The following is a 57,671-nucleotide window of genomic DNA, read 5'->3' on the forward strand; positions in this document are numbered from 1 at the left end:
CCTGCTTCTATTAAGCATCCTCATTTCATCCAGCATCGGGCAGCGAGATCCGTTTATTTCCAATCGACGCTTTATCCTGGAAATGTTTCCGGCCTTTATCACCCTGGCCATGATCAGCATAACGCGCCCACGCCTCCATAAGGCTTTGCTCTGGATCTTTCCAGCACTGCTAGCAACCTTCAGCCTGCTCTTCGTAATGGGCAAATGGATGGTTTAATCACCGGAATAAGCAAAGAAAAAGTGGATGGTCCACAATACAACAAAGAGGGAGAAGCAGTCGGCAAAAACCGCTTCTCCCTCTTTGTGCTATAGCTAATTATGATCTCTGCGTAGTAGCAACCGGCGGGGTTGCATCAAGGACCGGCGCCGGCTGCTCATCCACAAAAACGGGCGTCTGTGAACGATTATAGGTCGCGATATGCAGGACAGCCAGCACAAAAGCTGCAAGCAAGAAATTGCGCGCCGTGGTCGCGGGAAAGAACGGCAGCAAGTAGGGGACCTTTTCGATGTTACGCGTCATGATATAGATATAGGGGTAAATCCAGGTCGTTAACAGTCCAATCAACCCCCAACAAATCACCCACCAGCGTCTATCTTCACCAACGTAGGCCACCAGAGGAACCACCCAGATCAGGTACTGTGGGCTGAAGACCTTACCTGTCACCATCACCACCAGCAACGTTAACAGGCTTGCTGTGGCCAGGTCGATCTTGCCACGCCATTGCAGCCAGAAAACATAGAGAATGCCTACCAGTTCTGCCAGCGTTGCCAGCAACGACATCACTCTGGCACCAGAGGCCAAAATATTCAGAGAACCAAACGTATAGACGTACTGAGCTGGCTTCGAAAGGATCAGATTGATAATCCACAGCAGCGAAGCGGGCAGCGACTCCACCTGAATCGGGCGCGTTGAAAAATAGCTGAATGGAGAGAGCGTACCCTCAACACTTAACATCAATGAGATACCCATCACAACCACGCAGGCAACCACAAATATACCCAGCGGAATCAGGCGTCGCCACGATTTCCAGGGGAGAGTTGAATCCTTCTGCTGGGCAATCAGGAACGGCACCAATAAGACGACAGGGTAAAACTTATAGAGCACTGCCAGTGCCAGAAGGACAAACGCCCAGTTCCAATGCTTCTTCATGCCGCAAATAACAGCAAAGAGGGTTAAAGCGGATGGGATGATGTCAAAGCGACCAGCCATGGTTCCCCAACCACCCACAACCAGCAGGAAAGCATACACCAGCGCCGCGCGACGAGAACGCCATTTGAGCAAGACAAGATAGACCAGGGCAGCCACCACCAGCATCCAAAACGCAAAGGCAATCTGGAAAAAATGCATTGGTACCAGCAACGAAAGGGTAAATGGTATCAATGTCAACATTGGATACTCATAGGGAAGAGCATGAAATGGCTGGCTAGAAGATTGGGCATCAACAAACTGAACCAGGCCAGCAGGCAGTCCCAGATCCGTCATCTTTTTCACCAATTCGTTATGCGGAAGCGGAATAAGTTGCTTGCTCGGTTTGGTCAGAAATTTGCACTGGCCTGGAGGCAAATCTTTCAAAGCGGACGTGCCATGCCAGAAAGCCCGCGTATAACATTGATATTTTGCTGCATCCGTATTGGTTGCAAAGATTTGCCAGGAAGCGCCATAATACAACAATCCTGCCATGACAAAGATCACAACAATATCTAAGATCGAAATACGTTTTTTATTTATGTTGGATGCGATCATCATTCGGACCTACTCTATAATTTTACGCTCATTGCCAGAAATAAAAATAGGACATGCTTTTAAAAAGCATACGCCTGGATCAGTACAACCTGATCATGCACCAGGACGCTTATTTTTTCAGTTGCGAGCATATCAGTCACCAGTATAAAGATAGAAGTGTTGCCATGTCAATTAAACCTGACTGTTGTCGTTGATAACCTGATAAAGCGTAAACATGGTCAAACGTATACGTTTTCGTATGGGGCACAGTACTAGTAACAGGAGGAAAATAACATGCGAAAACTTCTATTTTTAATCAGCACTTATCTATTTAGTAAATCAACAATAACACTTGCCAGTTTCGATATTCTACAGCTCCTGCAAAATTTCTTACACACCCTTGGCTACCCAGCAGTGGTATTATTTGTGATGATTGAGAGCTCAGGTATTCCACTTCCAGGCGAAACGATGCTGCTGCTCGCCTCATTCTATGCGGCCGTCTACCATGATCTGTCGCTACCCATCGTGATTGCCTGCGCCGCTACAGGAGCCATCCTCGGCGATAACATTGGCTATGGAGTTGGACGCACTGGAGGAAAAGCTTTTGTGGAACGCTATGGGCACTACCTTTTTCTCAGGCCAGAAAAACTCCGGCGGGCAGAACAGTTCTTTAGCAAACATGGCGACAAAACTGTCTTCTTCGGCCGCTTTGTCGCCATCTTGCGCGCCTTCGCGGCCTTTCTGGCTGGAGTCAACAAAATGCGCTGGCCAACATTTCTCGTCTATAATGCTGCTGGTGGCATCATCTGGGCCATTACTTACGGGCTGATTGGCTATTATGCGGGCCGCATCTTCCACGATAACTTTGGGCAGGTCGAGCGCCTAGCAGGCAGGATCAGTTGGATTCTAGCTGCAGTTATTATTATTGGCGCAATTATCGCGTTTATAATCTACAAAAAGCGGAAAAATAATGAGCAGCAATCCAACAGCCAGTAGATATAAAACTAAATTATTCAATACTGCAATAAAAAAGCACAACTATTCCTCTGTGCAGCTACACTGAAACAGGTCGATATGGTACAATAACACGCATATGTAACATATTTTTGAGTCACATGAGGGTGGAGCATGCACACACTGGAAGAAGGTCAAAAGTTTGAACGCTATCGCATTGTACGCCCCTCAGGTAGCGGGGCAACTGGTAGCAGTTACGAAGCCGAGGATACCCGCCATCAGCGCACGGTGTTCCTCAAAATTATTCATCCCTGGACGCTGCTTCCAGATGCGGCCCGACGCCAATTCTTTCGCGAGATGCAAACCATTGGCAGCCTATCCCACCCACCACTGGCCCCGATTCTCAATTATGGAGAATGGCATGGACAGCTCTTTGTTGCTCGCATCTACACCAGATACGGATCACTGATCAACGAACAGGGCCGCACCTGGTTCCGTCCCCCAATGGACATTCAAAATGTGGTCACCTATACGACCCAGATCGCCAATGCACTGACAAATATACACAATATTGGTTACGCACATGGGTCTCTCACCCTTTCAAATATACTTATCAATCAGGAGCCCACTATTTCCAGGGACAGCCCCTTTTTGATTGCCGATGCCGCCCTGGGCACTTTTGTACGTAAAATGGGACAACCACCAGTGACCTTCTTCCCGATGACAGTGGCGCCTGAACAATTTGCAGGACAGACAACGCCGGCCAGCGATCAATATGCCCTGGCTGTGCTACTCTATTTATGGCTAGCCGGGCGACCCCCATTTCTAGGTACACCAGAGGAGATTCGTACTCAGAAAAGCCAGGGTATAATTCCATCCCTGCTACCGTTCAACGCCAACATCACCTATGAATTAGAAAACATCATACGGCGCGCCCTCAGTGCCAGTCCTGGCCATCGCTTCGCCAGTATCAATACATTCGTCCAAGCGCTGCAAAAGGTCCTGTACGTCGGTAGCGCACAAGCGCGCTCATTCAAACACAAGAGCGACGCACTGGTCAGAGCCAAGCAAAAGCCAGTTCAGCCCAACACCGAACCAATACCGCGCATTGAGCCAGACACTCCTCAGCCCATTCATGATCCAGCGCCACCGACGCCAGCGCCGGTACGCGAACCCAACCCTGAGGAGCCACTACGCAAAGATCCAGGCAAAACCACGCCTGATCCATTGCCATCGGAACCCTTACCGGCCGAACCAGATATCGCCCAGCCAGTTCCAGATGCTACACCATTTACACCTCCCGAGATAGAGCCTGGCAAGCCAGCTCAGCCTAAGCCCAAACCTGCACCAGATCCCCGAAAAGAAGATCTGATCAATACAGAGCCGCTACAAGCTGTGATCAAGCCAGCAGCAACAACTACTGATACCTATCTGGTGATCACGCCTCCACTTACCCACGAACATGTCATCTATCCCCTTATCCAGCCAGAAACTACCCTCGGCCATGCAGGTTCCAGTGATGTACTGCTAGACCATGATGAGAGTACGTCGAGACACCACGCCATAATCCGCGCAGAAAATAGGCAATACTGGATACATGATTGCAGCAGCGCCAGCGGAGTATTTGTCAACGGACAAAAGTTAATCCCTGAACAGGGGCAGCTCCTGGATAACGGCGACGAAATTGCGATTGGCAAATATGCACTTATTTTTTATAGTAACCAGCCGGCATCTCACCTCATCCAACAAAAAGAACAGGTCCTCTCCTAAGAGATGCAGAACTTAAAATACGCGAAAAGGTGTATGTAACTATACGCCTTTTCGCGTATTTTTGTACGAAACGGTATATAACATCTTGACACATATAAAATATTCAATTAAACTGCTTTTTGATGAAACACCCGACACAAATTATATGATAAGCAGTTGATCTTCTATAGCAGCATAAGGTGGGTTGAGGAAAGGTGGGACAGGTGAATATGCTTATTAGTGGTGGATTTTTCGGCATAGCAATTATTGCTCTGGTGGGTCTGATTTTCCTGGTACGTCATGAGATGGCCAGCACTAAAGCTCGTAACACTGCTAACCCGGACAACATAGACATCCAACATATACGTAGCGCAGTAGCCCCGCAGGTAGTTGAACCCAAAGAGCAGGAAAAGAGACGCACTTCAATCAACACAATACCACTCCCGACAGTTGACGTCCCCAACGAAACGGCACATACGAACACAAGCGGCCAGATTCCCATAGTGCAGGCACCTATGTCCAATCAGCGGATAAACACAGGTGGTCAGGTCGCTGTGGAACAATTGGTTCGTGAAAATGAGCCTGCATGGCTTTATGAACAGATCAGAGCGATGGAAATCGACGTTGAAATTCTCACTCGACAAACCAGGGATTTTGTGAGGCACATTGATGCTTTGAAGCTTATCCTGATCCAACTCGAACAGAAACAGGCAGAGGCCAGTGTCAGCATCGATCGAGGGAAAGAAGAAGATATAAGCTAAGTAGTCTGGCAGGCATTGGCTACAGAAAAGTATGGTCCAAAGAACGCTGTTGGCTTAGGCGCTGATTGGCAGAGAAGGGGCCAGTGTCACCTGATTGTGCAAGCGGACACCAGCAAATCCCTTCTGTTGTGCTGTCATTCAAGACCTTGATTAGTTCATGACAACGTGGCCCGGGCCTGCGGCCGCACGACAGATGTCAATGCTGGCCTGGCGGCCTGTGCGTTCAGGATACTGTTGCTCAACAGCCTGGCGTAAGCTATCAACCGCATCGCCACGCACCAGATTGATCGTGCAGCCGCCGAAGCCTCCACCCATCATGCGAGCACCAAGCACGCCAGGAACTTCACGGGCAATATCTACCAGAGCATCTAATTCGGCACAGCTCACCTCGTACTCGTCGCGCAGACCTGCGTGACCGATCCAAAGGATCTGTCCCGCCTCTTCAATCCGACCCGCCTCCAGCAACGTCACCACCTGCAACACACGCTCATTCTCAGCAATCACATAGCCAGCACGCTTCTGCAGCAGCGCGGGCAACTGGTTTTTATAGCGATCAAACTGCTCTGGCGAGATATCGCGCAATTCTTTAATCGAGCGAGTCTGAGCATTCTCGGGCTCATCGCGCAAGATCAAATCACGCAGGCGCCGGGTAGCCTCCTCACACTGCTGGCGACGCTCGTTATAAGCGGAAGAAGCCAGTTCGCGACGCACACTCGTATCAATGACCACCACCGACACATTGGAGTCTTCAAATGGTAGATAGCGATAGTCCAGCGAACGGCAGTCCAGCAGCACCGCCTTACGCGGCTGTCCCAGACATGACGCAGCCTGGTCGAGGATACCACACATCACTCCCGAAGCGATCTGCTCCGCGCGCTGACACAGGCCAGCGGTCTCGATAGGAGTCAGAGTGGCATCTTTTTCACCGATCGAGAAAGCGTGATCAGAGAAGAGAGCATAGGCTTCAGCCGAGGCGATCTCCAGCGCCGCCGAAGAGCTCATACCGCCGCCCAGGGGCACATCACCACTGACCACCGCATCAAAGCCTTTCAATACGACATCAACACGTACTAATTCAGCGGCCACCCCCAGTACATAGCGGGCCCAGCCAGGCAAATCTGCCCGTTGCTCCTCAAAGGTCTCAGGTAAACCAGCCAGCGAAAACTGAGCATACTCCTTAAAATGGGTCGACCAGAGACGCACCGTTTGGTCCTGGCGCGTACGACCGGCAAACGCCGACACCCGATCAACCGCCAGCGGCAAGACAAAGCCGCCATTATAGTCCGTATGTTCACCAATCAGGTTCACACGGCCAGGCGCCCAGGCCGCACCCAGAGGGCCAGCATAGGCGATTTCATCATGAAAAACCTGAGGGAATTGCTCAAGAGCCTCTTTCACCGGAGGCAACAACTTCGTTGAATCCATGGCCTGCTACTTTCCTTTTACTTGTTCAATGGCCGCACGCAACTCCTGAGCCTTTTGCGCAGGAGCCGAGTCATTGGCCCACAGGCCCCACACAGATTCAGAAGAGGCGGCATATTTGAGCTTACCCGGGGCGCGTCCAATCGCGAGAATCTCAACATGGAAATGGAAACGCTCATCGGCCAGCTGATGCAGGCCTAACAGGTAAGGCATAGGAGCCATTTTACCATCATCAAGAGCATTATAGCCACGAATAACCTGTAACATCAACTCGGCCAGATCGCGCAACTCATCGTCTTCCATCAGGCCAATATTTGCCACATGGCGGCGCGGATAGAGATGGGTCTCATAAGGATAGCGTACATAGGGAGGCAAGAAAGCCTGCCAGGTTGTGTTAGCGGTAACTTGCTGCTCTCCATCGCTCAATTCCTCACGCACACGACAGAAAGGGCACCCACTACCGGATTCATAATCCAGAACGACCGTCTCTAGCTCGCGCTCAAGGATGGAAGGAATCACCGAAACACCATAGGCCTGACCATGAGGATGGTTCTGAGTCTGGCCAATTGAGGCACCGCTATTCTCAAAAATCATAACGGTCGGGTAGCGTGAAGACATATCACGGTACAACTCGCGCCACAGTTTGGTGACCTCAAATACCTCATCAACCGTCAACTGGGTAAAAGTACGATTATGGTCACGGTTATAAATAACTACCTGCGCCTCACCAACAGGTGGCTTCAACGGTGGAAAATCATTGGGATGCAGCCAGACCTGCGTATCCGGGCCAACGCGGCCGCTGGTAATATCTGCGCAAAAAGGGCACTCATTGGTCCCTTCACGGCGATTCATACGATGGGCAGCATTCACAAGATATTGTCTCAGAATAGGATTCCAGATAAGTGGAGTAGTATATTCCTGCATAAAGCAATCCCTACCTATTAATGATGATGATGAGGATGATGACTAACCTGGCTACCCAACAGCACACAACGTCCCTGCCGAGCCAACGCAGCGAGCAATTCCCCTTTATCAATGGGCTGCTCATCGGCGTTTACGGTCAAAAGCCATTCATCCCAGGTGGCTTTATCCGTAAAGAGGGCCCAGGCCACCGGAGCAACCTGCCCTTTTGTAACGCGTATTAAGTCCTGAGCATGGGAAAAACCAGGCTCCAGTTCTACGAGAGCTGGCAAAGCAGGATCTTCTAACGCTGCAAACGTTCGAACCGAGCATATGGCACCGTTAAGCACTTCACAAATACATCCCAACCAGAGCGTTTCTTGCTCTTGAGCAGCGTCAACCTGCCAGACTCCCAGCATCAAAGAGCAGTGAGACGGCAACTTCTGTAGAAAGGCGTTAATGGATGCTTTATTCCAGCCATGCCATGAGTAAGAGTCGTCCTGTTGTTCTATTCGCAGTGCAATATCCAGGAATGGACGCATAGCATTCCATAAAGGGGATGTAGCATCGACAACAACAAATTCTTCAGCAAACACGCTTTATGCTCCTCTATAAAAAACGCAAATTGCATGCAAAAGAGGGCTGATATTCTATCAATAAGGAATACATGACACCTGACCGAGCTCCTCTATAAAAAAACATATCGATTTTCAATAAACAAGGAGCCACATTGTGAAGGCCTCTTTTTCGCTTGCAATCTAAAGTATACAATACCTGGCAGTCTCATGCATATACGTGACGGGTCAGGGAAATATCAGGTTGCCTGACTCTGCCTCCAATCTTCCTTCACCAATAAACCGAAATGGAAATCTGAGACGTTTACTTAAAGTAAAGGATAGATAATTTAGAGGAGGAGCGGTATGGGGGAAAGGCCGTGGTACGAAACGTTCTTCAATGAGGATTATGTTCGTCTCTACACACCATTTCTGTCACCAGCAAGGACCAGACAGGATGTGACAAACATCATCAAGCTGCTCAATCTCCAACCTGGCAATAGTGTTCTGGATCTTTGCTGCGGCTATGGTCGACACACGCTGGAGTTAGCACGCTATGGTTGCCAGGTAATCGGACAGGATTTAAGCCCGCGTCTGCTAGAGCAGGCTCGCACCACTGCTGAAGAACAAAAGCTACAGGTTCGCTGGCTGCAAAGCGACATGCGCACAATCCCGTTTGAAAATGAATTTGATGGCATCATCAATATGTTTACCTCCTTTGGGTACTTTGACAACGACGACGAAGACCTGAAAGTCCTACAGCAGATCGCCAGAGCCCTGAAACCGGGGGGATTGTTCCTGCTCGAAACTATCCAGCAGGCCCGCGTAATACGCACCAGCGCCCCCCACAGCATCATTCGCTACCCAGATGGCCTGATCGTACTTGAAGAGCGCCATGTAGACCTCCTTACCAGTCATAACAACGTTCGCATCAGCCTGCTCCATCCCGATGGTAGACGCACCGAACACCACCAATCTATTCGCGTCTACACACTCACCGAGCTAGTCAAAATGCTACGCGCGGCAGGCCTTGAGTTGACAACGTATTATGGCGGACTCGATGGCAGCGCACTAACTATTGAAAGCAGATTGGTACTGATCAGCCAGAAACCATAACAGGCTCTACATTGGTAGAAAGCCAGTAGAGACCTCATCTGCTGGCTTCGCAGGCCGCATAGCCTGAAGTCACAAAGTTTAAGCCTTCAATGGAAAAGCTCTAATTCTATAGACTCAAGGTCTCAAAATGCGCTATAATGAGCAAAGCTACCAGAAATTTTTTAGATACTCCGTCAAATTATGCGGAGGGCATAATGGGTCAAATCTGAGCCTACACGTGCCGCGAGCACCGTTCATAATGGTACATATATGGGACAGTCTCTATGATGCATAAACGGTAGAACTTACCATACGTGGGATTAGCCTTGCTCGACAATTGAGGTAGTAGTATTTATCATACCAAACTTATTTTATCATTATAAATGCATAAGGAAGGTACATAACCGTGCCCTGGTGTAGATTTTTTATTCCGAAGATTGCTGCGCCTGGAGTGAAGCCAGGCGATCCTGACTTAAATGAACATATCTCGTATGCAAAATGCGTCAAAGGCCATGTGTTGCGCGACGCCAGCGAGTGGGTTCAATGTGAAAACTTACCAGCAGCCGATGCAAAATGCTGGCAAGAGGGCGGCGATACACTCTTTACCTTGACTGTTCGCAAGCGAAAAGAGGATAGGGAAGTATCCTCAAACGTTCAGAGCCAGGAAGAGCCTAAGACGCACGCGAGCAAGTCCTGAGGTTTCATGGGTAAACACATATCGTCCTCGATAGCTCCTTCCCAACTGGCACCAGATCATATCGCACAGGTGCAAAGCACGTTACTCTCATGGTATGACCAGGAGCAGCGCGATTTGCCCTGGCGCGTAACCAATGATCCGTACGCGATACTGGTTTCTGAAGTCATGCTCCAGCAAACACAGGTTGATCGCGTTTTGCCGAAATACCAGCAGTTCCTGACGGCGTTTCCTACACTGTCCGACCTGGCAGCAGCATCCACTGCTGATGTCATTGCAGTCTGGGTGCCGCTAGGATACAACCGGCGTGCTGTGAGTTTACAGTCAATTGCACGGCAAGTGCTAGCTGAATACGATGGGCGCATCCCTGATACCATTGATGAGCTGCTTAAGCTTAAAGGAGTTGGCCGCTATACAGCCGGGGCCATTGCCTGTTTTGCCTACCATAAGCAGGTAGCCACCGTTGACACCAATATTCGCCGTGTATTGCACCGCGTGTTTCTTGGTCTGGAGCATCCAGATCCTAAGGCCAACAATGCTCAGATGCTCGCGCTCGCCGAACAGGTACTCCCAGCGGGACATGCCTACAACTGGAACCAGGCACTGATGGATATGGGAGCCACCATATGTACCAGCGGCAATCCTTTGTGTGGGGACTGCCCCCTGCAGCAACAGTGCGCAGCCTATGCCGAAATGAGCCAGTACAGCCTCTTCCCTTCAGGGACGGTGCTACGTCAACTACGCAAAGTGGCAGAGAAAAAAACAGGGTATCAGGCCCAACCTTTTACCAGTACCAACCGCTATTTTCGAGGGCGCATCGTCGACTTACTCCGCTCGGCACCGGCTCGTCAACGTATTTCTCTAGCAACCCTGGGGCCACAAATCAAGCCAGAGTTCTGCGAACAGGATCATGCCTGGTTACAGAAAATCATTGAAGGGCTGGTCAGGGATGGCTTATTAGATGCTAATGAGGAAGGTGTGCGTTTACCTTAAGGGGCTTAACTTGTCCAAATCGTGTATACTTAGGCTGTATTTTTCTTGTCTGCCTAAAAAACCATTTTTATGGAGGAGATAAAGCGTTGCGACTCACAAGCACAAACGATATAACCAGACACTATCGACATATTTTCCTGGCTCCACATCTGGATGATGTCGTCTACTCATGTGGTGGTACCCTGGGAGTCCAGGTCAGTTCCGGCCTGCGCCCATTGATCATTACAGCCTTTGCGGGTGGACCTAAGCCCGACCAGCAACTTAGCTCTCTGGCACTGCAGGTTATTCGCGATTGGGGAGCCAGCGATGCCCAGGGCGCGATTCGCGTCATGGAGGAGCGTCGCAAAGAAGATAGCACGGCCCTCGACTACTTACAGGCCGACTACCTGTGGCTGGACAATCCAGAGGCCATCTATCGCGGCAACCCGGGCTACTACACCAGCAAAGAGCAGTTGATGGGCGGCGAAGTGCATCCTTCAGACCGGGTGCTGGATAACGAACTGGGCAAAATGCTGGTCGAGCTGCATGACCGCTTGCCTGATACGATCTGGTATGCCCCACTGGGCGTCGGTCACCATATTGACCATCAGATCGTTTGTTCAGCGGCCGACCGCCTGGTCCAGCGCGGAGCCAAAGTTTATTTCTATGAAGACTTCCCCTATGTGCAGCGTGAGCCCGGCGCACTGGAGAAACGGCTGCAGGAACTCAGCGGAGAATTCGGGTATGCGCTGGTCGAGGTCTCAGAAATGATGCCTTTGAAATTAGAGGCGGCCGATATGTATCGCTCGCAGATCGACTCAAACTTTGGCAATCGGGAAGCCATGCATAAGCTAATTGATAGCTATGCCAAAAATATCCGACCGGTCGAGACCATCCGGCTGGAGCGCTATTGGATTACCCGCTAACAATTGATCGAGAGAGGTAGAGAGCAACGGAAGTTTTTTTCTAGCTTGCCACACAGGGAAGCTATGCTCTCTCCGCTTTTCGATTATAATAATACTAACTGCCAACAGGGCACACACGCACTCAACACCGATCGAGCTAGCCGATCAGAATACACAACCAAACGATAAGCTAGTGCCCCGTCACACAGACGGACCACAACAACACTAACCTGGGCGGATGAGGTAAAAGTAGGAGTGAGGATCAATGAAGGGGTTAGAAGGCTCAAAATTAGGGCGATATGAACTACGGTTCCGAGTGGCCCAGGGTGGAATGTCCGAAGTCTATCTCGGCTATGATCGCCGCGTCAAACGCTATGTAGCCGTCAAAGTATTATATGGCAGCGATGAACCATTTGTACGCCGCTTTGAACGCGAGGCGCGAGCAGTGGGAGCCCTCTCACACGACCATATCTTGCCTCTCTACGACTTTGGAGAACAACGACCCTGGTATTATTTAGTGATGCCTTTCGTAGAAGGTGGAACGCTACGCGACTATTTGCATAAACGTGAGCGCTTAACGCTAGAAGAGGCAGGCAGTTTTCTGGAGCAGATCGCCTCAGCGCTCCAACACGCCCATGAACACGGCGTAGTTCATCGCGACGTCAAGCCATCAAATATTTTACTCAGGCTGGATGGACATGCATACCTGGTGGATTTCGGCCTGGCGAAAGCCAAGATCGAAGCAGAATTCCAGACCCATTCAGGAGCCATGGTTGGCACACCTGAATATATGGCCCCCGAACAATCCGATGGGCACAACGATTTCCGCAGCGACATTTACTCCCTCGGCATCATTCTCTATCAGATGCTAACCGGCCGTGTCCCCTTCATGGCCGACTCTCCCGTCGGCGTGACGCTCAAGCATATTCAGACCCCGCCCTTGCCACCCAGCCAGCTGAACAGCGAGATCCCGGAAGCCATTGAGGAGGTTATGCTCAAAGCGCTCGCCAAGGCGCCCGAAGATCGTTTCCAGGAGGCTCAGGCCTTTGCCCTGGCCTATAAGATGGCGCTCATCCAGAAACGTACGCGCGACCTGGGAGAAGAGGCGCTGGCCTGCGTTTTCAGCGGGGAATATGAGGTCGCGTACGAGCAGGGCACGCAGCAGCACACGGACAATACCATGGCTGCCATAGAGCAGATCACAACCCAGCTCAGCATTCCATCAACCAAGCCACAGCTTTTCCCCCTGGAAAGGGACAAATCTTCATTTATTCCCTATACATCAGAGATGTTCAAGAAAAAAAAGCGCATCAGCCCGGTGCATACCGTCGTGCTGGCTCTGATCCTGGTCTTATGTATTACCCTGCCATTGTTGCTTATGTGGGAAACGCGGCCAGCGCCTAAACCCGTGCTGCGTCCCACTCCACGACCAACCATCCAGTTCAAGGCAACGGAGACGGAACGCGCCCATCTAAACATACAAGCAACCCTGGCCGCCCAGGCGCGCATTCAGGCCAGTACTGGCATTACCGGTGCCATCGGAGCAGGCAGAATTCTCTACTACAATGATATGAACCAGAAGAGTAGTGGCTGGATCAACGATGGCAGCCAATGTTATTTCACAGCGCAAGGCTATCACGTTCATACCGGCCTGGCCCACGCCGTCGCCTGGTGCTATTCTAATCAACAAAGTTTTGCCAACGCCGTCATGTCCGTACAGGTCAAAATGCTCTACGGAGACTTTTGTGGACTGGTCTTCCGCTTGAATCCGTATAGCAAGACCTTTTATGTGCTGGAAATCAATAGCTACGGCAGCTATCGCCTTCAACGAGCGATGGGCAATGATCCCGCCCACTGGCTAACCCTGATCGATTGGACCTATACCGGCACCATCCAGGCGGCCTATGGATCGTTCAATACGATCATGGTCGTAGCATCTAAAGCACGCTTCCAGATTTACATGAATCGGCAATTGATCGTTTCAACTTTTACGGATACTACTTACAGTACCGGTCTGCTGGGTTTCCTGGTAGGTGGAGATAGTCGCTATGGCACAGAGGCAGTTTTCAGGCACCTGGCCGTCTTCCAGAAATAGGTGCCTGGTCAGTGGAGAGCCCCAACGAGCTTGCAATGTAGGATATCCCTCCTAAAACCGCAACGAACAGGGGAAGATATTCGTCTCAACTACATAAGGAAAAAACAAGCTTTAAAGAGAGGTCATTGGCAAGCATGGGTTCTGAGAGCAACGTCCCAAAGGCAGCTGGAGATGCGTCTACCCACCCGAAGCATAGTGTCTACCTGGCGCTAGGTTCCAATCTAGGTGATAGGCAGGCGCAGCTTAAAGAGGCCCTCCAGAAATTACGCCAGGTGGTGGATATCCAACTGGTGTCCTCCGTCTACGAAACGGAGCCGGTGGGATATCTGGATCAGCCGCGCTTCTTCAATATTGTTTGCCAGGGGTATACCAATCTGGCAGCACAGGAACTGTTGCAATGGGCCAAAGATATTGAACGCCAGCTCGGTCGACAGACCGTGATACGCAATGGTCCACGACCGGTAGACATTGACATTCTCTTATATGACACACTGGTATACACAGGAGATAACCTGATTATTCCCCACCCGCGCATGCATGAACGCGCATTTGTGCTTGTGCCGCTGGTTGAAATTGCTCCCGAAGTGCGAGATCCGCTCAGTGGCAAAACCGCGCAAGAGCTTTTACAGGGAATTACTCAGGATGGAGTCATTGGGACGTCTGTCCTATTGTAAATGTTGCCCGACACCTGGGCAGAGGGGAGGAGCCGGCAGCAATAGATCACAGATGGGCAATCTGGCTGGGTCATTTGCCTCTTAACAAGAGGTGGTCGATCATGCTATAATGCGGATACGACAATTGATACAATTTCTTACGGATAATTTACAGCACATCGTCTGAGATGTGTACTACATAGGAAGCACTCGTGGAGGAAGTTCTGTTAGATATCGACCAGCAAGCAAAGGCAGCCGCGGATATCGCATCTGATAAAAAAGCATCTGACGTTCTCTTACTTGATATTAGAGACGTGAGCGTCATTGCTGACTACTTCGTTATCTGTAGCGCTCATAACACTCGTCAGATCCAGGCCATCGCCGATACCATTGATGAAGATTTAGGAAAACAGGGAGCTGTGCTCCTTCATCGCGAAGGAGACCCAGAATCCGGCTGGGTGCTTCTCGACTTTGGTGGCATTATCGTACATATCTTCGGGCCAAAGGAGCGCGAATATTATCGACTTGAACGCCTTTGGAGTGAAGCAAAAACAGTTGTGTACCTACAATAATAGTTATATTTAGAAAAGGTGGCGACGATGACATTTTTTCGTAATCGTTTGTTTCTCGAAGGGATTGCGCTAGGTGGCATTTGTGGCATTATCATTGGTTCCGTAATCGCTTTCACCATCGGTGAGAGCAGCGTTGAAGCCGTGCGCCGCGCCATGGAGGATAAATTCCCGAGCAAACGTGAAGTGCCTTTCAAATATCTCTCGCAATAATACGCTATTGCTTCGGGTATACTTACAAAGAGCGCTTCTAAAAATTTAAATACATACAAATTGGTCACGTTCTCAATAGTTCATAAAACAATCTGGCATGATGCGATAAAGCTCATTCTGGTTGAATGACGTGGTATAAATGCAATGGTTATGATGGGGGGTGGAGTTGTGCGGCTGTTAATCATTACTTGTTTTACCTGTCTGCTTTTGGGCGTGGCCTCTTTTGTTGCCATTTTGTTGCCGTGCCAGCAGGCGGTGCGCGCCCAGGATTGCGAGCCAGGCGCTCTGGCGACAACGCCTCAGGCCACACCATCTGCGTTGCCGACACAAGGATCTATCGTCATAAATGAAGTCCTGCTCGTACCACTGACGGCACCACTATACTGTACCCCGACGGCAGGCATCTCTGATACAACAAATGCCCCACGCATTGAACTCTATAATACATCAGCGCAGTCAATACAATTACCTCATGGCGGCATCGATAGCGGCCCGAATACAACCGTTTATAATTTTATGCTGGATACCATTCCAGCCCACAGCTTCATCGTTATATTCCTACCCACCAATCAGGCTACAGAAATCAGCCAGCATGCGATGATTCGCCTGACAGGCAGTGGTATCGTGCTAGACCAGGTCGCGCTTCCCGTGCTGCCTGCAGGCAATTCTTACGCTCGCACCACTGATGGTGGCTCGCTCTGGCATGTCACCCAGAATCCCACACCTGGTATCAGCAATGTGCCACCGCCACAGGCAACGGCGACGGCCGCCAACAAGAAACCGACGGCCACACCAAAGGTGCGCCATACCACACCAACCGCCAGAGCAAAATCATCCGGCCGCACCCGAGGGCATACGACTGATCCAGCCACTGGCCAGACAACTGATCCAGCGCAAGATACAGCAAAAGCACAAGTCCCCAACAAATATATACAGGCTAACTGGAAAGATGTGCACGTCCCCACGCCAGCAAGCCATACTGGTATAATAGATATATCGCCTGCTTCCGCGCCAACCGGTACGCAACAATCGGATAGTGGAAATGTACTACAAAAGATTATTCTTTCCGTCTTACTTCTCGCTCTCGCTTTAGTATTATGGCAGTGTCGCCGTCTCTTCCGCAGACCGTAATACGTAACTGTATATAGGTAAGTAGATAGTAGCTATCAGCGTTGCTATCACAAATAGAGAAAAACTCATATAGTGTCGCCATTGTCTGGCACAAATACATCGGGTGAGACAAATTGATGATGTCACAAAATTACCTGGAGAACAATTTAACTCCTCCTGGCCATCATGCAAAGATCGCCATTATTGGGGGTGGGAGCTTGCATTGTGCTGGCTTCATACAAAACTTAATTCAACATCCCAACACGTTGCGTGGCTGCCAGATTACGTTGATGGATATTGATGAGGAGCGACTTAACCTGGCATACACGCTCGCCAAGAAGTTGCTTCAGCAGGCGAGCATCGACATACAGATCGAGAAAACTACCAGCCAGGAAGAGGCCATTGAGGATGCCAGTTTTGTACTGATCACTTTCCGCACAGGAGGGCTTCGGGCTCGTGTGATTGATGAAAAGTTACCCCTGCGCCATAATTTAATTGGACAGGATACCGTTGGGGCTGGCGGCTTCTTCTATGCCTTACGAACAGCGCCCGTTATCGCCGGGATCGCAGCCGAAATCGAAAAACTGGCGCCCAAAGCCTTCCTGCTAAACTATACCAGCCCTAGCAATATTGTAACCGAGGCCATCTCACACTCCAGCGGTATCCGCGTCATCGGCATGGAGGATCATCCTTATCCAGAAACGGAGCGCATCCTGAGATGTGCGGACCTCAACGCAGGAAGCAAAAAACACATTCACCCGCGTAAAATCGGACTCAGCCATGGCAATTGGACCACGGCGATATGGTGCGACGGGGAAGATATCTTACCCGAAGCAATTCAGTGGTATGAAGACTTCTCACAGAATAATCCTGAAATGACCGCGGAGAATTATCCATCTATACTCCTGGCCAGACTGGCAACGCATTATAGAGCCATCCCATCCTACTACATGCACTATTACTATTATCCCGAAATCGTCCTTGAGTATCAGCACCAACGGACGCACACACCAACAGAAGAATTGATTGCTCGGCTACCTCAATTGATTGAGGCCTACAAAAGCGAAGCATTCAAGAGCTATCCCGATGTCTCACAAATCTCCAATTTCCCTGGTGATCTAGGACTGAGCAGCCGAGCGCTCTCTGTCATGCGCTCAATCCTGGATGATACTGGAGAGGAGTGGGTGCTGAACGTGCCCAATAATGGGTCGATCAACTTTCTGGCTGATGACCGGGTTGTCGAGCTACCCTGCCGCGTCGATGCTCGTGGCGCGACGCCTCTCACGCAGAAAGATGGTGGATTGAGCATCGATCAACGCGGGCTGATCGCTGCCCTGGCCGAGTATGAAGGCGCTACCGCGCGTGTAGCCCTCTGGGGCAACCGCAAGGAGGCCATCAAAGCACTGGCCGCCAATCCCCTTGTGTGGTCTTATAGCAAGGCGGAAAAAGTCTATGACGACCTGGCGGCGGCCCACAAACAATATCTGCCGCAACGCTTGCTGAAGTAAGTATTTTTGTAAAGCTGCGAACGCTATAATAATTGACAGGATGAATGGAATAGAGCAGGCAATCTTGTCCATCGTAATAGCGATGGGCCAGCCTGAAGAGTGATCAAAAGGAACGCAACAACACACAAACATAGCTGCTACGCTAATATCTCGGCTGTTCATAAAGAAACGCCTGATCCTTCACTTTTCTAGATGTGCATGGTATCATCTGCATATTAGAAATGTTGTTCATCATTGTTGAATACGTTTGCAATAAACACAATCGTGATAGCCATCGATGGCTACAGATGTGCCGCCACAATGTTCCTTTTATGCCAGACATCGTGCTGTCTGGCAGTGGCGGTATATAGACGAGGATGATAGGCCAAAGGAAGGTAGAGACGATGAGCATTGTAGAACAACCATCCATAATAAGCGTCGAACCGCTCTATGCAAGGATGTCCGATACAACGAAAGCCGCAATAGTACAGGAACTCCAGAAGATATTGGGTAAGGCATATGTGCTCCATACGCCTTATGATGTGGCCTTATATGAGTATGATGCTTCAATCGAGCGCGCGCGACCGGATATCGTCGTTTTGCCCTCTAATAATCAAGAAGTCGCAGCGATTGTCAAAATAGCCAGCCGTTATCATGTACCCGTTGTGCCACGAGGCGCTGGAACAGGACTCAGCGGAGGCGCGATTCCAGTCTATGGCGGTATCGTGATTGTCTTTGCGCGCATGAGCCATATCCTGTCAGTAGACTATGAAAACCTGCGCGCCGTCGTCGAGCCGGGCGTAGTCAATATCCACCTCAGCCAGGCGCTCAATCCCTATGGTTACGCCTATGTTCCCGATCCCAGCAGTCAGCGATCCTGCACCATCGGAGGAAACGTCGGCGAAAATGCTGGCGGTCCTCATACCTTGATATATGGCGTCACAACCAATCATGTCGTAGGATTGGAGATTGTCACGCCCGAAGGAGAAATCGTCGAGATTGGCGGCGAGACCAGTGATCTACCAGGCTATGACCTCACCGGGCTGCTGATCGGCTCCGAGGGAACTCTTTGTATCGTCACGAAGATCATTGTGCGCATTGTGCCAGTGGCGGAAGCGGTCAAGACGATGGTTGCCGTCTTCGATGTGATGGAAGATGCTTCCAATACTGTTTCTGAGATTATTGCCTCAGGGGTCATTCCAGCGGCCATCGAGATGATGGACCAGATGATCCTGCAAGCCGTCGAAGCAGACACGCATGCAGGCTATCCGATGGATGCGGCAGCGGTCCTCTTGATGGAAACAGAGGGGCTGCGCGAGAGCGTTGAGGATCAGTTAGCGCAGATCGTAGCCATCTGCGAAAAGAATCACGCACGCGTGATACGCATCGCAGCCGACGAAGCGGAACGCCAGCTCCTCTGGGCGGGGCGCAAGAATGCCTTTGGCGCCGTTGGACGCATCAGCCCCGAATTTTATGTGCAAGATGGAGTGGTGCCACGCACCCAGCTCCCGTATGTATTGAGCTGTATCAGCGATATTTGCCAGCGCTATAACCTGAAAGTGGGTAATGTATTTCATGCTGGAGATGGGAACCTGCACCCGCTTATCCTCTTCGATAGCCAGATTCCTGGCGAGGTTGAACGGGTCCGGATGGCGGGCCACGAAATTCTCGCCATCTGCGCGGCGGTTGGCGGCTCGATCACCGGTGAGCACGGGGTCGGCATCGAAAAACAAGCTGAAATGGCCTTAATCTTCAGCGAAACAGATCTGCGCATCATGCAGCAGGTACGGGCCGCATGGAATCCCCAGCAACTCTTTAATCCAGGCAAACTCTTCCCATTACCAGGACGGTGCGCGGAGCTGCAACAGCTATAACAAACAGCGTAACTGGAAGAAGCGCCTTGAAACTTATGGGGGAGGATATATCATGGTAGAAATAGCGCCATTTGTGCCACTAATTCAGCAGCAATTTCCGTATACGCCGATGATATTTGATCCAGCGCAATTGCTTGACTATGCGGTTGATGATCGTTTACCCGGACTCCTCGTTCAGCCACAGAGTGTTGAGGAAGCAGCGCAGGTCATTCGCTTTCTCAACGAACAGCATCTACACGTGCTCCCACGCGGGAATGGTACGCATATGAATACTGGCGATCGGCCCGATCATATCGATGTACTACTTGAAACGACGGCACTCAACCAGCTACTGGAACATGAGGTTCCCGATTTGACCTGCCAGGTTGAAGCTGGCATTACATTGGGGGAGCTACAGGCCGCGCTCAAAGCAAAGGGGCAGCGATTGGCTATGGATCCACCCGATGGGGATGCGATGACGATTGGAGGGATGCTGGCCACCAATGTCAGCGGACCCAAACGGTTGCGCTACGGAACGGCCCGCGACCAGGTGATCGGACTACGCGTGATTCAGTCCGACGGCGAAATCAGCCGTAGCGGAGGTAAAGTCGTCAAAAATGTGGCTGGCTATGATCTCAATAAACTCTATATTGGCTCATTTGGGACCCTTGGTATTATTGTCGAAGCAAACTTCAAACTCAGTCCGCTGCCACAAGCGGAGCGCACACTGCTCTTTACCTTCGAGCGCAGTGAAGATGCCATGCAGATGACGCAAGCCTTACTTAAATCGCCGCTGACACCCAGCGCCATTGAGCTCATTGCGTTACATGGACCCAAAGATGCCTCACCATTCTTCGATTTTCCGATCCCAGAACAGGGCTACACATTGGCAGTCGACTACGAAAATAGTACAATAGCCATTGCACGCCAGATTGACGAAACACGTAAGATCGCACAGACCCACCGGGCTCTTCTATGTGAAGACCTGGAAGGGCGTGCACAAGATCACTTCTGGCAGATGGTAAGCCTGCAAATGCTGAGCGCTCTAACCTGTAAAATCAGTGTTCCGATTACGCAGCTAGCGGCCACGCTTCGTCACATCGAAGAAACATGCCAGAGCCAGGATTTGATCGCTAACATCGTCGCCCATGCAGGCAATGGCATCCTCTACGTTGAGTTAGGTCCTCATGAAGCAGACACTCGCGTGATCGATGCGATTACCGAAATACGTCGTTATGCGCAAACAAACAAAGGGAGTCTGGTACTGGAGCGATGCCCGACACGTCTAAAACAACGCCTGAGTGTATGGGGAGATCCCCGAGCAGATTTCTATCTGATGCAACGGCTCAAACAGCAATTTGATCCAACAGGGTTATTTGTAACAGGGAGATATTTAGGAAAATTGTGAATACAACTGAAAATTTATGCCTGGTGACTGCACAAGCAGAATTTACCGATGCAGCACTGGCTGAGCTACAGGCGCTGGATCCGAGCCTGAGCATGGAAGAAGAAATCGCGCCCGGAATTCTACTCTGTCGCGCCCAGGACGCGGCACGGTTTATGGCTATCGCCAGTCAAACTCATCCAACGTTTACACGCCACATCGCTCCGGTGCAGACTATCGTGCCGCTGGAAAATAGCGAGAACGACCTGGGTGAGATAGCCCTGGCAATCGTTCAATTACCCGGCTTTGCCCAGTTGGAGCGTGGCGTCCATTTCGCGGTGCAGACGCGCTTGATCCAGACCGATAAAAGCAAGGGAGAGCGCGCTTATAGTGGCGGGCAGATCAATAAGGCGCTGGCTGAGGCTCTGGCCGAGGAGACCGCGGCGATCGAAGATGTCAAAAAGCCACAGGTAGTCATTTCACTCCTCGCCACCATGGACAAAGGCTATCTCGGCATTTCGACGGTTGAAGAGAATCTCAGCGCGTGGCCCGGCGGAGCCCGCCACTACGCCCAGACAGACGAGCAGATTAGTCGCGCGGAGTTCAAGCTACTTGAAGCACTAGAGGTGTTTGGTGTTATACTACCAACACAGGGAAAAGCGCTGGACCTCGGAGCGGCACCCGGTGGCTGGACACGGCTGCTACTGGATGAGGGACTAGAAGTTGTCGCCGTTGACCCAGCAAAGCTAGATCCACGCCTGGTCGGACGCCAGGGTCTGGAGCACTATCGTGGCTATGCCGAAGATTATCTGGAGGACGCGGTTCAGCGCCGCCAGCACTATGATCTGATTGTAAACGACATGCGCATGGACGCCAGGGAGGCGGCACGGCTGATCAGTAAGGCCGCGGCCTGCTTAGATCCGGAAGAGGGTTTGATGATCAGTGTCTTCAAGCTCCCCCATGCCACACTTGCCGTTGATCCTTTTGTCAATCTCAAAGAAGCACTGAACATACTCAAGAGAAGTTATGCGGTCGTTCAGGCCCACCAGCTGTTCCATAATCGACAGGAAGTCACTGTAGTTGCGGCCCAACCGCTACCTCAAGCGAGAGCGCAGCAGCATTCTAGCAGGCCATCGCAGACGAGAAACCAGCCGCCGCAGCGAGCAGCAGCATTCCAGTCGCGAGGACCTCGGGCGCGGCCAGCGCACACGCGGGGACCACAGCAGCGCATGTTTCAGCCACGTGGACCGCAACCAGCTGGCAATGAGCGTGATCGCGGTCCTCAACTGGGGAGGCCGTTCCGGCCAGGAGGTCCACAGCCGACCCGAACAGAGCAGTCAGGTGGCCCGCGCAGACCGCGAACGTTCCAGCCGCGGGGAACGCAACCAACTGGCAATGAGCGCGCGCGGGGACCTCAATCGCGACCCTATCAGCCGCGAGGTCCACAGCAACGCAGGCCATATCAATCTGGCCCGCCGCGACCGGAACGTCACGAACATTAATAAAAAGCAATAGCAATGAAGGTAGGTAACACATGAGCCTGGAGTATACACAGTCAAGAACAGTGCAGTTCATTCCACCGAGCGAGGGCCCGCTACGGCAACACACGCATACCTATGATCTGATGCGTCAATGTATCCACTGTGGATTTTGTCTGCCTACCTGTCCGACCTACTCCGTACTGGGGGTCGAGATGGATTCGCCCCGGGGGCGCATTTATCAAATGCAAGCGGTCGCTGACGGCAAGCTGGATATATCAGACGACTTTATTGAGCACATGTATTGCTGCGTTGGTTGCCGAGCCTGCGAAACAGCGTGTCCATCGGGTGTGCAGTTCGGGAAACTTATCGAAGCGGCACGCGAGCAAATTCAGCTCAGCACCGACAAAGTGGCGGCCCAGGAGGGTCCCGACGCCCACGCGAAGGCTGAGTATAGCGAAACCGTCACGCCAACGACCAGCAGAGCCAAAACCAGCGTGTCTGCCACGCTCTTACGACGTTTCTTCTTTGACGTCATGCTACCCTCGCGTACAACGCTCTCACTCGTATTTGGAGGCCTCAAGCTCTATCAGCGCAGCGGCCTGCAAACCGTCGTGCATAAAACAGGTCTACTGGACGCGGCCAATAACCTGCCCACGCCGTTTAAAGGCAAGCTCAAAATCCCCGAAGAATTGATGCATAACGCCGGAGGAGCCATCATTCCCGCTCTGCTACCCGAAGTCACGCCGGCCATCGGCGAGCAGCGCTACCGCGTTGGCGTCATCAGCGGCTGTATCATGGACCAGGTTTTCCATGACATCAACGAGGCCACTATTCGCGTGCTAGCCGCCAACGGCTGCGAGGTAATCACGCCACGCCAGCAGGGCTGCTGCGGCGCGCTACATGTGCACGGTGGAGAAGCGGAGAAAGGGCGCGCGCTGGCCAGACACAACATCGACACCTTTGCACTCTACAATTGCGACGCCATCATCATCAACTCGGCTGGCTGCGGCTCAACGCTCAAAGAGTATAATCACCTGCTACGCGATGACCCCAATTATGCCCAGAAAGCGCAGGAGTTCAGCGCCAAAGTCAAGGATATCAGCGAATTTCTGACCAGCATTCAACCAGTACAACAGATGGGCGAGGTCCACCACACCGTCGCCTACCATGACGCCTGTCACCTGCTGCATGGGCAAAAGATCAAACAGCAGCCACGCCAGTTGCTCAAAAGCATCCCCGGCCTCAAGCTGGTCGATCTAAAAGAGTCAGATTGGTGCTGTGGCAGCGCAGGCATCTACAACCTGACCAATCAGGATATGGGACACGAACTGCTGGAGCGCAAAATGAACAACGTGGAGGCCACGGGTGCGCAGATCATCGCCACCGGCAATCCCGGCTGCATGATGCAGATCGCTATGGGCATGCGCCAGCGCGGCCTACCCATGCAAGTCATGCACCCGGTCCAATTACTGGATGCTGCTTATGAAGCAGGCGGGGTATATAAGAAAACCAGCAACGATAGCGTCACCAAACAAACACCCAAGCCAGTGACGGCGCTCATAGCCGGGTTTGCCTTCCTGCTCGCCCTCCTCATGCTCAAAGGTCGTCGGCGCAAGTAACAGAACAAGTCGACAGAAGTCGGGATCATCGATCAAGCTCACGGCGCAGTACATTGCGCCGTGAGCTTGTTTAAACACAAACATCTTGAAAGGGCCAAAGAATTTTCTATACGCATACATTGTATGGAGAACGATTATTTGCTCAGGTTTAAGACATATGGGCTAGAGTAATAAGCCTATAAAGGCAATGCTGCATATTCAGATGCATATTTGATGGTATTATACCTGGAAGCCATTAGATAGAAATATCTCAATAAATAAGGAAAAGTTACCGCCCATGATCTGCGCAGGCTCATCGTCTGGCTCCCAGCCTTGATAATCACATCCCTATCTGGGAGTGATCATTTGAGTTGCCGAATGTACTCGGCGAGATAGGGAGCAAAATGGTTTTCGACACGTTCTGTCATTTCTTCGCGAGAGCGACTCCCATCGACTTCATAGATGGGAAGGTGCAAAGCTTCTGCTTGCTGCTTGACATAACGTGCCAACTGGCAGTCGCGGGCGATAATATTGCGCCTCATTTGTTCGGGATTGCTGCCCTCGTCGTAGGCACCATCCCGTTTCTGGCGCCGAGCCTGTTCAGCCCATCTCTGCCGCCTGCCTTGCTCGCAGAAGGTATCTGTAGGGACCAGCCAGATAGCCTGATGTGGACTGGAGAGATAGGGAGCAACGCATTCGGGGAAAAAGTTCCCCTCCGCAACAATCAAATTGTCCTTTGGCAACATCTGGAGGTCTTCAAGCACCAACTGAAAATCGCGGCTCCAGGACGTGGTCGCTTCCTGCACCAGCATGTCGACCGACCGATCTACCCAGCGCTGATTCATACTCATCTGTAAAAATGCCTGGGCCTCAGTATCTCCAGTTGCGATCCGTCGAGTAAAATGATTCCTCGCCCAGGCATCCAGGTGATAATCAAGGAAGACGTAGATTTGAGCGATCGCGTGACTGATCGTGGATTTCCCAGAGCAAGGAGAGCCCCCAATCCATAACACATGTGAGAGGCTTTGTGCGGAAGCAGGTTGCATAGACATGTTTTCCCTCCAGAGAAACGAACTGTCTTGAACAGCACAAAAACAAATCTATGCGAAGGATACTCCCACTCAGATGAAAAAACATCGGCCATTTGCACGATGTGCTGTGGTTGACGCTTGTAGTACAATATAGGAAAGAACGCTACTTCCTCAATATCAGGCATTTATGGCTACCGAGAAATCTGCTCAAAACGGGTCCTTGCCCGATCTGCAATTAGATGAGGCTATTTTTAGCGCTCCATCCCCTGCACCCATCTACATAGAAGGAGATCACATCTATTGAACAATGACATTCCCCACCGTTCATGGCAAGTTCTCTTGCTCGGAGGCCCTTCTGGCGTCGGAAAGACCAGCGTCAGTTATCGACTGGCCCATCACTTCGGGATTGGGATCACGGAAGTTGATGATTTCCAGGTCATTCTCGAACACATGACGACGCCCGCAGAGCAACCTGTTCTACATTATTGGCAAACCCATCCCGAAGCAGGGAACCTGCCGGCAGAGAGCACGAAAGCCTCCTGAAATGCCGTCAATGGGTGGGCCATATCCGCAGGAGGAGTCCAGGCAGTGTTCAAGCTCGCAGGCGTAGAAAAAACGTTTTCCTCATCGGATGAAAGAGACAAATCCTATTCCTTTCTATCTGGCAAGCCGCCAGGCCACAAAGAAAATTGCGCCAATATGCAAAGGCATCTTTTGTAGATCATGCAGCAAAATATCTCAATTGGTATCTTTATAATATAATATATTTAATTAAAGACCAAAATAGCGCTCGATCTGCTTTTGAAGAGATGCTTCAATGAAGCATGAAAATACCCTGACGATGTTTAAGGGAGAAATTGTATGGATTATAGACCTGATCAGAAGCAACATGATCAGTCGGATATTGAATTTGAGATCACCGATATAGATACAGAGGAGGCGGGGCATCAATCTGCCAGACCATCAAGGTTTGAGCCAATGTTTACTTCTCTTGCCAATCATGCTCACCATTGGTCTGTGTTAGCGATTTTCGCAGGATGCGTTATTATTGGTGTCCTGCTCTTTCCCGATGTTGCATCTTTTGTAAAACCAATGGTTCCCGCCCCAGCGACAACAATTCCCACAGTGAAACCCGATCAGAAACCCGATCAGTTTGCTGTGGCGGCTGGTAGGGATAATGTTACGTTTGTAATGAGAGAGCAAACTGATGCTCAATCAATCCCTAGAGCAAACATCAATGTAACTGCTTATGACACGCAGAGTGGTACTCTTCTCTGGCATACGCCACAATCTCCATCGCCCGCGATTACCTATGGGTTGGCGGTCAATCTCGATAGTCAAGAGTCTGATATCTATGCTCTACATTCAGATAACCTGATTTCTCTGCTCGCGCCTCGTACCGGTAAAGTTCTCCAGAACTATAAGCTACCTACAGCTAAGATTAAGCCCTTTGCTATTGAACAAGATGATATGCTCCTTTTTCCAGATTCAGATAACACATTTTATGCTGCCAAAGATGGTCAGCCGTTATGGCTTAATGCTGGATTGGGAAGTTTATTGGCGATTGAGCAAGGAGTTGTGTATACCTATAATTTCACGCAGCATTGCTATTATGCCATAGATGAGAGGAGTGGAGCTCGTCTCTGGTCATATGTAGTGCCACACTCAATTCAATCATATTCGCAGACTGTTCCACCACTGGCAATAGAAAACAAGACAGTCTATGTGCAAACGATCGATAACAAAGTGCTGGCTATTCAATTGCAAGGTCATGTCTTGTGGTCCCATACATTTAATGGTCCTGTCAGCCTGAAATCAGATACTCATCATCTGTATGCAGTCGATCAATCGGCCAATACAATAGAGGCCTTTAATCTTCAAACAGGGAATATAGAACGGACATATACCAATGAGGCAGGTGCTGTGAGTATCAAAGATATTCAGAATAACATGTTGTACATCCAGACTGATGAAGGAATGAGAGCGGTCAATGCAGATACAGGAAAAATAGTCTGGCAAAAGGCAATAAATGTCAGCCAACCAGTCTGGGAAGCAAATGGTATTCTGTATGTCTTCCTTTTGAACAGTACAGATGCTATGCAGGCAATCAATGAAAAAGATGGCACATTGCTCTGGTCAGGAATAATCAAGGACCTGATAGTTTCGCGTGACACCAGAGTGTTAGATCTGTTGTCCTATGATAACCGTACCATATCAGTGCTGCGTTTGAGCGATGGAAAAATACTCTGGAGCAAGCATACGGGTCAGGCGATCGGGACAATAAAGGAGCGGACATAGTAAGTTTCATCAAGAGGATCAGGTAAAATCATGGATGATACGATACAATTGCAGCAAGCGATTGAGCAACTTTATACTATCTTTGCACTCTATAAGACCTCGAATAAGATGGCTGCCTGTCCCCACTGCGTGACGCAGGCCGAGATCAACGATCTGACGCGGGTACCGCTACGCCTTCTGACGGCTGAGCAGCTGTGGCGCTATACGTTTAAAGCCATGAGCACCTGGGGTGATGAGAGAGACTTTCGGCACTTCCTTCCTCGCATCCTGGAGCTGTCCGCGTTCAATCCAGGCAGCTATGAATTAGAACTGGACATGGTCTGCCGGCAACTGGATCATGGCAAATGGTCTGACTGGCCAGAGGAAGAACAGCAGGCTATCCTCCAGTATTTCGTCATACAATGGAGGCTGTTGCTCTCTTCCTTTACAGAGGAGACCAGGTACCGGGTCATCAATTATGTCAATGCACTGGGTTTTATGGCGCTGGATATAACGCCATTTCTGTCCTACTGGCGGCAGGAGCGCTCCCTATCAGCCACACGTCACCTGGTAGCCTTCATCGACGAACATAAAGATGAGATACCATTTCAGCATCGCTTGAAATATTGGTATGGATATCAATCGATTGCGCAACACATTATCGCCTGGCTGCTCGAAACGGAGACGAGGCTGCGATTAGAAGATGATTTTTTTCGCTATGCTGATGAAGCATTTGCGGATGAACTGGCACAGTCCATTGATGCATTATACTGGTGGCAGAAGATATATTAAGCTATGGCGATAAATACTGGAGGAAATGGACATGGATATACAAACAGTCGGTATTCTGAGTCCGGGCGATATGGGACATGCGATTGGGACCGTTCTCAAGCAGGCGGGATTGCGCGTGATCAGTTGCTTGCAAGATCGGAGCACGCGGACGCGGGAATTGGCCAGAAAGGCTGGAATCGTTGATGTAGAGACCGATGAAGCGCTGGTACGGGAAGCTGATATCGTGCTGTCCGTGCTGGTGCCTGCGCAGGCAGTGGCGACCGCCGGGCGCATAGCGAAAGCGGTACGTGCGACAGGCTCCAGGCCGCTTTTTGCCGACTGCAACGCGATCTCTCCACGCACGATGCAGGCCATCAACCAACTGGTCACGGACGCTGAAGCAGACATAGTCGATATCGGTATTATCGGCGGCCCGCCTCGCAGCAAAGATGCGGGAACCAGGCTATATGCTTCGGGGCCACGCGCAGCCGAGGTGGCAGCACTCAACAACTACGGCCTGAACATTCGTGTCCTGGGAGATCAAATCGGGCAGGCTTCAGGATTAAAGATGTGCTATGCTTCCCTCACCAAGGGACTAACGGCCCTGGCCACCGAAGCCCTGACCGCCGGGCAGGCGCTGGGTATTGGTGAAGCATTAACAAGCGAGCTTCAACAGAGCCAGGCAACCTTACTAAGTATGATTGAGCGCCAGATATCTGGCATGCCGCCCAAAGCCTATCGCTGGGTCGGAGAGATGGAAGAGATCGCTCAAACCTTTGGGGATCTCGGCCTGCCGCCTCAGATGCTACAAGGAGCCGCCAACGTCTATCATCTGGTGGAGCAGACCGAACTGGGATCAGAGATACCAGAGCAGCGCCGCCTCGGCACCACCCGCGACGAGGTGACAACCATCCTGAATACCAGTCTGGGACACTTGAAAGGAGACGGCAAAAAATAAGGACTGTTAAGAGCCAGGCACGTGAATTGGATTATGCTATGTGGAGGTAAACAAAAAAGACCTTACTTCTGCCAAGTAAGATCTCTCTGGTTCTGCACAACTGCATACGATCTATCCTCAATTTTGCCGAGCCAGCAGTCAGCCGAGGCTGAAGCAGAGAGCTCGCATTCCTGAGCCACGATGAAGATACAATGGTGAAACAAGCCGTACGATCATTAGGGCGACTTCGCTCCGCCTGTTACCAGGTGTCCACGTGTCGTCTATTTACCAGGTCGTCTTCCTGGGATCTTGATTCTCCGCAGAGAATGGGAGAACTCGTCTTGGGTGCGGCTTCGCGCTTAGATGCTTTCAGCGCTTATCCCTTCTCGACATAGCTATCCAGCTCTGGCCCGGGCAGGCCAACTGGCACACCAGCGGTCGAGCCATCTCGGTCCTCTCGTACTGGAGATGACGCCCCTCAATTCTCCTATGCCCACGACGGATAGAGACCGAACTGTCTCGCGACGTTCTGAACCCAGCTCGCGTGCCGCTTTCATGGGCGAACAGCCCAACCCTTGGGACCTACTCCAGCCCCAGGATGCGACGAGCCGACATCGAGGTGCCAAACCTTGCCGTCGATGTGAACTCTTGGGCAAGATAAGCCTGTTATCCCCGGGGTAGCTTTTATCCGTTGAGCCACACTCCTTCCACTCGGGAATGTGGGATCACTAAGCCCGACTTTCGTCCCTGCTCGACCTGTCCGTCTTGCAGTCAAGCTCCCTTGTGCCTTTACACTCTCATGGGTGATGTCCATCCACCCTGAGGGAACCTTTGGGCGCCTCCGTTACTCTTTGGGAGGCGACCGCCCCAGTCAAACTACCCGCCTGATCCTGTCCACGTCCCGGCTCACGGTGACGTGTGAGAAACAAAACACACCGAGAGTGGTATTTCACTGCTGTCTCCCCTACCCCCACAAGGATAGGTTCTCCGACTCCCACCTATGCTACGCACGCTCTGCCTCGTTTCCGGGTCAAGGTGTAGTAAAGCTCCACGGGGTCTTTTTGTCCTGTCGTGGGTAACCCGTATCTTCACGGGTACTTCAATTTCGCCGAGTCCTCTGTCGAGACAGTGCTCAACTCGTTACTCCTTTCGTGCGGGTCGGAACTTACCCGACAAGGAATTTCGCTACCTTAGGACCGTTATAGTTACGGCCGCCGTTCACCGGGGCTTAGATTCGCAGCTACGCACACCGCTCCTCGTAACCTTCCGGCACTGGGCAGGAGTCAGCCCCTATACTTCCGCTTGCGCGTTCGCAGAGACCTGTGTTTTTGGTAAACAGTCGGTTGAGCCAATTTCTTGCAACCCCCTCACCCCCAGGCAAGCCTGAAAGCTACTAGGGCACCCCTTCTTCCGAAGGTACGGGGTCAATTTGCCGAGTTCCTTAACAGAGGGTCGCTCGATCACCTGGGGAGTGTTCCCCCTGCCTACCTGTGTCGGTGTGCGGTACGGGCGGAGACAACTCTGGCGAGAGGCTTTTCTTGGCGGCCTAGGGGCCGATGACTTCCGCGGACTTGTCGTCCGCTCGCTGCACGTGTCATGCACAGGAAACCGGGATTTGCCTCGGCTTCGCACTTCAGCGCACAGACCCATCCTGTCCAATCGATGGGCTCACCTTCCTTACCGCGTCCCCCCATTGCTCCTAACGAGCATCTCCGGTGCAGGAATCTCTGACCTGCTTTCCATCGCCTACGACTGTGACGTCCTCGGCTTAGGACCCGACTCACCCTGGGACGATTGACGGTGCCCAGGAACCCTCAGGCATTCGGTGTGTCTGGTTATCACAGACATGACGCTACTCATTCCGGCATTCTCACTTCTGTTCGCTCCACCAGTCCTCGCGGTCTGGCTTCTCTGCCCAACAGAATGCTCCCCTACCAACCTGGTTGTTCACCAGGTTCCATGGCTTCGGTACCATACTTGAGCCTCGATACGTTGTCGGTGCCACGACACTCGACCAGTGAGCTATTACGCACTCTTTAAATGGTGGCTGCTTCTAAGCCAACATCCTGGCTGTTTGGGCGTTGTGACCCCCTTTGACACTAAGCATGGATTTGGAGACCTTAGCCGATGGTCTGGGCTGTTTCCCTTTTGACGACGAAGCTTAGCCCCCGCCGTCTCACTTGCATGCATGCTGTCCTGGCATTCGCAGTTTGCTTGGGTTTGGTAACCTGCACGAGGCCCCTAGCCCATTCAGAGCTCTACCTCCAGGATAGTACAACATACAGCTGTACCTCAATACATTTCGGGGAGAACCAGCTATCTCCGTGTTCGATTGGAATTTCTCCCCTATCCACAAGTCATCCCCCAGTTTTGCAACACTGGTGGGTGCGAGCCTCGACGGACTGTCACATCCGCTTCACTCTGCTCATGGATAGCTCACACGGTTTCGGGTCGCATCGCCGCAACATTTCGCCCTCTTCAGACTCGGTTGCCCTGGGGCTCCCCAGCTTTAGCGCTGGTTAACCAGGCTACGACGATGCACTCGCCGGATCATTCTACAAAAGGCACGCCATCAGCCCTTGGTCCCGCGACGGGACAGTGGCCTCTGACTGCTGGTGAGTACGTGGTTTCAGGGTCTCTTTCATCCCCCTCTCGGGGTGCTTTTCACCTTTCCCTCACGGTACTTGTTCGCTATCGGTCGCTAAAGATGTGTAGCCTTGGAGGGTGGTCCCCCCAGCTTCCCACAAGATTGCACGTGTCTCGTGGTACTCAGGATCCTGACCCACACCAATAAACCGTCCTCTACGAGACTCTCACTCGCTCTGGTCACGCTTTCCAACGTGTTCAAGTAGTTCATCGGTGCTTGCTGTCAGTCCTACAACCCCAATCGTCCCGAAGGATGATTGGTTTGGGCTCCTCCCGGTTCGCTCGCCACTACTACGGGAATCTCGGTTGATTTCTGTTCGTCGAGTTACTGAGATGTTTCAGTTCACCCACTGCCCCCCGTCACTGCCTATGTGTTCAGCAGGCGGTCTCCAGACATCACTCTGGAGGAGTTGCCTCATTCGGATTCTCGGGGTTCATCGCTTGTATGCAGCTCCCCCCGAACGTTTCGCCGGTCTCCGCGTCCTTCTTCGGTCTTTAGCGCCAAGGCATCCACCTCGTACTCTGTGTAGCTTGTTCTCTTCGTTTCTTCATCATGTATGTGAATGCTTGTTCGTGTCGTTGGTTGGATGACTCCAACCAGACGACCCTCTGCTTCAACTCTGGCTGACCTTCTTGGCTCAGCAAAATTGAAGATAGATCGTATTCAATTGTTCAGGGTGCACTGTTGGCCATCATGCTCCCATGAGAGCAGACGCTGTACCCCAACAGCTCAAGAGTGGAAACCAGCTTCGCTTCTGGCAACACAGCGACCGTGTCCTGTTCGACCTGGAAGTGGGATGAGACTCTGTTGTCATGGTATCCATGACCCCCATCCAAGCTCCCTAGAAAGGAGGTGATCCAGCCGCACCTTCCGGTACGGCTACCTTGTTACGACTTCACCCCAATCACTGACCCCACCCTCGACGCTTGCCCCCCCGAAGGGTTAGCCCAGCGGCTTCAGGTGTTGCCAACTTTCGTGGTGTGACGGGCGGTGTGTACAAGACCCGGGAACGTATTCACCGTAGTGTGCTGACCTACGGTTACTAGCAACTCCAACTTCATGGAGGCGGGTTGCAGCCTCCAATCTGAACTGAGGCCAGGTTTGACGAGATTAGCTCCCCTCGCGGGTTGGCCACTCTTTGTCCTGACCATTGTAGCGTGTGTGTCGCCCAAGGCGTAAGGGCCGTGCTGACTTGACGTCATCCCCGCCTTCCTCCATTTTGAAATGGCAGTTTCGTTAGAGAAGTTCAACTAACGACAGGGGTTGCGCTCGTTGCGGGACTTAACCCAACATCTCACGACACGAGCTGACGACAGCCATGCAGCACCTGTGAACCCGCTCCGAAGAGACAGCCCGTTACGGCTGGTGCAAGTTCATGTCAAGCCTTGGTAAGGTTCTTCGCGTTGCATCGAATTAAACCACACGCTCCGCTGCTTGTGCGGGTCCCCGTCAATTCCTTTGAGTTTTAATCTTGCGACCGTACTCCCCAGGCGGACCACTTACTGTGTTAACTGCGACACTGAAGGGGTCGATACCCCCAACGTCTAGTGGTCATCGTTTACGGCTAGGACTACCAGGGTATCTAATCCTGTTCGCTCCCCTAGCTTTCGCACCTGAGCGTCAGGTGCTTCCCAGGACACTGCCTTCGCCATTGGTGTTCCTCCGGATATCTACGCATTTCACCACTCCACCCGGAATTCCGTGTCCCTCTGAAGCCCTCAAGTCAGACAGTTTCCATCGTCCTTCGTCAGTTGAGCCGACGACTGTCACCACAGACTTATCTGACCGCCTGCGTGCGCTTTACGCCCAGTAACTCCGGACAACGCTTGCCTCCTACGTATTACCGCGGCTGCTGGCACGTAGTTAGCCGAGGCTGATTCCTCTGGTACCGTCCGTTCTCGTCCCAGAGAAAAGCAGTTTACAACCCGAAGGCCGTCATCCTGCACGCGGCGTTGCTCGTTCAGGGTTGCCCCCATTGACGAAAATTCCTCACTGCTGCCCCCCGTAGGAGTCTGGGCCGTTCTCAATCCCAGTGTGGCTGATCGTCCTCTCAGACCAGCTATCGATCGTCGCCTTGGTAGGCCATTACTCCACCAACCAACTAATCGAGCGCAGGCTCATCTCCCGGCGCCGTTTCCGGCTTTGCTCGTTGCCGAGCGTATGCGGTATTGTCGGCGATTTCTCGCCGGTATTCCTCACCCGGAGGCAGATAACCCACGTGTTGCTCACCCGTCCGCCACTCCCTTATTGCTAAGGGCGTTCGACTTGCATGTGTTAGGCACGCCGCCAGCGTTTATCCTGAGCCAGGATCAAACTCGCCATCCAGTTGTTTTTTTATAAACACATATCTCTGCAAGATATGTGAAACAGCATGGTAAGTTGCGATCATGGCCAAGTTACATAACATTGGCATGTTTCGCAGATTCTATGGTCACCATCGCAGGGGAACTGCGCTGGGACCGAATTGACAGGAACTGGTTACTTGTATTGTTGTTCCAGTTGCTGTTCTGCTTTCCACTCTTCAGTTGTCAAGGTACACAATCGACGAAACCAGCGTTTCATCATCAGACAAGCGTTTGTTCTTTTTGCGTTCGCTTGTCTCGTGTGCTGTAGTATCGCATATCCATTGTGCTTTGTCAAGCGGTTTTCCGACCACTTTTTGCTCGGCTCCGAAAATTCGTTATGCTCCCGGTCGCCGTGGCAACCATCGGCCAAAAAGGCCTGAAACGTCCGCAGACGCAGATCTGCGTTGGGTCGTTCATGGGGGAAACATCTGATCCCAGAGGAGCTACCTTACCGTAGCACAACTGATGCAAACGGACAGGAGCACCCACGCTCGCTGAGGCGGGTGATTGTCGCTTTTTTGACAGCTCGATGATTATGCCATAACTACCACGACCTGTCAAGCTTTTTTCAGACGTATTTTAATTCGATCGCAAAATTCGTCTTCTTCTGGCTCCATGTGAAAATTTGGGAAGAGCATCATTCAAATTGTTGCCAAAAAGGAAGAGCAACAAAAGAAACGAAACCCATAGGTTCGGAGCTTGCCTCCGATTGGAGCCGATAGGCGACCCCGGTATCTCCGTGACATCGCTAGCTATTGCATACCGTTGCCCGGGCACAGGTACCCCCGTGATCAAGGAGCGGCGACGTCACCCCAGGCACGTTGGCCAAAGGAATCGCAGGGGCACCCTCTCTGGTCGAGGGGATGCCGGTGAGGAGCCGAACCGGCCAGACACCGGGGTCGCCTATCGGCTCCAATCGGAGGCAAGCTCCGAACCTATGAGGACGTTTTCGTGTGGGAGGGGCGTGGTCGATGCCCCTTCACGTGGTCGAGCTGGCAACAATGTGAATGATGCCCACTTAGAAAAAAGGGGTTGACACAACAATAACACTGTAGTATTATTCCCTCTGTCAGAAAAACCACTCGCATGTGCAGGCGAGCTGGTGACTGTAGAGAAGAGGGCACACCCGTTCCCATCCCGAACACGGAAGTTAAGCTCTTCATCCCCGATGATACTGCGTGGGCAACTGCGTGGGAAAATAGGAAGTCGCCGTCTCACCTGCCCACACAGGTGGTTTTTTGTTTGCATTCCATAAAAGATAGGCACCAGCTACTGCGGGTGCCTATCTTTTATGGAATGCAAGAAACTTATTGCTCAAGCAAGGTTGCATTCAGGCGGATGTCGGTGGCGGCCAGGGCTTTGGATACCGGGCAATTTTTCTTGGCCTCTTCCGCGATACGCTGGAAGGTGGCCTGATCAATACCAGGTACTACCGCTTCAGTGACAAGCTCAATGGGATTAATGGCAAAACCGCCCTCGACCGGATTAAAATGCACATTAGCTGTAGTGTGGACGCGCGTTGGCACGTGACCTGCACCAGCCAGGCTGGCCGATAAAGCCATCGAGTAGCAACCGGCATGGGCAGCCGCGATCAGTTCCTCGGGATTGGTGCCGCCGAAACCATCGCCCATACGGGAACGGAACGAATACTGACCTTCAAATGCACCACTGCCAAGTCTCATTTTTCCCTGGCCGCTTTTTAAATCACCATTCCATTCAGCATCTGCTTTACGAATCGCCATAATACACTCCTTTTCGAACCAACTATATAAAAGCCAGATCCCGACGGCCGCATTGCGGCCCGCGTGGTCTCCAGCCCATAGCTTGACTCAGCGCACTATACCAGTAGAAGCGCGCTCAATATAATCATAACACGTTTCGCAGCAAGAAAGCCGTGACATTCCAGGCAAGAGTTTTTAGGAACGATGTTCCGTATGCAGCATTTCTAGTACTTCACTCTCTTCCGGACTGGTGGCCACATAATCTGGATCAGCCGGTTCGATATGCCAGATAACCCCTTTGAGGATGACATAGTGCCATTTAAGGTTGGGGCTATTATTGAAGTCAGCTGGCGTAGCAGTCTTGAGTAGATCCAATACATCTTCGGGCACTTTATCACGAATATCCAGGGCGCCGCTTTGAACCTGTTCTATGTAGCGCGGAATCAACCCTTCGGGATCTTCACGATAGATAACGCGATGGAGATTACTCAGGTTACTTAAACCGGCCTCGCGGTGTTCCGGTATCTCCAGGTCATTTATGATACGCCGCCGCAGGGCTTCAAAAAAGCTATATTGCACCAATCCGCTGCAAATAAAGCGCAGTACAGACTCGGCTGAATCCGACTTCTCATCCCACTTTTTAAAAAAGTTTGCGACGCCAGCGGCCGCATCGGCTACTTGAGGAACCACACCGAGATGGCGGCGAGCTGCGCGGGCTGCGTAGAGGGCAGCCAGCTCATAGACGGTTTTATGATCGTATAAACCATTGATCTGGTCAATTGCTATGCCACGTACATGTCGGAGATAGCCGATACCATAGATATCCTCGGGATCGCGCGGATCATGCCGCGATTGCTCATAAGGATTTTCGACGTACCAGTCCAGGACAGGGCGTTTAATGCCCACGGTAAATTCATCGAAGGGGATCACTTCGTTACGCCAGCTGGCGAGATGGATGCCCTTAGTTTTGGCTTCTACTAAAAATGTGTTGTTAAAGCCCTGACGCGGATCACTGATGAGGTATAAAAATGTCTATTCTGAGCGAATCAGGCACCCTAACAGCGACCCGTATTGAAAATGTGCTAGCTATTTTTAGCCATTTACCAGTATTTATCTGACTCCCTTGCTATAATGAGCAAACTGGTCATATATAAATATATGAGTGTGATGGCAACAAAAACCGTGGTGAGCACGATTTGATTGTGACAGGTTGAATACGAAATAGCAATATCTCACATACTCATGCTCACACCATCGATGAGCAAGTCGGCACCGGTCAGAGGAAGGAAAGGCATGCAAGGAGCGTATACACATCTCCTGGTGGGAAATACTGTTTTAGATCGCTATATAATTGAAGAGCAGCTTGGCCAGGGTGGCTTTGGAGCTGTCTACAAAGTTAGAGATCAACAAGAGGTTGATAAAGTATTTGCCCTGAAAGAAGTAGCCATCACCAATCAAGCCGAACACGATCTCTTCACGTTCGAATCTGAGGTGCTCAAGCGGCTGCGGCATTCAGCGTTGCCGCGCATTTATTATTCATTTGAGAATACCTCGACCTCGCGCGCTTATATGCTCATGGACTATATAGAAGGTCCCAATCTGGAACAACTACGCCAGCAGCGTACAATGAAACGTTTTTCGGCCGTGGAGGCGATTACAATTCTAACACCTATTGCACAGGCTATCCATTATTTACATATGCAGCAGCCACCCATTGTGCATCGGGATATTAAACCGGCCAACATTATTTATCCGATTGCTGGTAGCGGGGCAATACTGGTCGATTTTGGCATCGCCAAGGTTTATGAGCAGGATGCTACCACCAGCGTGATGCGTATGTGCTCGCCCGGTTATGGTGCGCCGGAACAATATGTGGGCGGCACCAATCCACACACCGATATTTATGGTCTGGCAGCTACGCTCTATGCTCTTATCAGTGGTGAAGTACCGGTGGAGGCAATTTCTCGGCTGACCCAGATTGGAGGCAAGCAACGTGATCCGCTCAAGCCGCTGACTGAACTGGTTCCCGGTGTGCCGGCCCAGGTAGCCAGCGCCATCCAGCAGGCAATGGCGCTAAATAGCGCGGAACGCTTTGACTCGATTGAACAGTTCTGGCAGGCCCTGAATGCCCCTGCGACCAGATATTCCTCGCCTGCGCTGGTATTGGGCGCAGCTTCAGCGGTGGGTACAGGTCCATTAGACAAAACTACGGCTTTGGTCAGACCCCAGGCTCCAGCGCCAGATACTATGGTGCAGGGCGCAACGGCTCCCAGGAAATCTTCTAAGCGTATACCGATCCTGGCGGGCCTGGCACTGCTTGTAGTTGTTATTGGCGTGCTAATAGGCAGTGGATTGAGCTTGCTGTCCGCCTCTAAAGCCCACAGTCATGCGGCCTCGACCCCGACCGCTTTATCAACGATACCAACAACTACGAATGTTTATCCCCATCTGCATCCCTACTATATAGGAAAAATATCGTCGGTCAGCAATGACTCGACTACGAGTGGACTTATCCTGTCAAAAATTCAGCAGACCGGGGCGACCATTAAAGGCACGATCAATATCAGGGCCATCAGAAAAGCAGGTCCTTTTGATGGCGCGGTAACAACTGATAATGGTATTCATTTTATAGTGACAGGCAAGGAAGTGCTCCGTTTTCAGGGCACGATTAGAGCCAGTGGCGCCCTGGCGGGCACCTATTGCCATCGCGTAGATGCAACCACCTGCACCTTTATGGGTACATGGGAAGCGGCGCCCACCAAAACGGAGCTCAATCAACCAGGGACTGATTCACAGAATGCGAACCAATCGTCAGATGGAAACAATTAAAACAGACGGCATTTCCCGACGCTGGCAACACAATATATAGCATGCGTTGCCAGCTATTCTTTTTTATCTTTCCTGGCTTTCAGTATTACCAGCTCGAGCTCTTCCATTTGCCGCCTGGAAATCCAGTGAGCTCGTGTATGCGTTTATTTACATCTACAAACACAACCTGCTTTGTGCCTGTGGAGGACCATCCAATTCCAACCAGGCCACTATCACTGGCCAGCGGCGTAACGGCCTGCTGGGTAAGGTCGTTCGACTGCCAGCGGTCGAAAGGTGGAAGGGCCAGTTCCTGGATATGCTTATTCTCATCTACATAGACCAGTACACGCATATTACCCTGCACCCAATCGTAGGCGGACAACGATTTGCCAGCGGCCAGCGGGCGATTAGTCAACGTGGTTAAATTGCTGACGGCCCAGATGGTTGAGGTTGACTTAGAGAGCTCCTGAATGTTGTTGTGGCTATCAATATAATCGATATGTATACTACCGGCGATACGCCATTCGTAGGCTACGATGACATTTCCATTGGCCAGCGGCGCCCCATAGTATTGCGTTAGATCACTATCCTGCCATTTTCCATCTGCGGTGGAACTCAGTTCCTGCAAATGCTGATTCTTATCTATATATGCAATATGATTGCTACCATCTTTTGACCAGGTAAATGCTGAGAGTGCAATACCATTAGCGAGCGGAGCTCTGGTGGATTTTGTAATGTCGGTCGTTTGCCACTGCACGCCATCCGTACTTGTAAGCAACTGGATATGCTTCTGCTGATCGATATATACAATGTGTTGCGAACCGTCCGCTACTGCGGTATAGCCAACCAGGGTGACGCCATTGGCCAGCGGCGCGTGGGCTCGCTGGGTGACATCCAATACCTGCCAGTGTTCGTCTGCGCCTGCCCAGAGAATATGAATATGGCCCAGCACATCGATAAACGCTACCTGCTGCCGATCGCCTTGATCCCAACTGTAATTTGTCAGCGCCTTTCCATTGCTAATCGCGGAATGGGTCGCCAGGGTGAGATCATTTTGCTGCCAGCTAATACCATTTTTGCTACTCAATTGCTGGATATGACTATTTTCATCGATATAGACAGTCTGGGTAGAGCCGGAGCTGATCTGCTGAGATGCAGCGACAGCTCCGCCCTGGACGGGCAACAATTGCAGGGTAGGCGCGGCGAGAATTTGGGCCCGCGCACGAGGTGAAGCCTGTACGGTAAGCGCAGGTTTGTTGCCACTGGCATGGCTCGGATTCAATCCCAGGAAATAGAATGCTCCCCCACCACCGAGTAACAGAATAATTGTTGCCGCCAGCGGTAATGCCACGCGCTTCGACCGTGCACGTCGCCGTTGCGTTGTGATTGCCCATGGTCGTTGTGTCATAAATACAGGAGCCTCTTTCTTGCGAGATTTTTTTTCTTTATATTTATAAGTGACAACGCGGATGCGATCAGGTATAAAGAGTATCGGACTATCTTCCTGGGATTGTGAAGCCTGCGCGTTAGATGAAGAAGCATTGTCTTTCGGTTCCATTTATATTCTCCCCTGACAAAGTACGTTCTTCGTATCATCCATTTTTAATGCATTATAGTAAGCGGGAGTTGTATATGTACAAAAAACACCTCGCAACCTTCCACCGCCCCAAAGCATGCAATGACACCATTAAACAACGATGAAAAATGATACGGTCTAATCCATATGATTGAAGCAATAATAATATACATCCTCACATAACAATATTACAATATATTTTTGCTGAAAATCCTATTTTTTTATTAGTTTTTTAGTGCGCGGCTAAATTTACTTAGATTTAGGGTCAATATGCAAAGAGTGGAATACATAAATGTATGGGGTTTCTACTTAGATTTTTCATCACTCTGCTAGCAGCATATGTTATACTCCACAAAAGATATTTAACTCACTGCTCCACGGTAAAGGACAACCATCGTTTTATGACTACAGAGATTCAAAAACAGGGATATATCCGACATGATACCGTAGTGGCGCCAACGGAACAGATCCGCGTCGCATGGCATGGTGTGTATGGCATAACGCTGTTGCGCGGCGTACTGGCTCATGAGGCTGGTCAGGCGGTTATGCATTTACTTCAAGAATTGCAGGCTGCCGAGCCAGATCCGGTTGCAACGGCTGAGGCATATAGCGTAGCTTTTTATCAATTGCTGGCAACACTTCATCACGATGGGGGCTCATACGTTGAGGATGCCTGGCAGGCCTATCTGATTCATCGGTTGATCGATGATAGCAATCTTTGGAGTGCCGCAGTGGAAGCGCGAGGGAGTCACCATATCTCGCCGACCCTACGCGCCCAGGCGCAGCGCGACCTGCGTGCCTTGCAGCGCCTCTTTCAGCTGGATGCCCGGTTCATCTGGGAACAAACACGCGCGGTTGTGACACCGGCCATGCCTGCGCTGGGTGAGGCCTGGGTGCCATGGCAGCAGCTCCAGCCTCCAACTGAAGTTGATCAACATCATGCGCGCCGCAATTTAATACAGGAGATCGCGGCCTGCCCCAACTGGGAAGAACTGGTTGGACCGCTGGAACAATATTGGTCCCGCTATGGCACTGGCGCGCTCGCACGCTATCATGTGTTGCGCTGGGAAGGCCACGCTAAAGAACTTATCGGCATACAGCATCCCGATCCGATTCAATTAAGTGGACTAATCGGACATGAGCGGCAGCAACCTCGTATCGTGGCCAATGTAGAGCGTTTCCTGTCTGGCCTGCCCGCGCATAATATGCTCTTATATGGACCTCCCGGGACCGGCAAATCTTCTACCATTAAGGCCATCGCAAATACGTATGCCGATCAAGGCCTGTGCCTGGTGGAGGTGGGGAAGGAATATATCAGTGATCTACCACAGATTGTAGCTATACTGCGTGGTCGAGCTCCCCATTACCTGCTTTTTATCGATGACCTTTCTTTTGAGGAGCACGATACGACCTATAAGATCCTGAAAGTATTGCTAGAAGGGACAGCTGAGACGCGACCGGCGAATGTGCTGATTTGCGCCACCTCAAATCGTATGAATCTGGTCAAAGAAAACTTTAGTGAGCGTGGCAAACCAACCGAGGATGTCAACTGGCGCGACACCATGGATGAGAAGCAGTCCCTGGCCCATCGCTTTGGTCTGCGCGTCAGCTTCATTACGCCTGATCAGAAGCAGTATCTACACATTGTACGCTCACTGGTGCAACAACGTGAACTGGTGATCGACGAAGAGGAACTTCAGGCACGTGCATTATTATGGGAACGACAACATGCTGGCCGCTCGGGCCGCAATGCACGTCAATTTGTCGATGATATTGAGGCCGAACTAAAATATCAACAAACAACGTAAAAAGGATAGAAACAATGAGTCAACTACCAGCATTGACGGTGGGTATCCTTATTTTTGATGAGGTTGAAGTTTTAGATTTTTGTGGTCCCTTTGAAGTTTTCTCGGTCGCACGTCCGGCTGGCCAGCATAGCGATGCGCAGCAACTTTTCCGTGCTGTCACCATCGCGGAGACGGACGAGATCGTCACCTGCCGGGGCGGCCTGCTGGTCAAACCACACTCCACGATCGCACAGCATCCCCCGCTGGATATCCTGGTCGTTCCAGGTGGACAGGGGACGCGCAAGGAGATGCACAACCAGCGCCTGGTCGACTGGATCAAGCAGCAGGATCAGCGCACGCAGTTGACGACCAGCGTCTGCACGAGAGCGTTTCTGCTCGCCGAGGGCGGCCTGCTCAACGAGCAGCGCGCCACCACCCACTGGCGCAGTATCCAGTGGATGCGCGACACCTATCCCCAGATCTCGATGCTCGCTGATGCTCGCGTGGTTGATGAGGGGCATATTATCACTTCAGCTGGCATTTCAGCCGGCATCGACATGAGCCTACATGTGGTGGAACGCCTGCATGGGCGCGAGACAGCCGAGTGGACGGCGCGCCGCATGGAATATGACTGGCGCGGCTAAAATGAACAACACATTTAGTTGACAGCAAAAAACAGGTATGCTATCTTAGATACCAGATCACATTGAACAATATATATTAGTATTGAGAATAAAGAAAGGAAGTATATGGCTGGTGCGACGGCGAAGTTCACCCGTGGGTGGAACTTTTATACGCGTGGAAGCATTGTTAAAGCGCTTCGTGTCGCCCAGGGCCATACCATGCCTTTTTTGGGATCAGATTTTGACACGAAGCCTGATCTAACGTAGTCGAACATCAAACCGACGAGCCGTGGGTGATACATATCGATCACGCCCACGGCTTTTTGCTGTCCATTTCTCAGCTACAAGAGGCCGCCGGGCAGCGGATACATATGCATCGCTCGCGGCTTTTTATATGCCGTCTCACAAAAGACAGCTGAGAATGGATTTTTCGACCAATGATATCTGATACACGTAAAAACAACACCGATGCGCCGCCATCGCTCTGGCGCAATCCCAACTATCTCCTCCTGCAGGGCGGCCAGATCGTCTCCTATGCCGGGAACCAGCAACAATTTATCGCGCTGCCGCTGCTGGTGCTGGCCCTGACGAACTCGACCCTGCAGACGGGCATTGTCCTCGGCCTGAACACCATCTCCTTCCTCGTGGTAAGCCCATTAGCGGGCGCGCTCGTAGATCGGTGGGATCGCAAGCGGACCATGCTGGTCTGCGATGCGGGACGCATGCTACTCACGCTGACCATACCGCTGACCTTCTGGCTTCACGCCTTAACCATGCTGCAAATCTACCTTGTGGTGGCCAGCGCGGGCGTGCTAGGAACCATCTTCAGCGTCGCCAATACGGCCGCGCTGCCTAATGTGGTCACGCGCGATCAGCTACCGGTCGCGCTGTCGCAATCGCAGGCCGCCTACACCTGCATACGTACTTTTGGCGCGCTACTGGGCGGTGCCCTCTATAGCATAGGGAAGGTTTTTCCCTTCCTGGCCAACGCCGTCTCCTTTGGCGCCTCCGCGCTCTCGCTGAGCTTCATTCGTGGCAACTTCCAGGGCGAACAGAAAGGTCCGCCACAATCCCTGGCGAAGACGATCAGCGAGGGGGTCTCCTGGCTCTGGCAGCAGCCACTGATACGCTTCCTTACCATCATCAACGGGGCCGACAGCTTGCGCTATGGTGCAGGCTACCTGGTGATTGTGGTTCTGGCTCAGCAGGTGCACACCTCAAGTAGCGGCATCGGCTTCATCTTCACCGGAGCAGCCATCGGAGCGCTCCTCGGCAACCTGGCCAGCAACTGGATACGGCGGCGCTTCTCCTTCGGGAAGATCGCCATCAGCATGCTCTGGCTCGAAGCCCTGATGTTTCCGCTCTACGCAGTCGCGCCCAACGCAGTCGCCATGTTCTTCATCGCTGCCGCCGAAGAACTGGTGGCCCCGATCTACAACATCTCTCTCGACACCTATCGGCTCATGGCCACGCCCGATGCCATGCGCGGCCGCATGAGCAGTACCGTCCAGATGATCATCCAGGGCGCCCAATCAATCGGCGCCATCGCCAGTGGTCTGCTCATCCAAACACTCGGCGCACAGCGGAGCGCCCTCCTGCTGGGTGCCTGGCTCATCATGCTGGCCATAGCCACCACCCTCAATCGCCGCGTCCGCCACGCCACCCTGCCCGCCAACCATTAAAAGAAACGCGAAGAAAGAAGTCGCCGCGCGCCCGAGCGTGCGGCGATCACCGCGTGCTCCAGGATGCCTGGGTGCTCAAGGCGATCAACCCTTCGTGGTGATGTCGCGCCCTTCTCCCTGAATTCAGCGGTATGCGGCCCACATAACATCTCCCCACCGAAAAATCATGCATTAAGCTGATAGCCAATCTGAAGAGCATGACAAAATAGTCCCATAGGCACAAAAGATGCACCTGCTTGATGCGGCTCAACCGTCCTGGTATATATAAGAAAGATCGACATGCTTCCAGACAAGCAAGCACATAGACAGGCAGAAACAGGAAAGAGCAATGACAACGACATCGATTATTCCGAGCATCCACCTGACCAGCGTCTACAACCTGCTCATCGACACCTATGGTGAAATGCACAACGACCCTGACTATGATCCCCTGGGTGGACTGGTCGGCACAATCCTCTCACAGCACACCTCCGACATCAACTCGGACAGAGCCTACCACCAGATCATCAAGACATTCCCGACCTGGGAAGAGGTACGCGACGTACCCACCCACCTGGTAGCCGAGGCCATCCGCTCCGGCGGCCTCGCCAACATCAAAGCGCAGCGCATCCAGGACGTCCTCAACACCCTGACCACCCAGCAAAAAGAGAGCGGCGGCAACAAACCCCTCACGGAATATCTCTACGACGAAATCGAAAAGCGCACGCCAGAAGAGGCCTGGCGCTACCTCCGCACGCTCCCCGGCGTTGGACCAAAAACCGCAGCCTGCGTCATGCTCTTCGATATGAATCGATCCATCATGCCCGTCGACACCCATGTCCATCGTGTCAGCAAGCGGCTAGGCCTGATCGGCCCCAAGGTGAACGCCGAGCAGGCCCACACCGTGTTTGCGAAGATCGCGCCACCCGACTGGGTCTACGGCCTGCACGTCGGCCTGATCCGCCACGGGCGACAGATCTGCCACGCCCAGCGGCCGAAGTGCGGGGAGTGTCCGCTCTACGCGCAGTGCGCCTACGTCGGCAGCGTCAACCCGCAAGAGACAGGGATATCTTAAAAAGAGGACTTAACAGAAAATAATCCTAAGCTTGTAGTCCATGATTGGTCTGCGCAAAGGCCTGAATCGCCTCTTGAAGATTGTGATGTTCGTTGAGCGGAACGGTGTGATCACCATCGCGGTACTGAAGTTGGTCTAATTGATGGGCCAGATCTAACCCTCAACTGCCTTCTTTCTCAGCAGCGACTCAGGACGTCAATGATAATAACTGAAGAAAAAGATATTACTGTTCCTTGCTGCCGAAATAAGTTTTTGTTATGATAAATGCAGGCACATCATTGCATCATTTTTCATGGCATGGAGGTCTGCATGATCTTCTAAGGAGTTAAAGACGATGGGGAATGATTTCCACCTGAACAACAAAGTGATTCCACAAATCAAACGGGTGTTTGGTCATGGACGCCTCGCTATCCTGGGGACTCTTTTCTTCTTGGGAATTGTTGCGGCAGTTCTCGCATTTATGACAGCTTTTTTCATTATAAATTTGCTCAATGTTGCCTTCTGGTCAGAGGAGTTTTCTTTTTTTGTCGGGTTCTCCGCACTTCTCCTTGGTCCCTGTTTGTGGTAAAGCTTCATCATTAAACCACGCCGCCTAACAGTGAAACAGGGTATAAAGGTAGGCGTGCTAGGTAGCCTACTTGCTCATCCGTTGGCCTGGCTGTTAGCTATCCTCCCCAGTATTCAATCGATGTATTTCCCATACTACCTGGAGACAGCTATTTTTTTGTCTGTTGCTAGCATCATCCTAGCCGGATGGTTGACCGCACTTATCGGAGGAGTAGCAGGAGCGGTTGTAGCTCAGCTTCAAATAAATTGTCGATGTCAGCAACGCTGGTATTCGGCGAACTAATGATATACATGCACGCCTCAATCAGCTACGCCATAACTTCATAACCCATCGCAAGAAACTGTTGTTCTAGGTTTGAGTATATCCATAATATACTCCTTCTCTCCATGATTACTCACACTACAACTTGATCGTGTATTTGCTGATATGCCTATCCTACTTCATTCACACGTGTTGGCTAAAGTAGAAAATAGCGTATACAATAAAATATAAGCATGCGTAACATCAGTAGAAGAAAGAAATAGCAGGCAATGCAATCGCTCTTGCAGGAAACTCTGCAACCAGCAACAACTGCTTTGTTGAAGGCTATCGACGCCAGCTTGAATAGCAATACAATGCTCTTCAAGGTTCGTTCAGAGCAGATCATTACGACCAGCAATGCTCAGGAAATCCTCAATCTGTTCTTGCATAGTCCCTTATTTCGTGACATGTTTCTCGAAGTTGATCAACTCCGTGGGCTGCTATCCTATTCAACATGGGATTTTATCGATGGGGAGCCTGTTCAGCTATTTCCGTCAGGGAACCCGCTGCTAGAACCATTGCAATTGATACTGACTCCAATGAACGAGCAGAGCTTCGCTGAACGACTCCATTGGATGCTCACAAGCGCAGAAAGTCCCTACCAGAAACAGGTCAGCGAGCAACGCGCCCAGGAGATCCTCCGAGACTTCTTCTGGGAAGTGTTTACGCCCCAAAGCTGGCCGATTGAGCAGCCGCTTGCCCAACAATTCTGGCATGGGCATCCCTGGTCGTTTTGTGCTGTCGCTCCCAACTTTTTACCCTCAACCGGCTATTATTATGCCTCTGAAGAGTATGAGCTTCCCGACTTTGCCTATTTTGATGGAGGAAAGAGAGATACGTGTACCTTTTTTTACAGCAAGGATATCTTCTATCTCCTGCTCACCAATGGGAGTCCGTAGTGGCCTGATTCACACAATTCCATTATTATTTCACCAGCTACAATGTTACATAAGTATTGGCAGACATCCACTTTTATGATATCTGCACAGAGTTGATGAGCTCACTTATGAGTCGGTGACTCTCTCAAACACAAAAACAAATAAAGAAGAACAGATATGTTTGATGGACTGAACGCACTTCCCTGGCTCGATTTAAAACATGCTTACGGATCAGCTGAAGAAGTGCCGATGTGGCTTCGTCAGCTGATCTCTCCCTATGATTACATCAGAGAGGAAGCCATGGGCTGCCTCAACAGCTCAATTTGCCACCAGGGCTGGATCTGCCCAGCAACGGCTTACACAGTACCCTATCTGATTGAATTGCTTCGGGAACCAGCAGTTCCAGGAAAAGTGGAAATCTTGAGATTACTCACATGGATAGTTGTCGCCAATCCCGATCTCTCTGAAGAGAGGTGGCGCAAGAACGCCAAAGTGCCTCAATGGAATGTTCCGGAACACATCCCTTTCAAAGATGCTCGCGAGGAGGTCAGGCGCGGCCTGTCGACCTACCTCGCGTTGCTCGATGCTCCTGATCTGGAAATACGCATGCAGGCGGCAAAGATTTTGCGATATGTGGCAACACTGACGCCAGATTTACGGGCGCATCTCGTTACGCGACTCAGACAGGAATCTGAACGAAAGGCCCGTGCCAATCTGGTCCTCCTCCTGGGAGCCCTGTCATCCCCTGAAACTGAAGCCCTGGCTTTCTTCTCCAACCTTGTGCAGACAGATAAAGATGAACTCATCGTTTTCTGCGCCGCACTTGTACTAATACAACTGGCGAAAGACAAAACACCACCGGAGATTGTTCAACTCCTTGCACATGTCTTGCTTCAGCCATCTGAACGCCTGGATGTTTACCAGGAGGTTACCATGCAGGGAAGCAATCAGTTGGCGAGCGGCAGCACTTGGGCTTGGACATCTTCGGCCAGAACTGCTTCAACCGTTCGTACCAGCACTGCAAGAGAAACTTCTTCAGGATGAGCAATTACGAGCCATGACGCTGGCTGAAATGCTACTGTTCATTGTATTTTCCAGCCAACAGCCAGCAGATCAACAACAGTGGACGCTGGCAGAACTCACACCACAGCAGATCACCGTACTCTCCCTCATCAGCGAGCGGGCCGACCTTTGGGACGCTGATTTCGTTCCAGATTTACCGCATTTACTGAGAAAATATGGTTTACCAGATGACAGGCAGAAGGTAGTACACTTTCTCAACCGCGAACTGCCCACCTCAGTGCCACAAACATATCCATCTGACTTTCTCGATGCCAATGATTACACCCGCTACGATAGCTTTTACGATTATCTGCGAAAGGTCTTTAAAAAGCACCTTCCCGAAGTGTACCCTGAAATGCGTGTACGTAGTATTCGTCAGATGAGTGAGATACTGAAAGACGATCTAGATCTACTGATGGTCAACGATGAAATCATGTTTCGTCTTCCTGATAGTCCAGCGGCCGTTGCCGCTCTGGAACAAGAGTATGCGCTCCTTCGGAGCCTGCAGGGACACGTTCCTCTTCCCATTCCCAATCCTGTGTATAAAACCCCGCCAGACGGTGAGCTTGGCCGCATCTTTATGGGTTACCCCAGACTTCCAGGCAAACCACTCTACAAAGAGATGTTAGAAAGCATCGATAGCGACCAGACAGTAGAGATGCTTGTTTCCCAGATCTTCTCCTTCCTCTATACGCTTCATCATATACCGCCGGCAGACCTTGCACATATCAGGCTGCCGATACTTCATGAGCGCAAACGCTATGAAGTGCTCTATACGCGAGTGCACATGGAGCTCTTTCCGCAACTTGAGCCAGACATGAGGAGCCAGATCGCCAACCAGTTTGAGCAATTCCTCGATACCCCGCAAAATTTCTCACTGGAACCGGCCCTGATCCATGGCAGCTTTGGGCCACAGAGAATTCTCTATCATGCGCAGGATCATTCCATCGGTGGCATCATTGGTTTCACACAAGCGGGGCTTGGAGATCCCGCATATGACCTCGCGATGTTGTTTGGACCGCACGGCTATGATAAAAACCTCGTACAGGGTATTGAGCACGTTTATCCAGACTTCTCACTTCTACGGGAACGTATACAATTCTATGTGAATGCCTCTATTCTGCAAGAAATATTTGCTCAACTCGATCAGCAAAACATGAAAAATATCGTTTCGAAACGAGAGCTTCTCTCTTACATGACTTTCTCTGATACAAAGAGCGCTACCTGAAAAGACATTTCTACTACATTATGCTAAACCAGCCTATGGAGGGCATTGACGATATCGTGGAGACGATGTGAAGAACCCCCAACTGGAGGTGTGTGTAGATACCCATGTCCATCGTGTCAGCAAGCGGCTAGGCCTGATCGGCCCCAAGGTGAACGCCGACCAGGCCCACGCTGTCTTCGCCAAGATAGCGCCACCCGACTGGGTCTACGGCCTGCACGTCAGTTTGATCCGCCACGGCCGACAGATCTGCCACGCCCAACGGCCAAAGTGCGGCGAGTGTCCGCTCTACTCGCAGTGCGCCTACGTTGGCAGCGTGAACCCACAGGAGACTGGCGTTTCTTAAAGTATTAGAGAAAGTTTGTTGATCCAGCATGATCAGGGACAATAACTCTGGCGTTGAAGCAGTTGAGGACGATGTGGTATCCTTTTTCTGGAGACAGGCAGAGTTCCCTCCTTTTTGGGTTTTACAGCTAATGATACTGGTAGTGTCATCATTGTGAGTTATGGAAGCGTACTTACCAGTATGTTGCCTCTTGTTTTATCAAATATTCAGATTGATTTTGCCCGCACTAATCCATTGGAAAATTGCTCATATGTTGTTGTGAATGTTACACAACCTTCGTTATGGCATCCAATCGTTGCTTCTGTTTATCAGCGAGGGGAAGGTATATATGTCAGGTAACCAGGAGGTTCAGCCGTATTCGCTCTTTGACACGCCGATTCTGCCCTACATTCGGGAAAGTGATTTTGCTGTGCGCCGACCGTGGCGTGTGCCCGCACGGCGTTTGTTGGACTACTTATGGATCTATATTCAAACAGGGCACTGTACCATACAGGTCAATGGCATCAACTATGAGTTTGTGCCGGGCGATTTCTGCCTGATTCAACCCAACGATTGCGTTGTCCTGGAAGGAATGACCGATACCATTACGCCTTTTGCCCATATGGACATCTTTTATCATCCTGAGCGTGAGAAGAGCTTTCCGACGCGACCGGGCCAGGTTGATCTCAAGCCTTATCGCCACCTTTTACAGCCTCGTCTGAATGACTATCGTGGCATCTCACTTCCCGTGAAGCTCCAGACTGCTCAGCCGACAACGTTTCGGGATACATTTTTGCGGATGGTTGGCCTGTGGCAGCAACGAGATGCCATTAGCCAGTTGGAAGCACAACAGGCCGCAACGGACCTGGTTATTGCATTACTCAAAGATCAACAATGGCCCAGGGAAACCTCCTTTCAGGAACCGCAATCACTGAATTGGATAACTTCCTATCTCTCATTTCATCTGAACGAGCCAGTATCTGTTTCTGATATGGCCCGGCATGCCCATCTCTCTCCATCGCATTTTTCCGTGCTCTTTCGTGCTCGCTTTGGCACGTCCCCCCACCACTATTTGTTGCGCCTGCGTGTCCAGCATGCCCAGGATCTGCTGCTCCACACACATCTCTCGTTACAACAGATTGCCTCGTATTGTGGTTTTGCCTCTGTGCATCACTTTGCGAAAGCCTTTAAGAAGGTGACGGGGTATACGCCTGGCAGCCAACGTGCGCGCTCCAGCGGGAAACACTCCGAGGATGACCCTTATACACAAACCCTTTGATATCCGTTTCTTGTGAGAAGATCGTCGTTTTTGACAAAAATCCCTCATGCCGTGGCAATAGATTGATCCCTTTTTACCTGTATATTTGGAAGCGAAAGTACCGTTGCTTCTTGTACTGTCTGCTTCATGCAATATGATAAGGAGATCAAAGACTATGATACCCCTCCTGGACACGCTTGGTATTCCTCCCCTGGCTGGATTATGTACCTACGATGAGGCATGTCGCCCTGGCTACTCGGTTGATGAGACAGTTGCGCTTCTCAAGCGTTACAACTATGTAAAGACAAGCCTGAATGAGTTCTTTGCCACGCATATTGCCCATACCCCCGAATGGGAAGTTAAGTGTGGATTTAGCCTGCATCTCTGGTTGGAGGCCGAACACAGTGCTTTGCTGCGCAAACGTGTCACGGAGATGCGTGAACCTCCTCATTATCTGGATACAGTCCCCGATGAAAGGCTGCAGGCCTTCTTTGCGGAACTGATACGATCGCATACGACGCTTGAACTCCTGGTTGGGGTGTACGCGGTTGTGAAGCCAGCGATGATTGCGGCCCTCAAGCAGCACCTTGACCGGGCGAATCCACTCATCGATCATCCTACCAGTCGTCAGCTTCGCGTCATACTTGGTGAGGAAGAAGAGATGGTTGCCTGGGGCAGACAGGCTATTGCGGCGTTGACCCGGACGCCAGAAGACGTCCAGGTAGCGAATGCCTGGGAAAAGCACCTATCCTGGTACCTGGCCACCGCCGGTGGTATCGCCGGAGATCAGCCCGCCCCTGAAAGTCTCCCGCCAACTCCGCGTTCTGATGGATCACCCTATCAGGCAGACTGGATTCCACAACGGGATCAGCGTTTTGTCGATCCCTTCAATCACGCCGCCAAAATCGATGAGTATTATCAAGATGAGACCCTACCTCCCGATGAGCGCGTATGTGCTTTGCTCTATAAACGGTTACGCGAGATAGACGTTCCTGAATGGATGGGGCCGATTATCGCACGGACTCGTGGTAAAGCCTGGGAGTATTATCATGATATGAGTCGGCAACTCTGGGACGAGGCGCGGCATGCCATGATGGGATCGGTCGGCTTATACGCGAAAGGCGTGCCTTTTTATCGTTATCCCATCGATATCAAATCCTCGTGCTCTCTCAATAGAGATTATGAACCGATTGAAGCCCATATTATTCTCTGGGGCATTGAACAAAGTTTGATGCCGCGCGAGACCGGGAAGCGCTGGGAATGGGAGATCGCTACTGCGGCCAACGATGTGCTGTCAACGCGCTTCCAGGATTATGATTGGGCTGATGAAGTCCTGCACGCCCAGATTGGTCGCAAGTGGTTACTTCCTCACTTTGAGAACAGAAATGCCTTGCTTGCTGCCTGGGAAGAACTGATGAAGCGCTGGAATACCTCACTGGACGAGCTCGCTGTACTATCGGAGCAGAAAGAGTGGTGGCCTGATTTTATAGCGGAGGTACGTCAACACCAGGGAACAGAACTGGCTGAAAGATATTGAAGATGCCTTCGCAATCATCGCTCTCCCAGGCTGGGTTATAGAGGGTGGAGCTATGATTTGGAATGATCCCATTCTCGATCATGCTGACTATATCGTCTTGCTTGAGGTTCCCTGGAGAACGGCTGCCTATCGCATTGTGCGTCGTCACATCATCAAAAGCCTGCGGGGCATCAATCCCTATCCAGGGATCAGGTCACTCATCTCGTTCTTGAGGAATAGCCGCCGGTACTATTTAAATCAGTGTCGCCCTGATCTTGTAGAAACGATGAACCGATGCCTTGAAGAGCAAAGAACGATCCCAGCGTTGCTTGACCCTGAACAATTGCTTACGCGTTGTGAGACGTATGGAATAGAGATTATCCAGGCACCTACAGCAACGTTTAGGCGTCAGTATCTCGAAAAATACAAGCAGAAACTCATTGTTGTGAGAAATAACGCTGATCGAGCACGCCTGCTTAATTTACTGGCACAGCAGCGCTAACAGACAGCTGTAAATCCCAACATTATTCGGCTCCCTCGATATGCTAGAGCTTTCACACAAAGTGCGGGAGAGCCGTTCAATGCTGGGATTTACACCTTCGTAATTTCTAGCTTAAGCTTCACTATTGTACTGTGGTAATAGTATGGGGTTGATATGAAACCCGGTTTCATTAATGTGGATGAAATAAGGTAACATCGGCCCGGCTCTGGCGCGTCTTCAACATGAGGCGAATTTGAAAGCAAGAAGCAGAGTGTGGAACATGTGGACGAGTGCTACACTGTGATCATATTAGGACGTGTTGATTTGAAAGGAAAGCGGATGGATACAGAAGCCAAAAGAGCTCAAAAAGCATCAGCAATCGAAAAAGATCCGCGATGGGCATCAGTTGTTGCACGCAATCCTCAAGCCGATGGCACATTTTATTATTCGGTCACAACCACCGGGGTGTACTGCCGACCTTCCTGTGCCGCGCGTCTGGCGAGACCAGAGCATGTGCAATTTCATGCAACCTGCGCAGATGCCGAAAAGGCAGGATTTCGTCCTTGCAAACGGTGTCAGCCGAACCAGGCTGCACTTGCGGAACAGCATGCTGCGATCGTTGCGAAAGCCTGCCATCTCATTGCTGAATCGGAGGAAGCACCAGATCTTGCAGCCCTGGCAAACCATGCGGGGATGAGCCGATATCACTTCCATCGCGTCTTCAAGACCATCACAGGGCTGACCCCACACAACTACGTGATCGCCAATCGTATGCAGAAGGTTCGCAAGAAACTGGGCAGCAGCGACACCGTCACCGAAGCCATGTATGAAGCGGGGTACAACTCAAGTGGTCGCTTTTATGAAACAATCCATGAGATTTTAGGGATGGCTCCTTCGCATTTTCGCGCTGGTGGCGCTCAAATAGACATCCGTTTTGCCATCGGGGAATGCTCTCTGGGGTCCATTCTTATCGCCAGAAGCGATCGGGGGGTGTGTGCCATTCTGTTGGGAGATGATCCCGAAGTGCTGATCCGTGACCTCCAGGATACATTCCCTCGTGCCAATCTGATCGGGTTAGACGAGCATTTCGAGCAATTAGTTTCCCAGGTCGTGAGCTTTATCGAAGATCCAGCCATCGGGCTACATTTGCCACTAGATATCCAGGGCACGGCCTTCCAGCAGCGTGTCTGGCAAGCCTTGCGACAGATCCCCGCTGGCGAAACGGCAAGTTATACCGAGATCGCCAGACGCATCGGTGCCCCCAATGCGGTTCGGGCTGTCGCGCAAGCCTGTAGTGCGAATAAGCTTGCCGTCGCCATTCCCTGTCATCGGGTGGTGAAAAACGATGGTTCGTTGTCCGGCTATCGCTGGGGCGTCGAGCGTAAACGGGCGCTCTTACAGAAAGAGGAACGATACGTATGAAGACACAACCATTCAATACAGCAGAAGAGCGTGTACAGGCCCTCGATTGGGAGCAAATCAAACGTGCTCTCAATACTGAGGGCAGCGCGATTCTCAGCCAATTACTGTCTACCGAGGAATGTCAACGACTAGCCATGCTCTATCCACAGAACGAACCGTTTCGCAGCCACATTGTTATGGCACGTCATGGCTTCGGGCGTGGTGAGTATAAGTACTTTGCGTATCCGCTACCCGACGTCATCACGGACTTGCGCACGGCTCTCTATGCACGCCTTGCTCCAATTGCCAATGGCTGGAACGCCAGTCTCCGCAGTGATATTCGTTATCCGGACGAGCACACGGACTTCCTGGCGCGCTGCCATACAGCCGGGCAACACAAACCAACGCCGCTGCTCTTACAATATACATCGGGTGATTACAACTGCCTACACCAGGATCTCTACGGAGAACATGTTTTCCCTATTCAGGTAACCATCCTGCTCTCCGCGCCTGGTCAAGACTTCACAGGTGGCGAATTTGTGCTGACCGAGCAGCGTCCGCGTATGCAGACGCGCGCAGAGGTTGTGTCACTCCAGCAAGGTGATGCTTTAGCTTTCGCGGTTCATACCCGTCCCGTGCAGGGAACCCGCAGGATCTATCGGGTCAATATGCGCCACGGAGTAAGCCAGCTGCGTTCTGGTCAGCGACACACGGTGGGGATCATCTTTCACGACGCGAAGTAGGATGCAACAGTCCGACCACGAGGAAAATCTGAACCATGGATAAACAACAGCTTCTGAAAAAACTTGAACGGGAATGGACGGCGTTCAATGAGTCCTACACAGACCTGTCAGATTCACAACTTACCGAGCCTGGCGTCGTGGGCGATTGGTCAGTGAAAGATATCCTTGCTCATGTGAGCACGTGGGAAGAGGAGGCGCTAAAGTATCTGCCGCTCATTATCACAGGGAGTAGGCCGCCACGATACATCCAGTTTGGAGGTATTGATGCCTTCAATGCACGGATGACGGAACAAAAACGGGACCTTACCCTCTCCGATATCCTGAAGAAACGGGACGAAACGCATCACCAGCTCATCGACTACATTCAAGAGATACCCGAAGAACACTTCACACGAGAGACGCGCTTCCGACATCGCCTCCGGCTCGATACCTATGGTCATTATCCCCAACATGCCAGAGCAATACGGGAATGGCGAGCTCAGCAGTCGAAAGAATAAAAATCCAGAACCACGAGATAATACGCGAGGTCGAAGCGAACCTCTTATCTGAAGATGGGCAAGGTAAACCAGAAGGTGGAGCCCTCTCCAGGTGTGCTCTCTACCCCTACTTCCCCCAGGTGCTCGGCGATGAGGATCTGGCAGATATACAGGCCCAGACCCAACCCTTTCCCCGAACCACTCTGGACAGGGATACCTTTCACCTGGTGAAAACGCTGCCAGACCTCTTGCTGCGCTTCCGCTGAGAGGCCCGGCCCCTCGTCATTCACCCAGACGCGGGCCACATCTCCCTCGTCTGTCATCCCGATATGCACAGGCTGGTCTGTTGCAAAAATAAACCGCGACAAGAAACAAGAACAAGCCCACGTAGGTGCCTGGCTTGCCCAGGCTTGCCACGCAGCGGCCCCATACCCGGGTGCGCATGTTGCACCACACACGTGAGTGTTTCCAGAGAAGGATGAATCAATGGATGACAAGCTCTTGCGTTGGTGCAGCGTTCGCAGGGAAAGATATCATCTTTTGTGGAACCTGCGCGCCCGGGCACGGGGCCGCTGCGCAGCAAGCGCCCGCAAGGGGCGCACCTACGTGGGCTTGTTCTTGTTTCTTGTCACGTTGGCTTTTTGCAACAATATGACGGGCACCTCCCGCAGATCCGCCACGGACGCCAGACAGGAAGACTCCTAGTCGCTGCACATGTGCTCGTTTCTCATGATTATGGAGGCCACACAACTGCGGCACGCTCCACAATCGGCCTACCAATGACCACCAGAACGTGCAATCTATCATGTTGCGGTCGACATCTGGCTTTTTTGAAAAGAGATGACAAAACATGTCATTTTCTAGAACGTCTTTCGCCCTGAATTAGTATATAACTGGCAGGAACTGCCCATGCCGCCTATCATCACACATAAACAAATGAAGGAATTCAGCCTCTCCTCGACGATTTGGGGAACTCAGCCGGTTGATCCCCAAGATCACCCAGCGGATGCTCACCATTCAAATGTCGTAATTACATGAGCGGAGCTTTGACATTCATGTGGTCGATTAGATATACTAAAGTAAAAATCGTGGATTTAGCTCCTTTTGTATGAGAAATGAAATAATATGTCTTGTGCCTACCTGGTAGCCACGCTCATTTGATTGGAAACTAGCCTATGACTGCAGAAGCAATGAATAGTATTAATATTTTCTACTGTTACGCATCTGAAGACAAAGATTTGCAAAATGAACTCAATAAGCATCTCAGGCCGTTGATACGGCAGTATCGACTTAAAATTCGCGAAGGGAGTGATATTAGCCCTGGTGCAGAGTGGGAAAAAGAGATTCAAGCAATGATTGATACAGCGCATGTTATCTTATTACTCGTTAGCCCAGATTCTATATCATCAGCTTATATTTACGAAAGAGAGATACCACGTGCCATAGAGAGACACAAAGCTGGAGATGCCTATGTCATCCCGGTTATCCTGCGCCCTGTCGATTGGCAAGAAGCCATGTTCAGCAATCTCCCAGTTTTGCCTAAAGATGCCAGGCCTGTGATCACGTGGCCCAATCGTGATGAAGCATTTCTGGACATTGCAAAGGGCATCCGCAAAGTAATTGATAAAATAAAGGCTAAGCAGGCAAGATCCTTACTAGCTATAGAGGATCAAGTGCCTCCACCATCCGTTAGAGAGAGGATTCTTCAGATTCTCTATGAGAAACGCTCTGATCCAACGTTCGATGGAGAAGATTTGGCTCATCTCATAGGTAAACAATGGCATGAAATCCAGTCCGATGTGGCCGATTTGGAAGATAAAGGCTATATCGTTACAAGACAGAGCCAAATAATGACACGGATCTTTCATAGACCGCGTATTACCGCAGCGGGAGTTCATTTTTTTGAAAGCGGAATGTACCCTTTTTTGTAGGTAAACTGAAGTTTTCGTGACCTATCCTGGCTTGACCACCATCAAATGTGATTCTGTCTATTTTTTTATTATCCAA

The 57,671-nt window shown here is 51.3% G+C and carries 49 protein-coding genes, 3 rRNA genes and 1 pseudogene (1 of these 53 cut by a window edge); 42 read left to right on the forward strand and 11 right to left on the reverse strand.

Going from position 1 to position 57,671, the window contains the following annotated elements; translation table 11 throughout:
* Positions 1-217, forward strand: the 3' portion of a protein-coding gene (locus tag JMI88_RS13955) for a mannosyltransferase family protein (RefSeq protein ID WP_201362478.1). Its footprint begins 926 nt before the window's first position; only the last 217 of its 1,143 coding nucleotides appear in the window; its start codon lies beyond the left edge, outside the window; the stop codon is at positions 215-217.
* Between the two features lie 99 nt (positions 218-316).
* Here JMI88_RS13955 and JMI88_RS13960 read toward each other — a convergent pair whose 3' ends face one another.
* Positions 317-1,747 (reverse strand): glycosyltransferase 87 family protein, encoded by a 1,431-nt coding sequence (locus JMI88_RS13960; RefSeq protein WP_201362479.1) that lies wholly within the window; start codon positions 1,745-1,747, stop codon positions 317-319.
* 270 nt (positions 1,748-2,017) lie between these two features.
* Between JMI88_RS13960 and JMI88_RS13965 the strand changes: the two genes are divergently transcribed.
* The 3 genes from JMI88_RS13965 (at position 2,018) to JMI88_RS13975 (ending at position 5,187) form a co-directional block, all read left to right on the forward strand.
* Positions 2,018-2,719 (forward strand): DedA family protein, encoded by a 702-nt coding sequence (locus JMI88_RS13965; protein ID WP_201362480.1) that lies wholly within the window; start codon positions 2,018-2,020, stop codon positions 2,717-2,719.
* A 132-nt stretch (positions 2,720-2,851) separates the two neighbouring features.
* On the forward strand, positions 2,852-4,447 hold the full coding sequence (locus tag JMI88_RS13970) for a protein kinase domain-containing protein (protein ID WP_201362481.1): 1,596 nt from the start codon (positions 2,852-2,854) through the stop codon (positions 4,445-4,447).
* Positions 4,448-4,650: 203 nt separating this feature from the next.
* Positions 4,651-5,187 (forward strand): hypothetical protein, encoded by a 537-nt coding sequence (locus JMI88_RS13975; RefSeq protein WP_201362482.1) that lies wholly within the window; start codon positions 4,651-4,653, stop codon positions 5,185-5,187.
* A gap of 150 nt (positions 5,188-5,337) precedes the next feature.
* Here the strand turns inward: JMI88_RS13975 and galK are convergent, their stop codons facing one another.
* From galK to JMI88_RS13990, 3 genes are read right to left on the reverse strand one after another with little or no spacing between them, the layout of a single operon-like run.
* Positions 5,338-6,612, reverse strand: a complete 1,275-nt coding sequence (gene galK, locus JMI88_RS13980; RefSeq protein ID WP_201362483.1) for a galactokinase — start codon at positions 6,610-6,612, stop codon at positions 5,338-5,340.
* A gap of 6 nt (positions 6,613-6,618) precedes the next feature.
* Complete coding sequence (gene galT, locus JMI88_RS13985) at positions 6,619-7,533, reverse strand: galactose-1-phosphate uridylyltransferase (RefSeq protein WP_201362484.1); 915 nt, start codon at positions 7,531-7,533, stop codon at positions 6,619-6,621.
* Positions 7,534-7,550: 17 nt separating this feature from the next.
* A complete protein-coding gene (locus JMI88_RS13990) occupies positions 7,551-8,105 on the reverse strand; it encodes a hypothetical protein (RefSeq protein ID WP_201362485.1) in 555 nt (184 codons plus the stop codon).
* A 324-nt stretch (positions 8,106-8,429) separates the two neighbouring features.
* Here JMI88_RS13990 and JMI88_RS13995 point away from each other — a divergent pair, with 324 nt between their 5' ends.
* The 14 genes from JMI88_RS13995 (at position 8,430) to JMI88_RS14060 (ending at position 24,193) form a co-directional block, all read left to right on the forward strand.
* Positions 8,430-9,179 (forward strand): class I SAM-dependent methyltransferase, encoded by a 750-nt coding sequence (locus JMI88_RS13995; RefSeq protein ID WP_201362486.1) that lies wholly within the window; start codon positions 8,430-8,432, stop codon positions 9,177-9,179.
* Between the two features lie 385 nt (positions 9,180-9,564).
* Complete coding sequence (locus tag JMI88_RS14000) at positions 9,565-9,855, forward strand: hypothetical protein (RefSeq protein WP_201362487.1); 291 nt, start codon at positions 9,565-9,567, stop codon at positions 9,853-9,855.
* A gap of 6 nt (positions 9,856-9,861) precedes the next feature.
* Positions 9,862-10,845 (forward strand): A/G-specific adenine glycosylase, encoded by a 984-nt coding sequence (locus JMI88_RS14005; protein ID WP_201362488.1) that lies wholly within the window; start codon positions 9,862-9,864, stop codon positions 10,843-10,845.
* Positions 10,846-10,931: 86 nt separating this feature from the next.
* Positions 10,932-11,750, forward strand: a complete 819-nt coding sequence (locus tag JMI88_RS14010; RefSeq protein WP_201362489.1) for a PIG-L deacetylase family protein — start codon at positions 10,932-10,934, stop codon at positions 11,748-11,750.
* Positions 11,751-11,994: 244 nt separating this feature from the next.
* The gene (locus tag JMI88_RS14015) at positions 11,995-13,824 is read left to right on the forward strand and encodes a protein kinase domain-containing protein (protein WP_201362490.1); all 1,830 of its coding nucleotides are present in this window, start codon (positions 11,995-11,997) and stop codon (positions 13,822-13,824) included.
* 134 nt (positions 13,825-13,958) lie between these two features.
* Entirely contained in the window at positions 13,959-14,498 is a 540-nt protein-coding gene (gene folK, locus JMI88_RS14020) for a 2-amino-4-hydroxy-6-hydroxymethyldihydropteridine diphosphokinase (protein WP_236022924.1), read from the forward strand.
* 191 nt (positions 14,499-14,689) lie between these two features.
* On the forward strand, positions 14,690-15,049 hold the full coding sequence (gene rsfS / locus JMI88_RS14025; RefSeq protein ID WP_201362492.1) for a ribosome silencing factor: 360 nt from the start codon (positions 14,690-14,692) through the stop codon (positions 15,047-15,049).
* Positions 15,050-15,076: 27 nt separating this feature from the next.
* A complete protein-coding gene (locus JMI88_RS14030; RefSeq protein WP_201362493.1) occupies positions 15,077-15,259 on the forward strand; it encodes a hypothetical protein in 183 nt (60 codons plus the stop codon).
* Positions 15,260-15,427: 168 nt separating this feature from the next.
* Positions 15,428-16,390 (forward strand): hypothetical protein, encoded by a 963-nt coding sequence (locus JMI88_RS14035; protein WP_201362494.1) that lies wholly within the window; start codon positions 15,428-15,430, stop codon positions 16,388-16,390.
* A gap of 116 nt (positions 16,391-16,506) precedes the next feature.
* A complete protein-coding gene (locus JMI88_RS14040) occupies positions 16,507-17,877 on the forward strand; it encodes a family 4 glycosyl hydrolase (RefSeq protein ID WP_201362495.1) in 1,371 nt (456 codons plus the stop codon).
* A 437-nt stretch (positions 17,878-18,314) separates the two neighbouring features.
* The gene (locus JMI88_RS14045; RefSeq protein WP_373323846.1) at positions 18,315-19,730 is read left to right on the forward strand and encodes an FAD-linked oxidase C-terminal domain-containing protein; all 1,416 of its coding nucleotides are present in this window, start codon (positions 18,315-18,317) and stop codon (positions 19,728-19,730) included.
* Between the two features lie 52 nt (positions 19,731-19,782).
* Positions 19,783-21,117 carry an FAD-binding oxidoreductase gene (locus JMI88_RS14050; RefSeq protein ID WP_201362497.1) on the forward strand — a complete coding sequence of 445 codons (1,335 nt, stop codon included), beginning with the start codon at positions 19,783-19,785 and terminating at the stop codon, positions 21,115-21,117.
* Positions 21,114-22,595 (forward strand): SAM-dependent methyltransferase, encoded by a 1,482-nt coding sequence (locus tag JMI88_RS14055; protein WP_201362498.1) that lies wholly within the window; start codon positions 21,114-21,116, stop codon positions 22,593-22,595. The genes JMI88_RS14050 and JMI88_RS14055 overlap by 4 nt, the downstream gene beginning before the upstream one ends.
* Before the next feature lie 32 nt (positions 22,596-22,627).
* Positions 22,628-24,193, forward strand: coding sequence for a (Fe-S)-binding protein (locus tag JMI88_RS14060; RefSeq protein ID WP_201362499.1), 1,566 nt, complete (start codon positions 22,628-22,630; stop codon positions 24,191-24,193).
* Positions 24,194-24,534: 341 nt separating this feature from the next.
* On the opposite strand, the gene JMI88_RS14065 is transcribed toward JMI88_RS14060, so the two are convergent.
* Positions 24,535-25,224 (reverse strand): hypothetical protein, encoded by a 690-nt coding sequence (locus JMI88_RS14065; protein ID WP_201362500.1) that lies wholly within the window; start codon positions 25,222-25,224, stop codon positions 24,535-24,537.
* Positions 25,225-25,503: 279 nt separating this feature from the next.
* On the opposite strand from JMI88_RS14065, the gene JMI88_RS14070 reads away from it, so the two are divergent.
* The 4 genes from JMI88_RS14070 (at position 25,504) to JMI88_RS14085 (ending at position 29,209) form a co-directional block, all read left to right on the forward strand.
* Positions 25,504-25,746 (forward strand): hypothetical protein, encoded by a 243-nt coding sequence (locus JMI88_RS14070; protein WP_201362501.1) that lies wholly within the window; start codon positions 25,504-25,506, stop codon positions 25,744-25,746.
* A 318-nt stretch (positions 25,747-26,064) separates the two neighbouring features.
* Complete coding sequence (locus JMI88_RS14075; protein WP_201362502.1) at positions 26,065-27,501, forward strand: PQQ-binding-like beta-propeller repeat protein; 1,437 nt, start codon at positions 26,065-26,067, stop codon at positions 27,499-27,501.
* A 30-nt stretch (positions 27,502-27,531) separates the two neighbouring features.
* Complete coding sequence (locus JMI88_RS14080; RefSeq protein WP_201362503.1) at positions 27,532-28,272, forward strand: hypothetical protein; 741 nt, start codon at positions 27,532-27,534, stop codon at positions 28,270-28,272.
* Positions 28,273-28,303: 31 nt separating this feature from the next.
* Positions 28,304-29,209, forward strand: coding sequence for an NAD(P)-dependent oxidoreductase (locus tag JMI88_RS14085; RefSeq protein ID WP_201362504.1), 906 nt, complete (start codon positions 28,304-28,306; stop codon positions 29,207-29,209).
* A 195-nt stretch (positions 29,210-29,404) separates the two neighbouring features.
* Here the strand turns inward: JMI88_RS14085 and JMI88_RS14090 are convergent.
* A 23S ribosomal RNA gene (locus JMI88_RS14090) occupies positions 29,405-32,371 on the reverse strand.
* Between the two features lie 309 nt (positions 32,372-32,680).
* Positions 32,681-34,160, reverse strand: a 16S ribosomal RNA gene (locus JMI88_RS14095).
* A gap of 1,118 nt (positions 34,161-35,278) precedes the next feature.
* Between JMI88_RS14095 and rrf the strand changes: the two genes are divergently transcribed.
* Positions 35,279-35,395 (forward strand): 5S ribosomal RNA (gene rrf, locus JMI88_RS14100).
* 92 nt (positions 35,396-35,487) lie between these two features.
* Here rrf and JMI88_RS14105 read toward each other — a convergent pair.
* Both JMI88_RS14105 and JMI88_RS14110 read right to left on the reverse strand, forming a co-directional pair.
* Positions 35,488-35,922 carry an OsmC family protein gene (locus JMI88_RS14105; protein ID WP_201362505.1) on the reverse strand — a complete coding sequence of 145 codons (435 nt, stop codon included), beginning with the start codon at positions 35,920-35,922 and terminating at the stop codon, positions 35,488-35,490.
* A 174-nt stretch (positions 35,923-36,096) separates the two neighbouring features.
* Complete coding sequence (locus JMI88_RS14110) at positions 36,097-36,807, reverse strand: hypothetical protein (protein WP_201362506.1); 711 nt, start codon at positions 36,805-36,807, stop codon at positions 36,097-36,099.
* A 387-nt stretch (positions 36,808-37,194) separates the two neighbouring features.
* Here JMI88_RS14110 and JMI88_RS14115 point away from each other — a divergent pair, with 387 nt between their 5' ends.
* On the forward strand, positions 37,195-38,730 hold the full coding sequence (locus JMI88_RS14115) for a serine/threonine protein kinase (RefSeq protein WP_201362507.1): 1,536 nt from the start codon (positions 37,195-37,197) through the stop codon (positions 38,728-38,730).
* Positions 38,731-38,815: 85 nt separating this feature from the next.
* Here the strand turns inward: JMI88_RS14115 and JMI88_RS14120 are convergent, their stop codons facing one another.
* On the reverse strand, positions 38,816-40,267 hold the full coding sequence (locus tag JMI88_RS14120; protein ID WP_201362508.1) for a hypothetical protein: 1,452 nt from the start codon (positions 40,265-40,267) through the stop codon (positions 38,816-38,818).
* Positions 40,268-40,686: 419 nt separating this feature from the next.
* Here JMI88_RS14120 and JMI88_RS14125 point away from each other — a divergent pair, with 419 nt between their 5' ends.
* The 16 genes from JMI88_RS14125 to JMI88_RS14200 all read left to right on the forward strand — a co-directional run bounded on the left by JMI88_RS14125 (position 40,687) and on the right by JMI88_RS14200 (position 55,685).
* Positions 40,687-42,093: an ATP-binding protein gene (locus JMI88_RS14125; protein ID WP_201362509.1), complete on the forward strand. Its 1,407-nt coding sequence runs from the start codon at positions 40,687-40,689 to the stop codon at positions 42,091-42,093.
* A gap of 14 nt (positions 42,094-42,107) precedes the next feature.
* Entirely contained in the window at positions 42,108-42,716 is a 609-nt protein-coding gene (locus JMI88_RS14130; protein ID WP_201362510.1) for a DJ-1/PfpI family protein, read from the forward strand.
* A 105-nt stretch (positions 42,717-42,821) separates the two neighbouring features.
* Positions 42,822-42,962, forward strand: coding sequence for a hypothetical protein (locus tag JMI88_RS14135; RefSeq protein ID WP_201362511.1), 141 nt, complete (start codon positions 42,822-42,824; stop codon positions 42,960-42,962).
* A gap of 170 nt (positions 42,963-43,132) precedes the next feature.
* A complete protein-coding gene (locus JMI88_RS14140) occupies positions 43,133-44,377 on the forward strand; it encodes an MFS transporter (protein WP_201362512.1) in 1,245 nt (414 codons plus the stop codon).
* Between the two features lie 328 nt (positions 44,378-44,705).
* Positions 44,706-45,431, forward strand: coding sequence for an endonuclease III domain-containing protein (locus JMI88_RS14145; protein WP_201362650.1), 726 nt, complete (start codon positions 44,706-44,708; stop codon positions 45,429-45,431).
* A 334-nt stretch (positions 45,432-45,765) separates the two neighbouring features.
* The gene (locus JMI88_RS14150; RefSeq protein WP_201362513.1) at positions 45,766-45,999 is read left to right on the forward strand and encodes a hypothetical protein; all 234 of its coding nucleotides are present in this window, start codon (positions 45,766-45,768) and stop codon (positions 45,997-45,999) included.
* A 530-nt stretch (positions 46,000-46,529) separates the two neighbouring features.
* Positions 46,530-47,198 (forward strand): hypothetical protein, encoded by a 669-nt coding sequence (locus JMI88_RS14155; protein ID WP_201362514.1) that lies wholly within the window; start codon positions 46,530-46,532, stop codon positions 47,196-47,198.
* A gap of 156 nt (positions 47,199-47,354) precedes the next feature.
* The gene (locus JMI88_RS14160; protein WP_201362515.1) at positions 47,355-48,221 is read left to right on the forward strand and encodes a HEAT repeat domain-containing protein; all 867 of its coding nucleotides are present in this window, start codon (positions 47,355-47,357) and stop codon (positions 48,219-48,221) included.
* 13 nt (positions 48,222-48,234) lie between these two features.
* Entirely contained in the window at positions 48,235-49,467 is a 1,233-nt protein-coding gene (locus JMI88_RS14165) for a phosphotransferase family protein (RefSeq protein WP_201362516.1), read from the forward strand.
* Between the two features lie 67 nt (positions 49,468-49,534).
* Complete coding sequence (locus JMI88_RS14170; protein ID WP_201362517.1) at positions 49,535-49,810, forward strand: endonuclease III domain-containing protein; 276 nt, start codon at positions 49,535-49,537, stop codon at positions 49,808-49,810.
* A 328-nt stretch (positions 49,811-50,138) separates the two neighbouring features.
* A complete protein-coding gene (locus JMI88_RS14175) occupies positions 50,139-51,068 on the forward strand; it encodes a helix-turn-helix domain-containing protein (RefSeq protein ID WP_201362518.1) in 930 nt (309 codons plus the stop codon).
* Positions 51,069-51,222: 154 nt separating this feature from the next.
* Positions 51,223-52,584 carry a hypothetical protein gene (locus tag JMI88_RS14180; RefSeq protein WP_201362519.1) on the forward strand — a complete coding sequence of 454 codons (1,362 nt, stop codon included), beginning with the start codon at positions 51,223-51,225 and terminating at the stop codon, positions 52,582-52,584.
* A gap of 52 nt (positions 52,585-52,636) precedes the next feature.
* Complete coding sequence (locus tag JMI88_RS14185; protein ID WP_201362520.1) at positions 52,637-53,065, forward strand: hypothetical protein; 429 nt, start codon at positions 52,637-52,639, stop codon at positions 53,063-53,065.
* A gap of 318 nt (positions 53,066-53,383) precedes the next feature.
* Positions 53,384-54,466 carry a bifunctional DNA-binding transcriptional regulator/O6-methylguanine-DNA methyltransferase Ada gene (gene ada / locus JMI88_RS14190; RefSeq protein WP_201362521.1) on the forward strand — a complete coding sequence of 361 codons (1,083 nt, stop codon included), beginning with the start codon at positions 53,384-53,386 and terminating at the stop codon, positions 54,464-54,466.
* On the forward strand, positions 54,463-55,188 hold the full coding sequence (locus JMI88_RS14195) for a 2OG-Fe(II) oxygenase (RefSeq protein ID WP_201362522.1): 726 nt from the start codon (positions 54,463-54,465) through the stop codon (positions 55,186-55,188). The genes ada and JMI88_RS14195 overlap by 4 nt, the downstream gene beginning before the upstream one ends.
* A gap of 35 nt (positions 55,189-55,223) precedes the next feature.
* The gene (locus JMI88_RS14200) at positions 55,224-55,685 is read left to right on the forward strand and encodes a DinB family protein (RefSeq protein WP_201362523.1); all 462 of its coding nucleotides are present in this window, start codon (positions 55,224-55,226) and stop codon (positions 55,683-55,685) included.
* A 44-nt stretch (positions 55,686-55,729) separates the two neighbouring features.
* On the opposite strand, the gene JMI88_RS14205 is transcribed toward JMI88_RS14200, so the two are convergent.
* Positions 55,730-56,122 (reverse strand): ATP-binding protein, encoded by a 393-nt coding sequence (locus JMI88_RS14205; protein ID WP_373323838.1) that lies wholly within the window; start codon positions 56,120-56,122, stop codon positions 55,730-55,732.
* A gap of 503 nt (positions 56,123-56,625) precedes the next feature.
* Between JMI88_RS14205 and JMI88_RS40670 the strand changes: the two are divergent.
* Together JMI88_RS40670 and JMI88_RS14215 are read left to right on the forward strand one after the other, a co-directional pair.
* Positions 56,626-56,694, forward strand: a pseudogene (locus JMI88_RS40670) (winged helix-turn-helix transcriptional regulator); the annotation flags it as partial.
* A 145-nt stretch (positions 56,695-56,839) separates the two neighbouring features.
* Positions 56,840-57,595, forward strand: coding sequence for a toll/interleukin-1 receptor domain-containing protein (locus JMI88_RS14215; protein ID WP_201362524.1), 756 nt, complete (start codon positions 56,840-56,842; stop codon positions 57,593-57,595).
* Positions 57,596-57,671: the final 76 nt, after the last annotated feature.

This window comes from Dictyobacter formicarum, assembly GCF_016587435.1.

Coding starts and splice junctions, on each gene's coding strand:
- JMI88_RS13960 (WP_201362479.1), bottom strand. CDS start 1,747: ATGATGATCGCATCCAACATAAATAAAAAACGTATTTCGATCTTAGAT.
- JMI88_RS13965 (WP_201362480.1), top strand. CDS start 2,018: ATGCGAAAACTTCTATTTTTAATCAGCACTTATCTATTTAGTAAATCA.
- JMI88_RS13970 (WP_201362481.1), top strand. CDS start 2,852: ATGCACACACTGGAAGAAGGTCAAAAGTTTGAACGCTATCGCATTGTA.
- galK (WP_201362483.1), bottom strand. CDS start 6,612: ATGGATTCAACGAAGTTGTTGCCTCCGGTGAAAGAGGCTCTTGAGCAA.
- galT (WP_201362484.1), bottom strand. CDS start 7,533: ATGCAGGAATATACTACTCCACTTATCTGGAATCCTATTCTGAGACAA.
- JMI88_RS13995 (WP_201362486.1), top strand. CDS start 8,430: ATGGGGGAAAGGCCGTGGTACGAAACGTTCTTCAATGAGGATTATGTT.
- JMI88_RS14005 (WP_201362488.1), top strand. CDS start 9,862: ATGGGTAAACACATATCGTCCTCGATAGCTCCTTCCCAACTGGCACCA.
- JMI88_RS14015 (WP_201362490.1), top strand. CDS start 11,995: ATGAAGGGGTTAGAAGGCTCAAAATTAGGGCGATATGAACTACGGTTC.
- folK (WP_236022924.1), top strand. CDS start 13,959: ATGGGTTCTGAGAGCAACGTCCCAAAGGCAGCTGGAGATGCGTCTACC.
- JMI88_RS14030 (WP_201362493.1), top strand. CDS start 15,077: ATGACATTTTTTCGTAATCGTTTGTTTCTCGAAGGGATTGCGCTAGGT.
- JMI88_RS14040 (WP_201362495.1), top strand. CDS start 16,507: ATGATGTCACAAAATTACCTGGAGAACAATTTAACTCCTCCTGGCCAT.
- JMI88_RS14045 (WP_373323846.1), top strand. CDS start 18,315: ATGTCCGATACAACGAAAGCCGCAATAGTACAGGAACTCCAGAAGATA.
- JMI88_RS14050 (WP_201362497.1), top strand. CDS start 19,783: ATGGTAGAAATAGCGCCATTTGTGCCACTAATTCAGCAGCAATTTCCG.
- JMI88_RS14060 (WP_201362499.1), top strand. CDS start 22,628: ATGAGCCTGGAGTATACACAGTCAAGAACAGTGCAGTTCATTCCACCG.
- JMI88_RS14065 (WP_201362500.1), bottom strand. CDS start 25,224: ATGTCTATGCAACCTGCTTCCGCACAAAGCCTCTCACATGTGTTATGG.
- JMI88_RS14075 (WP_201362502.1), top strand. CDS start 26,065: ATGGATTATAGACCTGATCAGAAGCAACATGATCAGTCGGATATTGAA.
- JMI88_RS14080 (WP_201362503.1), top strand. CDS start 27,532: ATGGATGATACGATACAATTGCAGCAAGCGATTGAGCAACTTTATACT.
- JMI88_RS14085 (WP_201362504.1), top strand. CDS start 28,304: ATGGATATACAAACAGTCGGTATTCTGAGTCCGGGCGATATGGGACAT.
- JMI88_RS14105 (WP_201362505.1), bottom strand. CDS start 35,922: ATGGCGATTCGTAAAGCAGATGCTGAATGGAATGGTGATTTAAAAAGC.
- JMI88_RS14115 (WP_201362507.1), top strand. CDS start 37,195: ATGCAAGGAGCGTATACACATCTCCTGGTGGGAAATACTGTTTTAGAT.
- JMI88_RS14120 (WP_201362508.1), bottom strand. CDS start 40,267: ATGGAACCGAAAGACAATGCTTCTTCATCTAACGCGCAGGCTTCACAA.
- JMI88_RS14125 (WP_201362509.1), top strand. CDS start 40,687: ATGACTACAGAGATTCAAAAACAGGGATATATCCGACATGATACCGTA.
- JMI88_RS14130 (WP_201362510.1), top strand. CDS start 42,108: ATGAGTCAACTACCAGCATTGACGGTGGGTATCCTTATTTTTGATGAG.
- JMI88_RS14135 (WP_201362511.1), top strand. CDS start 42,822: ATGGCTGGTGCGACGGCGAAGTTCACCCGTGGGTGGAACTTTTATACG.
- JMI88_RS14140 (WP_201362512.1), top strand. CDS start 43,133: ATGATATCTGATACACGTAAAAACAACACCGATGCGCCGCCATCGCTC.
- JMI88_RS14145 (WP_201362650.1), top strand. CDS start 44,706: ATGACAACGACATCGATTATTCCGAGCATCCACCTGACCAGCGTCTAC.
- JMI88_RS14150 (WP_201362513.1), top strand. CDS start 45,766: ATGGGGAATGATTTCCACCTGAACAACAAAGTGATTCCACAAATCAAA.
- JMI88_RS14155 (WP_201362514.1), top strand. CDS start 46,530: ATGCAATCGCTCTTGCAGGAAACTCTGCAACCAGCAACAACTGCTTTG.
- JMI88_RS14160 (WP_201362515.1), top strand. CDS start 47,355: ATGTTTGATGGACTGAACGCACTTCCCTGGCTCGATTTAAAACATGCT.
- JMI88_RS14165 (WP_201362516.1), top strand. CDS start 48,235: ATGACGCTGGCTGAAATGCTACTGTTCATTGTATTTTCCAGCCAACAG.
- JMI88_RS14175 (WP_201362518.1), top strand. CDS start 50,139: ATGTCAGGTAACCAGGAGGTTCAGCCGTATTCGCTCTTTGACACGCCG.
- JMI88_RS14180 (WP_201362519.1), top strand. CDS start 51,223: ATGATACCCCTCCTGGACACGCTTGGTATTCCTCCCCTGGCTGGATTA.
- JMI88_RS14185 (WP_201362520.1), top strand. CDS start 52,637: ATGATTTGGAATGATCCCATTCTCGATCATGCTGACTATATCGTCTTG.
- ada (WP_201362521.1), top strand. CDS start 53,384: ATGGATACAGAAGCCAAAAGAGCTCAAAAAGCATCAGCAATCGAAAAA.
- JMI88_RS14195 (WP_201362522.1), top strand. CDS start 54,463: ATGAAGACACAACCATTCAATACAGCAGAAGAGCGTGTACAGGCCCTC.
- JMI88_RS14200 (WP_201362523.1), top strand. CDS start 55,224: ATGGATAAACAACAGCTTCTGAAAAAACTTGAACGGGAATGGACGGCG.
- JMI88_RS14215 (WP_201362524.1), top strand. CDS start 56,840: ATGACTGCAGAAGCAATGAATAGTATTAATATTTTCTACTGTTACGCA.